This is a genomic window from Microcoleus sp. C2D2, from assembly GCF_036702495.1.
Lineage (GTDB): Bacteria > Cyanobacteriota > Cyanobacteriia > Cyanobacteriales > Microcoleaceae > Microcoleus.
Genome location: NZ_JAUBTO010000066.1, coordinates 1 through 41,167, shown reverse-complemented (window position 1 = coordinate 41,167; position 41,167 = coordinate 1). Strand labels below are relative to the sequence as shown.

The window sequence follows — 41,167 nt, the reverse complement described above, 5'->3', positions numbered from 1 at the left end:
ATTGTCAGACTATTTCGGTAGCAGAACCCGATGAAGCGTCAAGAATCACCGCGCCTTCAGGCCGGTGAGTATTTCAAAACTCACCAATCACCAATCAAAAATCAAAAATCTAAAATCCCCAATCTAAAATCTAAAATCTAAAATCTAAAATCAAATGACGCCCGCTAAAGTTTCCCACCAGTACCAAAGCACTTTACAGGAAACCCGCAGGCGTCAAAATCAAGCAAGCTTAAATCTTAGAAAAGACCAAGGGTGAAAGATTTGTCGATCGGGAAAATAGCACCAATACCCAACCACAGAGTGAACGCAGTTCCCAAGAGGAAAACAGTAGTAGCAACAGGGCGGCGGAACGGATTTTGAAACTTGTTAACGCTCTCGATGAACGGAATCAAAATCAAGCCAACGGGAACAGCAGCCATGCAAGCAATACCCAACAATTTGTTAGGCAAAACGCGCAGGAGTTGGAACACAGGCCACAAATACCATTCCGGCAGAATTTCCAGCGGAGTAGCAAAAGGATCAGCAGGTTCCCCAACCAAAGCCGGGTCTAGTACCGCCAAACCGACGCACAGAGAAATCGTTCCCATGATGACTATAGGGAAAACGTAGAGCAAGTCATTAGGCCAAGCTGGTTCGCCGTAATAGTTGTGACCCATGCCCTTAGCGAGCTTAGCGCGGAGGTCTGGATCGCTCAAATCTGGTTTTTTGAGAATAGACATAGTAAGAGTGTTCTCCTTTTAGTTTTAGCCGGGCCTGGGATGCCGCTGTATTCGTTAGTCTGAATCAGCGGTGCGATCGCAGGAAGTATGGGCCGTAAATAAATATCTTGACATCCTCACCGACTATCAGGTGCGGTGATTCCTAAACCTCACAATTTAGGTTTCTGCTTCTTTGCAACTGCCTCCACCCTCAAGGAGTATTGGTCTTACGTTCGCTCCACAGACTATCCCCGCAAGCCCTGCGGTTCTTATGTGTCGAAAACCCCAAAAGGAATTCTTATGTATTGTTTTGATTCTAGGGATGTTTGCCATTGCCCTATCCTCTTTTCCCGGTCTACCGATTTGTCTGCGCCGCCAGTCAAACTGGACTTCGCTCGTTAGGCTGTCTGAATCCATCGACGGACAGTGGGTCAGTGACCATCTAGATGCTAATACAAAGCCGTCCTAGAAGGACGGGGTTTCGTGCCCAATTTTTTGATGAGTGATGAATTCTGAATTTTCAACTCACAATTCAGCGGGGGGGGCAAAAAAAATACCGCCCCCACAACTCAAAACTTACAACGGGCCAGAGATACCTTGCTTGCGAATCATCAAGAAGTGAGCCAGCATGAACACTACAATCAGCCAAGGCAACACAAAAGTGTGCAAGCTGTAGTAGCGAGTCAAAGTGCCTTGACCGACGCTGACACCGCCGCGCAGCAGTTCAACCATCAAAGAGCCGACAACCGGGATGGCTTCGGGGACACCGGAAACGATTTTAACCGCCCAGTAACCGATTTGATCCCAAGGCAGCGAGTAGCCGGTCACGCCGAAAGAAACAGTGATGACTGCCAAGATTACTCCTGTCACCCAGGTTAACTCGCGGGGCTTTTTGAAGCCGCCGGTCAGGTAAACCCGGAAGGTGTGCAAAATCATCATCAGTACCATCATGCTGGCAGACCAGCGGTGGATGGAGCGGATCAGCCAGCCGAAGTTGACTTCATTCATCAGGTATTGCACTGAAGAAAAAGCTTCTGCTACCGTGGGACGGTAATAGAAAGTCATGGCGAAGCCGGTGGCAAACTGGATCAGAAAGCAAACTAAAGTAATCCCGCCCAAGCAGTAGAAAATATTGACGTGGGGGGGTACGTACTTCGTAGTGATGTCATCGGCGAGCGCCTGAATTTCCAGGCGTTCCTCAAACCACTGGTAGGTTTTTGAGTCGGTGATTTGTTTAGAAAACATGGAGCCAGAATTCCTAAAAGAATATTGCTGTGGTTGAGGTTCAGGGCAGCAGCCACAAGGTTTTTTGTCGCCCCGCGCCGAGCAGCTTGCTTTTACTAGCAAATGCCTGAGGCTATTTTTTTAATTTGGAGCTGACGAAAGGAACTCTATTGTGCGATCGCCGGAAAGCCCTGGGAAACTAAGCGGTCGCTTATCCCTACTCGCTGGCGTTGCCCGATCGAATTCCAGACTGTGATAAAAAATGTAACATAATTGCTGTGCAAATTTCACGCGAGCGATGCTTTTGCCGAGTCTCAAATACCATTTTCTGCAAGCTCAACATCCGCCCCAAGCTGGCATACAGCCAAGAGCCTAGCGAGCGAACCAAAGTCCGACCCTGCCACCGGGTCGCTGGGGCGTAAATTTTAATATTTATGATAAAACTTCACTTATGGGGCGATTAAATGTTACATTTAACCAATTTTTTGTTCGCGGAGGACGTTTGACGAATGCCGAATGCCTTGGGGAGAGTTAAATGCGCAAAAGCTTAAAAGCCTACAAACTTAAAATACAGGAGATGCAATACTTGCCTATCTTTTACAGAAAAATCATGCACAGACGAGTTTTCCAGATTGCTATTTTACTTTTCCTCCAAGTCGCCCTAGTTCTAGGCCCGTGGGCCGGGCCTGCGGCGGCCCTAACTCCAGAACAGCAGCTTTTGAGCGAAGCTTGGCGAATTGTCAATCGCTCTTATGTGGACGACAAATTCAACTCTAAAAACTGGTGGTCGATTCGCGAAAAAGCTGTCAAGCAACCGCTCAACGACAGAGAGCAGACTTACACGGCGATCCAGGGGATGCTGGCGAATCTCGACGACCCCTTCACGCGACTGCTGAAACCGGAACAGTACCGCAGTTTGCAGGTCAACACTTCGGGAGAATTGACGGGAGTGGGGGTGCAAATTGCGATCGACCCCCAGACAAATACCGTGACAGTGGTGGCTCCTGTGGCCGGCTCACCGGCGGATAAAGCTGGCATCCAACCCCTCGATCGCATCCTGAAAATTGATGGCACTCCTACCTCAGAATTGAGCCTAGACGAAGCAGCAACTCGAATGCGCGGTCGCATCGGCACTCGCGTTACCTTGACCTTGGGGCGCGAGGGAAGGAACGCTGTTGAGGAAATTGAGCTAGTGCGCGATCGCATAGCCCTGAATCCGGTTTACGCCGAATTGCAGTCGCCGGAGAATTTATCGGTGGGCTACATTCGCCTGAGTCAATTCAGCGCTAACGCCACTGAGGAAGTCGCCCGCGCGATCGACCGCTTGGAAAAACAAGGAGCCGCCGCCTACATTCTCGACCTGCGGAACAATCCGGGGGGACTGTTGCAAGCAGGGATTGAAATTGCCCGCTTGTGGCTCGATTCCGGGACGATCGTCTACACGGTGAACCGACAAGGCATTCTCGGCAGTTTTGAAGCCTCGGGAGAAGCCTTGACTGGCGATCCGCTGATTGTTTTGGTGAACAAGGGAACGGCCAGCGCTAGCGAAATTTTGGCGGGTGCGCTGCAAGATAACGGCAGAGCTCAACTGGTAGGAGAAAACACTTTTGGCAAAGGGCTGATTCAGTCGCTGTTTGATTTGTCTGACGGTTCCGGGTTAGCCGTGACTGTTGCTAAGTACGAGACACCGAACCATAAAGATATTAACAAGCTGGGGATTGCGCCCGATCGGGTAGTGCCTTTGGAACCGATTGCACGCGATCGAATCGGCACCTCCTCCGACTTGCAATATCAAGCTGCACTGCAACTACTGAAAGAAAAAACCGTGCTGGCAAAGTCAGTATAAGCAGCCGGAGTTTGAAGTTTTGAGCTTGCTGCAGGGCGTCAATACACAGCTCTTTGTCTGTCTCTGCGTTTCGCTCGCAATCCCAGACAAGAACGATATCAATTCCGGTTACACCGTTCGGGATGGTCCGTTGGGGGTGGGGAGTCGTCCGTTGGGGAATGTGGAATTATTGACCAGGACTCGATCGTGCCCATAACCGGAAACGATCTGAGCCTAAAAACTCTTTAACTCAAAAGTCATCTCACGTCCGACAGATTCATCTGTCATGGTTCGCTGTGCGAAGCAATGACAGACAAGAATGATGCTATCGGACGCGATCTCAAAACCCAAAACTCCCATTCCCTTAAGGTTGCGGGGTTGATTCCTCGGCTTCGGGTACCTCTGGTTCCTGCAAAATCACCGGACGCTGCTGGGGGTCAGAGCGATTGCTTTGCTCTTGCATCACAGTTTTAGCAAGACTGGGGTCAAAGTAGCGGTTAAAGTTCGATCGCGACTGATTTACTCGCCCTTGGGTAAGATTGACTTCAGCTTGGATTTCGTGCAATTTTTCTTGCACGGCCCGGTAGTGAGGCCAAAGCTGAATCAAAGCAGAAGTGGCACAGACTGAAAGTACCATGTTGACTGCTAACTTGACTCCTGTTTCGGCGCCGAGCGTTTTGTGAGGGTAAGAACGCTGGCGGCGGCTGCTGCGAGGAGCAACTCGAGGAGAGTTTTTTACAGGTCGCAGTGGAGTAACGGTGGGTTGAGTCGCTTGCATAATTTTTTTTCAAATACCTGAGACTGAGGTTTGAGAGCTCAAAAGAGCAAATTCTGAGCTTAACGCACACCCGCCCCGGTTTGTCAGGGTGCTGACAGCCAAAATTTTTGAGACTGATTGACCTCCTCGTTGATGAGCTGAAGCTAACCTCAACTTTTGTCTGTGATATCCCTTACTACCCGGATGCTTGCGCCGCCTGACGCGACCTTCGTGCGGCGTTGCTGATGCGCTTGCCTCAAAGCTTTGGGATTTGCCATGACCGAAAGCATCCAGGATACAAGCCCCCGGATTCATCCGTCCAGAAATAAAAAACCTGTATCCGAGAAACTTGCCCCCCGAATTTATCCGTGGGGTCAATGCTTCAATCTAAAATCTCAAATCTAAAATCTCAAATCGATTGACCGCGCCGCACGAAGGGGTAGCCAACTGTTTAACTCCCAAATCAACACCAACAAAGTCCCGCGACGCCAGGCGTAACTTCTGGCTCTATGTCATAGCTAAAGCCGATCGACCAGCTTCCAGCTTGTTGTCAAATAGTAAATGCTTTTGTGGTGACATGGGGCAAGCCTTCGTAGGTAGATACCCAGCCAATTGTAGGTAACATCAATCGAGTACCGCCCAAAGCTATGGGTCTGCCGCTAGCATCAATGGTAAAACTATCGTGTCTACCTTTTTCTTGAACTTGGGATAAGCTGTCCTGAGCATCAGCCATTAAGATTTACTCCTTGGTTCCCATTCCTCTATTAGCAACCAGCTTGGGCTGTGGCGGGGGCATTCTGGGGGTGCGAGGTGACGCCTGAGGACAGAATTTCCGAATAAAAATGCCTGCCCTTGCAGTCTCGTCTTGCTGACCACAGACTATTTACTCCACTGAGGCAGCAATTGTCTGTAATGCGAGAGAGTTAACTACTCGGGCAGGTTCGCTAAGCGGTTCGCGGCTGGTGCCTGGAAACTACTTGTACAGTTCAGTTGCGAGGCGGTAAGCCAGGATTCCGGGAATCAAAGCAATTACGAGCGCTACGTAGACTTGGGTATCTGTTAAAGACATATTGGGAAAACTCCTTTTCGCGGGCACGAGCTTTCACCAATTTCAGACAAATTGGCGCTTTTGGGAATCATTTGTTACAACTTGAAATAAATTTGGTGCGTCCGGGGAGGAGTGTCCGACTGTGCGAGTGGGGGAGTGGGGGAGCCGGAGATGCGGAGAGTGTCCGAGTGTCAGAGTGGGAAAAATCCTGCTTCTTCCCTCTTCTTTGTACCCTCTTACCTCAACATCCATCCGTTATATCCGTTACATCCGAACCAAGCGAAGCAAGCGAATCCGTTGCCGAACTTTCTTCGTTCCGACCATCGGAGTAGTGCAGAATTACCGCATTAGGTTAAGATTTAACTGAAGGTGACACTAATTTGAGACACAGCGGGTAATTTGCGCTGCGCTCGACCCTTGCCAATCTTAGGTGCACAAAAGAGTTAATGGTAGATAAATTTCTCGAAGCTTCGCCCAACGTTGGACTTGACGGCTTTTTATTATTGTTGGTTTTGGTGGCTTTGGAAGCTGTACTTTCTGCTGACAACGCGATCGCCCTGGCGTCTATCTCTAAAGGTTTAGAAGATCCCACGGAACAGCAAAAGGCTCTCAACTTGGGTTTGATAATTGCTTTTGTACTGCGGATTGCACTAATTTTAACGGCTACTTGGGTAATCCAATACTGGCAGTTTGAACTGCTGGGTGCTCTCTACCTGCTGTGGCTTGTTTACCAACATTTTACTTCAGATACAGACTCCGAAGGAGAACATCACGGGCCCAGATTTGCCTCGGTGTGGCAAGCAATTCCCATGATTGCTTTTACGGATTTAGCATTTTCATTGGATAGCGTTACTACTGCGATCGCTGTGTCTGACAACACTTTTATCGTGGTAACTGGCGCTACTATTGGAATTATTGCCCTGCGATTCATGGCCGGGTTGTTCATCCGCTGGCTGGATGAATTCGTTCACCTAGAAAGTGCTGGTTATATCACAGTTGGGTTCGTGGGACTGCGGTTGTTGCTGAAAGTAATTAATCCGGAGTTAGTTCCTCCGCAATGGCTGCTAGTTTCCAGTATCGTGTTGATGTTTGTGTGGGGATTTTCTAAACGCACTCCCGAGCCAGTAGAGCTTGCAAAATCTCCAGACATTGCTCTCAATCAGGCGGATTCAGAAGTGGCAGTGCCGGAATCGCAAGGACAGAAATCCGAAATTTAACATAACTTTCATCTGAATAAAATTAGCTTAAATGTGTTAAACCAACAAGATTGAAGGCTGGTTAAAATGTGCAAAAGCCTTTCATCCCGGTGGCTTTAGTCCGGGGATGAAAGGCTTTTATTTTGTAATATCGTTTCCTTCAGTAGCCGATCGAACTTATAGGAGTACAATTGAGCCTATGGGAAGGCAGTTATCAAAATCAGACTCAGCAATAGTGGCGCTGGTGGGATAGCGAGGGGAATTGGTTGCTGACGGGGTTGGCGGCATATTGGCGATCGCAGGCGATCGGTCCGGATCTGATTTGAGCCTTGGTGGTGGCTGTATTTTTTGAGGAGAGAGAAAGAGGGCGATGGGAAGGAGTTGCAGGCGATCGGGTTTCACCTTTCGGGAAAAAATGTAACGTTCCTGTTGAGCGGCTGCCAGAAAACTTTGCAATGCACCAGAAATCTGAGTCCATCCGCTCCCACAGAGATGTGATACGTCAGTCACCTAAAAGTTCCTTAGGAATCAATACAGGATTACGGCTCTTCCGAATTCTCTCAGAGCCGCCAAGACTAAGATTTTGTTCCGCTTTAATAATCCTAAGCTTCGCCATTTTATAATGATATCGTCGAAACTTATCCTTTAACTCTTGATCAATCATAGTTGTTTGAAACTGGGCATCCTGGGACATCAACAACATTTCAGGTTTTATTTCAATATCATTAGCGCCAATAAAATTCTCCACAATTACCTGAAATGTCATGGGTTTTTTATGGTCAAGATGGCTCTCATAAATAGCTATCTTATCACCAGTAATATCGCATTCAACTCTTTTATCCGAATCAGCAAAATCTTCAAAATATTTTTCTTTAGTTACCCAAAGATCATCTTGAACAGCGGCACGGCAGGCTTCTAAAAATTCTTGATAAAGAGATTTTTCTTTAGCAGAAATCGCTGAGAGATAAGAAAAATCCGTTCGAGAGCAATCTGTTCTTTCTATCCAAAAGCAACTTGTCGGCATATCTGTTCTATCTTTGTACAAACGTTTTACACCACATCCAATCTTTTTATCGGCTTGAGGATGGCGCTCCAGAAGAGCCAGTAACATATCGCGATCGTCACCTGCTATGGTTTGACCATTTCGATAGCGATCCAACATATTTTTGAAGTGCTCAATAGCATCTTTTTGGGATTTGAACTCTATTCCATTGAGAACAATTGGTTGCCTTGCCATTTAAACTCCCTACAAGTTTTCTATGACGTATAACTTAAATTATATCGCAGATGTGGTACCATAGATCGTAAGAAGCGATATCTGCAAGACATAGGAGTTCAAAAAGTCCCTGCTTATCTTTCCTAACCTCAATTCTCGAATGTCGAATGTCTAGACGCGATAATTTACACTTCTCCCTACGTCGCACCCTCGAAAAAGACGGGTGGACAATTACGGACGATCCTTTAGTCTTAGTATTAGAACAGACACTTTTGAAAGCCGACTTAGGAGCCGAAAAGTTTTTCACAGCAGAAAAAGAAGGGCAGAAAATCGCTGTTGAAATCAAAGACTTCGATTCACCCTCCGTCATCAGCGAACTGGAAAAAACGATGGGACAGCTTCAGCTTTACCAATGGGCATTGGAAGGCCAAGAACCGGAGCGTCAGTTGTTTTTAGCTGTGAGCCAAGCGATCTACATTAAACACTTTCAAAAACCGATTTTTCAGTTAGCCGTTCAACGAAATAAAATCAACTTATTAGTTTACGAACCAAATCAAGAGGTGATTCTCCAATGGATAACTCACTAAGCTATGCAGACATTCTCAAAAAAACCCTGCAAGAATCAACGATCGCCCAACCGCGTTTACAGGCGATCCAGCTTTACCCCGTCTGTGATGTCGATTCGGGTCACTTTCTGATTCTGGCTACAGGCTGGGATAAACAGCGCTGGATTGACACGATTCTGTTTCATGCTCGTTTAATTGATTATCAAGTTGTAATTGAAGAAGATAACTTCGAGGAAGGTCTAAGCCAAGCGCTGATTGCAGCGGGTATAAAAGCAGAGCATATCGTGACTAGCCCCTTCCCTGACAACAGCGATAGACAAAGAACCTATCAGACAGTATAAGGAAGAGGGAAGAAGGAAGAGGGGGAGACTGGGAGATGGGAAGAGGGGGAGGATTTTTTCCTCATTAGCAATTAGGAATTAGCCATTAGCTATGGCTGAGGCTTACCGACAAAGAAAGCTAAGGGAGAATTCTCACCACAAGATAACCGAACTTTAGAACCAATGGGAAAAACATTTCCTGTGGTTGTGAGTGCATATAACTTTTCGCCCGAAGGTGTTTTTAAACAATAACGATTTTCTCTGCCTAAGAATTGGCGGTCGCAAATCACAACAGGCGAATCTTCATCTAAGTATAAACTCAAGTCTTCCTGCCGGATCATCAATTCTCCTTGAGTAGAAACCTCACAGGGAACTGGTGAACATGAATCTCGTTTAACAGCAAAACAACCTACTTCTGTTTCCCAAATATCCTGCTTCAGCGATGCAGACACAAAATTAGCTTGCGTCACAAACTCAGCCACAAATCGAGATGCTGGTTCTTGATAAACTTCCTCTGGAGTGCCAAACTGTTCTACTTGACCTTGACGCATCACCGCTACCCAATCTGAAATCGAAAGTGCTTCTTCGCGATCGTGGGTGACAAATACACCAGAGGTTCCCGTTGCTTTGAGAATCTCGCGGACTTCCTGACGCAATCTTAACCGTACTTGTACATCTAAATTACTCAACGGTTCATCTAGTAAAATAATCGCAGGTCTAGGGGCTAACGCACGGGCCAGGGCTACTCGCTGTTGCTGACCCCCCGATAATTCATGGGGATAACGGTTTTCCAATCCTTCTAATCCCACCAACGCTAAAGCTTCAGCGACACCTTTCTGAATATTATGCTTTGACTCTTTTCCTTGATGCGTTAAGCCAAAAGCTACATTTTTCGCGACTGTCAAATGGGGGAAAAGTGCATAGTCTTGAAACACCATACCAATGTCTCGCTGTTCCGGCGGCACTGACATATTAACACTCGCTACAGTTTTTCCTGCTAAAGCGATCGTCCCTGCTTGTAGCTGTTCAAAACCAGCAATTAACCGCAGCAAAGTTGTTTTCCCACAACCCGATGGCCCCAACAACCCCAGTATATCTCCCTGATGTAAAGTCAGGGTGACAGATGCCACCGCAGGTGATGCTGCTTGGGAATACTGTTTTGTTACACCATCCAAATGCAGAATTATAGGTCGAGCCATTATTGCTATAAATAATCAACAACTTACTATTCTACAATAAACCAGTTTAGTGAGATAAATTGTCATGAAGACTTGACAAATGTTTACACCTACTGATAAACTAGCAAGCTAGACTTTTTACTAGCGATGAAAAATTCTCAACAATCACTACAGCAAACAGGAATCAGGACAATCCAATGGCGATCGACCTTACGCGGTTTATCCGCTAGTGGGTGGACCGTGGCAATTATCGCTTTAGCATTGCCGATCGCCATACCAGTTCTCAGTGTCTTATCGAGTATCTTTGTTGAAGCTAAAGATACATGGCAACATTTAACTGAGACCGTTTTAATCCGTTATATTGTCAACTCTTTATGGTTAGCGATCGGTGTCGGCTGTGGTGTTGTCCTGATTGGCGTAGGATGTGCCTGGCTAGTAACAATGTGTCGCTTTCGGGCCAGTCGCGTATTTGAATGGGCATTACTGTTACCCTTAGCGGCCCCAGCTTATGTGCTAGCTTATACTTATACAGACTTTTTAGAATTTTCCGGCCCAGTTCAAACTGCTTTGCGTTATATTTTTGGCTGGAGTTATGGAGACTATTGGTTTCCTAACGTGCGATCGCTCCCGGGAGCAATCTTAATGCTAATCTTAGTTTTATATCCCTACGTCTACCTATTAACAAGAGTTGCATTTTTGGAGCAATCCACTTGTACGCTAGAAGCTAGTAGAATACTGGGCTGTAGTCCTTGGCGGAGTTTTATTACAGTTGCCTTACCAATGGCAAGACCCGCAATTGTTGCAGGTTTAGCACTGGCTTTGATGGAAACTCTCAACGATTATGGCACTGTTCAGTATTTTGGAGTTGACACATTCACCACAGGTATTTATCGGACTTGGTTTGGCATGGGAGAACGAATTGCAGCCAATCAATTAGCTGCCCTGCTATTATTATTTGTTCTGGGTTTAATTTTAGTAGAACGCTGGTCGCGCAGCCGCACTAAATATTATCAAGCTAGCAGTCGCTATCGCCAACTGCAAACTTATCAGCTTAAAGGAATCAGGGAAGTTTTAGCGGTAATGGCTTGTTTTATGCCGCTATTTTGTGGTTTTTTATTGCCAGCAGGTCTTTTAGTCAAGTTGACCTTAGCGAATTGGCAAGTAACCTTAGATGAACGCTTTTGGATATTTGCCCGTCATAGTTTAATTTTGGCAACACTGACAGCAATTTTAGCCGTAATTATTGCCTTGATTATGGCTTATGGTTTACGGTTATATCCTAATTTAGGAGTGCAGTTAGGAACTAGACTTGCGGCAATGGGCTATGCTGTACCTGGTTCTGTCATTGCAGTGGGGATTATGGTTCCCATTGGAAAATTTGACAATCTATTTGATGGTTGGATGCGTGAAAACTTGGGAATTTCTACAGGCTTGTTGTTAAGCGGTACGATCGCAGCTTTGGTATTTGCTTATATAGTTCGCTTCCTAGCTGTTTCTTTAAATGCCGTGGAGTCAAGTTTGAGCAAAATTAAGCCTAATTTAGATGATGCGGCGAGAAGTTTGGGTTATAGTCCGATGCAAACTTTAGTTACAGTTCATACACCAATGATGACGGGAGGTTTATTAACTGCTATGATGTTAGTATTCGTTGATGTCATGAAAGAGTTACCTGCTACTATAATTATTAGACCTTTTAACTTTGATACCTTGGCTGTGCGAACTTATCAACTTGCCTCAGATGAGCGATTGGCTGAAGCTTCTGGTCCTGCACTCGCTATTGTTTTAGTGGGGATGTTACCGGTTATTTTATTAAGTTGGAAAATTGCGCGATCGCGTAAGTCTTCAACAGAGTTAACAGTTAACAGTTAACAGTTGACAGTTGACAGTTAACAGTTGACATTATTCCTTTGAAAATCAAGATGATTAATAAAAACTTAGCAATGTTTACCCGCACTACTGTCACAATCTCTTTGTTACTGCTTACTATTTTTGTCACCTTTGGATGCCAAAAAAAGGCGGCAGATCCCCTCGAAACATTACAAAAAACTAAGCAATGTCCAGAATGCGATCTGACTAATACCAAGTTAAGTGACATGGATTTAACCAGCGCTAATCTCAATGGTGCTAAGTTGGAAGGTGCTGTGCTAGAAAATGTCAAACTTAATGAAGCCTTACTCGATAGCGTCAATCTCAAAGGTGCAAATTTAAAAGGTGCTTCTCTGGAAAAAGCAGGTTTATCTGCCGCCGATCTCACAAAGGCTGATTTGAGTAATGCAAATCTCAAGGGGGCTTTTTTGCGGGGGGCCAAACTGAATAATGCCAATCTTAGTAATGCCGATTTAAGTGAAACTGACTTAAATAGTGCTGATTTGACAGGGGCAAACCTGAAAGGGGCAAACCTGAAAGGGGCAATAATGCCGGATGGTACAATTAAAAATTAAAGAAGTTATAAGCTGTCGCGCATTTAAATTGTATATTCAGGGCGGGCGGGACACCCCACAAGACTTTGATTTTTTTTTGACATACAATTTAAATGCCGCAACAGCTTACCAATTTAATGTGAAGTTACACGCTAATTAAACCCCCGGCTGTCCCCGTCCCCCTTAATAAAGGGGACTAGAGAAGGGGTACTTGCTTCAGTTGATGATTACAGAGAAATGATATCAGGAGTCAGAATTCAGAATAATTCATACTGAATTATTCTAAAATTTAAGTTCGGACTCCTGACTTCTTGTTCAAAACGTCTCTATTTCCATCCTGCGCGATCGGCAATCTTTAAAGCCTCGGCGTTATTTTTCCCAAACACGTCAGGGTTAAGAGGGTCAGATTTGAATGTACCAAAACTGGCAACTGCAGGATCGATCGCCACACCTGAAATCACAGGGTATTCGTAATTACCCCTAGCAAAAATTTGTTGAGATTCCTTAGTGGCTAGGTGTTCTAAGAATTTGATCGCCGCTGCTTTGTTACGGGAGGTTTTGACTACACCGGCACCACTAATATTGACGTGGGTACCGCGATCGCGCTGGTTGGGGAAAAATACACCTACTTTCGCCGCGATCGCCTGTTCTTTTGGATCTTTCGATTTCATTAAGCGAGCTACATAATAGGTATTAACAAGGGCAATATCGCCTACCCCATCTGCAACAGCCTTGATTTGCGCCGTATCATTTCCTTCTGGAGGACGTGCAAAATTAGCCACCAATCCTCGCGCCCAAGCTTCTGTTTTTTGAGCTCCATGAACCGCTAGCATAGCCCCAACAAGAGACTGATTGTAGATATTAGTGGACGATCGCACTAAAATTTTGCCTTTCCACCGAGGTTCTGTCAGCGCTTCATAGGTTGACAATTGGGCCGGGTTCACCTTGCTTTTGTTATAAACAATCACCCGTGCCCTGCGCGATAGACCAAACCAGAAACCTTGAGGATCTCGCAAACTTGCTGGAATTGCCGATGTCAGGACTTGTGAAGACACAGGTTGTAGGATACCTGCTTGTTTCGCCCGCCACAAACGCCCACCATCAACGGTGAGGTAAACATCAGCGGGGCTATTTGCACCTTCACTTTTGATCCGTTCAATTAGTTGGTCAGCCTCCGCTTCAACGAGGTTAACCTTGATGCCAGTTTTTTTCGTGAAGCTTTGGTACAACTGATTATCAGTGTCGTAGTGACGTGCTGAATAAAGGTTGACGCTGCCCGTTTGGGCTAGGACTGGGGCTTTTTTGCTGAGTTCCCCCACTGCCACGACAGCCATTGCTGTACCGCTGGCAAGAAAAATACGCCGAGAAATGCTCATTGTTTTATAATGATAGATTTTTTCATCTGGTAATTGACGCGATGGTAGATCCACAGCCATCTATAGTCATTGCTATAATATATTAATGCAAGTAATTCTTATTTGTTTATAAAGATCGTAACTATTTTAGGGCTGACGCACTGGTGGTCAGAAACCGGGTTTTTTTACGAAGAGACTTCGTTAGAGCATCGCAGATGAGGTAAAAAAACCCGGTTTCTTTGGCCGGAGTGCGTCCAGGACTGTATTTTTGACATCCTCACCGGCAAACAAGGCGCGGTGATTCCCAAACCTCACGATTTAGGTTTCTGTTTCATAGCAACTGCCTCTACCCACAAGGAGTTTTATGGTCTTATGTTCGCTCCACAGACGCTCCCCCGCTAGCCCAACGGTTTTTATGTATCTTCATTCCACAGAAGAATTTCTTTGTCGTTTTGATTCAAGGGATGCATATTTCATTGCCCCATCATCTTTTCCCGGTCTACCGATTTTTCTTCCCCGTTGCGAAACATCGCAAACTTTGGTGTTAGGGTGTATGTCTCCATCGACGGACAGTGGGTCATTTACCACTGAAATTATACTACGACACCGTGTAAAGCCGTCCTAGAAGGACGGGGTTTCTACCCAATTTTTTTGATGATTTGACATTTTGTTTTCTCATCTAGGCGATCCCATCGTTGCCAGAACCATTGGACTCATTCAAATAGCCAATTAAATATCATTGCTTGCCCCCCAAGCAAGCTTAAAATACTGCCCCACAGTATCAATACCCGATCGCCCAACGAGTAGAACGGGCAAAGCAATTGTTGAAAGAAAAAGAGCGATCGATTATGGACATTGCCGTATTGGTGTGGCTTCAACAGCCACGGCCATTCGCAGGGCACAGTTTCGGCAATTTACGGGGATGACACCGATAGCCTGCGCGATCGAATTGAGCGATCGTGGAGTCAGGTCGAGTTTGGTTTTACAGGTTTGAAGCTTTACACTTCGTGCTCAAGCGGGTTGTCACACAGCAGAAAACTAAACATAGGTTGCTAAAGTTCTGACGTGAGCAGTAGCGGCTGCAACTGTAACTGGTAATTTGTAGCCACCTCCGTGAGTAGAGAGAACTTGACATCCACATCTCTTAGCAAAATCTAATACTATTTCCGTCAGTTTACAGAAATCAGCATTTGTCCAATCTGTGATTCCCTTTCCACAATCATCTCTGTGTGAATCATAACCCGAAAAAATAGCAACTAAGTCAGGTTGCCAGGGAAGGTTTTCTAGAGCTTCCTCAAAAGTGCTAATACTCTGATGCCCGCAGTAGAATCTGCCAGTTATACCCTCTGACTCCAAAACTTTAACAGGAAAAGATTCACTAACGATCGGAATGTTACAGTGTCCCACAGCTTCGGCAAAAGTTGTGGTTCCAACCTTCAAGTCTGATGCTTTAGCCATGTAGAGATCGACGCCACTATGAATGCTAATACAATAGATGCTGCGATCGTTGATAAAGATTGACTGAGTTCCATCGCCATGATGAATATCCCAGTCAACAATCAATACTTTTTCAAATCCTTGGGCTTGAGCATATCGAGCAGCAGCGGCAAGAGGATTTAAGAGACAGTAACCGTGTCCCCAATTAATATGAGCGTGATGCCCAACCATACTGAAGCAGTAAGCGCGTTCTAGGTTTCCCTGTTTCATTTGGTCGATCGCTTCCATCATTCCTCCCAAACCGTAGAGATAACCGGGCAAACAATACTCCAAGCCTTGACATTCTATACTCAATTGTGGTAAGGATATGCTGATTTCATCCAGAGGTCGATCGAAGGCTTGCAATATAATCTTTTGAAGATATTCGCGACTGTGAACCCTAAGATAATCAGTTATATTAGCCTTTCTTAAGGGTAAGGCTGGATAGTTTTTCAGATAGTTTTTAAGAGTGTGTCTAACTTGGTTGTAGTAAGTAAAAGAATATCCGGTAAAAGAAATTTCTTGAAGGAGTTTGGAAGTAGAAAATGTTTGTGGGTGCAGATAGGTGGCAAATCGCATGGCTTTATTTCATCCGTAACGAGCAAATACACTGCTTCCAAGGAATTCAAGCATCATATCAAATCCGGGTTAGCTACCCCCTCGCTCGTGGGGAGGACAAAACTCACTTCTTGCGATCGGCAGAGAATCTGCCAGCTTGCTATTTTTCCCTCAGCAGGATTGTCATATTCCAGCAGATGGGTAGCAAGCCAAGACTTCCTGCTCATAAAATATGCAAAAAAATCATAATTTCAGTTAGTTAGTGAAAACAACGATCGCAATTATGAAGTTACCAGCAATTGTTTTACGGTAAAATATCCGACGATCGCTACTCGGATGGTGGAGGTAGGATTTCGATACCGTACTTGGGAGCAGTAGTAAGAATTTTGTCAAGGTCTTCAGGGCTCAAGGATGCTCCAAGGGTAATCTCACCATTGACGGCCTTTCCAACTTCGGCAATAAATTTCTCAAAGCCAGCAGGATTGACCCAAACCAGCATTTTAGCGGGTGTAGCGGTGGTATTCGTAAATCGGTGAAGCTGGCCTTTGGGTGAATGAAGGAAGGTTCCAGCCGTCGCAACGAAAGTACGATCGTCAAGCTGGAATTCAATCTCTCCGTCTTGAACATAAAATGATTCATTTTCTCGGTTGTGCCGATGGGTTGGCGCACCGCCACCAGGTGCAACAATTACCTCACAAAGCGCATAGGCTTCCCCTGTCTCTTCACCAATTGCTTTGAAGGTATAGAGGTCTTGACCAAAGTAGTAAGAACGACCTTGACCGGGTTCAACAAAAAGTCCGTTTTGATGGATTGTCATTTGTTAATTCCTAAAGCGAAGTGTTAGCTGGCTGGCGATGGCTTTTTGTGGAACATTCTTCACGAAGTCAGAATCTTCTCAATACGCCGATCGGGGATCAGCCACATTATTGCAACTAAAACATACAGCATGAAAGCCAACCAGGAGTTGACAAAGGAAAGCAGGATTGCTACGGTATAAATCACCACTGATATTTTACCCTTCAAGTCTCGCCCAAGTGCAATTGCCAGAGTGGAATCTTTACCGTGGTGAGAAATAAGAACACGAGTAAGAATGAAGTAAGCGATCGCAGCCAACAACAGCACTGTGCCATAAAGCGCAACTGGCCAGGCGGCGAAGTGGTTCTCCCCTGTCCAGGCAGTGACAAAAGGAATGAGTGACAACCAGAACAGCAGATGCAAATTAGCCCACAACACATTACCGTTGACCTGCCGAGTCGCCTGTAACAAGTGATGGTGGTTGTTCCAGTAGATACCAAGATAAATAAAACTGAGTACATAGCTCAGAAATACTGGAACTAGCGGACGCAGCGCAGCTAAATCAGCTTCATGGGGGACTTTCAATTCCAGCACCATAATGGTGATGAGAATGGCGATTACACCATCGCTGAATGCTTCTAACCTGCCTTTACCCATTTTTGTACATCCTCCTTTTTTGCTGGCGCGACCGATCGCTCTTAATTCCAAAAATAACTTAGCATAAGGTCGGTTGCAGTGATGTGCTATACCGATCGGCGATCGCTTGCACTTACCAACAAAGCCAACGATTTTGCTTGCCTAATCTCGGCTGAAAACAGATAACCTTAACGGACTTTTCGCTGATATGTTTAAGCAGTCGATCGGTACGACTTCTTATCAATACCCGATCGCGCAACGGGTAAAACGGGAGAAGCAGTTGTTGAAATAAAAAGAGCGATCGATTGAGGAAGCGCGATCGCGGTTATTTGACATAGATAGTTTGAGCAGTAGAGAGAATTTCTTGACGCCGAATACAGTTGGAACTGCGATCGAGCGCCCGTTTACTGATTAGATCGACTCGTCTACTTAGCACTGCTTCGAGTTCTTCCTGCATTTGGGCGCGATCGAGTAGACCCCAGTTGGCCGTGGGGGCAAAAGCAACTAGGATATCGATGTCGCTGTCTGCATGAAAGTCGTCACGAAGTATCGAACCAAAGAGGGAGAGTTCGATGATTTGCCACTGTTGGCAGAATTTGGTGATTTTGTCAATTGGCAGGGCGATCGCGGTTTTCATTCAGCCTCCTTACTTATTGACTAAATATTTTGCTTGAGAATGTTCGTCAAGCAGCATTCGTAGGCTCTAGTTGGACTTTTTTTGCTTCCAATCGATAGCGTTCCTCGTCTGCTTCTAATTTTAGGAGTTCCTGATGATTCTCACAGTAATTAATCGCTTCATAGATAGCAGACAGCGGTAAATCCCAATTTTGGGCAGCTTGTTCGGGTGACATCTGATTGGCAGTCATGTCTCGCCAAATAGTCGATGCCAGTAATTTACGTCCCTTAATGTAAAGTTGTTTGCGCCAAGCATGAGGACGTGCAATTAAATATTGCCAATTCTCGATTTCTGGTGTACTTTGCAGGGATTGAACGATCGCACCTAGCAGGGCAAGGCGATCGCTGACTGATAGTTGGCTGGCTTTTTCTTTAAGCTCTTGCAAGGACATAAAAAAATACTCCAACAAAGGTTGGTATTTGAATTATAGTACATTGGAATGCGATCGAGATTGACATAAACCTTTTGAGCATCAGGATGCAGAAGAACTTTCTGATCAAGAATATTATACCGCAGTTACGATAGAATGATGAATAATACTACAAACAATAACTCAAGCTGCGTATTCACGTTTCTTGATAAGCAGCTATATGACAACAGAAGCTTATTGAGATTTAGATCTGAGTTTGAAAAGCTTTTGCTAAAAGTATATATATTCGTTTTAGAATCATTAATAAAGTTAGCAAAAACTGACTTGAAAGGTAGTAAGTTGTTAATGCAAGTAGCCACTGAAAGTTACAGACATTTACTCCTATGAGGTTGCAGTTACTTGGTTTGAGAAAATAAGTTAATAATATGACAACAATAAAGGTTGATATTAATATCTCGAAGGATACATTAACGTAGATCTCACGAAGTAGCTCTCGTCGTTGGATTCTCTGTTTAATTTGAAGCTCGTCGTCTGTTGGCCTCGGTTCAGCAATTTTTCCGGCTATATCGTAGACAAGTAGTAATAAATTAAATAGTAAAGCTGAGAAGATTGAAAAAGAGGTAATCAAAGCATTTACTAAACTATCATTCAGTGTAACTCCTGAATAAAACATCAGTCCCGCGATAATTGCAGGCAGCAGAAAAAACAGAAAAATGTCTGGAAAGTATATCCTATTCGTCTGATTACTTCTGAGTGTCAAAATGTGGTCTTTAATGATGCAGAAAACAGAAATTTTAGTAAACATTACAATTTCTCACGGGTACATTTGTTTAATAATCTCCTTGAGATAACTCTTGGTGATCATCTGCATACTTGCGAAAGTGGGATGCTCATCAGTGTCTAAAGCCACTTGGTCAGAGATATCATAGTTACTCCTCGCTTTAAACAATCGTCCTAAATCAAAGGTTCTAATGCTCCCTTCAATTTCAACATCAACTTTAACAGTGTCATAATCGAAGTTAAAATCGCGAAGTTCCACAAGGGTTTTCACACTACTCTTAGAAGCAAAGAATTTTTTAATTGTGTTCTTCAAAGGAATTCTAGAAGCCGATAGTACAACTTCCATATTACAAGGAAGCTCTTCATGTCCTTCATCAAGACCATCGAATCTATCCACGGGAGCGTGGTATTTTACGCAGCGAAGTTTTTTGATATTGCCATTGTATAGCATTTTTTTTATAATTTCTTCCTGTACTAAAGTATTAATTTCTATAGTAAAACCTGGATATTTATCCAAAAAAAAATTGTTTAAAAAAGTTCCTAGATTAGTACGTACACCATACCTGCCAGTGCGTTGTAAAAGTAATATTCCTTCATTTGTGTCTTGGGGTATATAAAACAAAAAATAAAAAGGTAGAACATCAGCCTCATTCTTTTTCTTTTTATAGGTTATGGAATCTGTATCTACATTTCTTAAATTGCTTGAAAGCCCATAAATACCACTTTCAAAAACACCCCCAATACTTCTACCTTCAGGATCCAGTTTTATGGTCTTCATGTATGTTTTATAGGTGTCGTTGGTAGAGTTCCCTGTGAGATTTTGGAGAAAAACTCTCATTACGTTATATAAATCATCATGTCCATTAAAGCAACTTAACGTGCAATAATCCGGCTGATTTTTTATCTCATCGTTCCTGCCTCTCTTTTTATCAACTCTAATTGTGTAAGCTGATAGAAATGTTTTCATATATCTTCTTACCTCTTATCCTACGGCACTTTTTATACTAGCATAACTCTTATATCTTAAAATCGATATTTTACCGCATACGGTTTTTGTTTGTCAATCCCCACTGCCGATCGCACTTCAGTCAAAGTTTACCCATTTATCAATATTTAGATAGTCTAAAAAATCCAGTTCGCCCTTGTCTTGAAAAACTTTCATTGGAACGACAGACCATATCCATGCAACCGGACAGGATCGAACTTGCGTTAAACTAAGTCAGGTAAATGACTTTCTATACTCATGACTATTTTTACTCTGCGATCGATCAAAAAAGACTTCGGCATCAAGGAACTCTTGACAGATGCCAGCTTCAGCCTCGATGAAGGCGATAAAGTCGGACTCATCGGCACCAACGGTTCCGGGAAATCAACCCTGCTGAAAATGATTGCCGGTATGGAGTCGATCGACTCTGGCGATCGCTGGGTCAATCCAGGGTCTAAAATTGTTTATCTCCCCCAACAGCCGGATTTAGACGAAAATCACACTGTCTTAGAGCAAGTATTTGCCGACAGTGGCGAACAAATGGCTTTAGTGCGCGAATACGAGGAAATTTCCGCTCAATTGTCCCACGGCAAAGGCGATACAGACAAGTTGATGGCGCGTCTGTCTGCGGTGTCTGAACGCATCGATGAGGTGGATGCGTGGGATTTGGAAACCAAGGCGAAATTGATTTTGACCAAGTTGGGGATTGAGGATTTTGATGCGAAAATTGCCGACTTGTCCGGCGGCTACCGCAAGCGAATTGCCTTAGCAACGGCTTTGTTGTCCGAGCCCGATGTGTTGCTGATGGATGAACCGACAAACCACTTGGATGCGCTGTCTGTGGAGTGGTTGCAGAACTATTTGAACGGCTATCGCGGTGCTTTGCTGCTGATTACGCACGATCGCTATTTTCTCGATCGCGTTACCAATCGCATCCTGGAGATCGATCGCGGCGACCTTTACAATTATGCTGGCAATTACGCTTATTACTTGGAGAAAAAAGCCTTAGCTGAAGAATCCGCAGCCAGCAGTGTTCGCAAACACGCGGGTGTATTGCGGCGCGAATTGGAATGGCTCAAACGCGGGCCGAAGGCGCGGAGTACCAAGCAAAAAGCTCGGATCGATCGCATTAAAGATATGCGAGCCCAGGAGTTCAAAACAGCCAACGGCAAAGTCGAAATTGCCACAGCCGGCCGCCGGATTGGTAAGAAGGTGATTGAGTTACTGCATATCTCTAAAGCTTACGGCGATCGCACTTTAATTAAAGATTTTACCTACAATTTCACACCCGAAGACCGGATAGGAATTATTGGCTGCAACGGTGCGGGAAAATCGACGCTGATGGATATCATCACCGGACGCATTCAGCCGGATTCGGGTACTGTCGAAATTGGGACAACCATTCATATCGGTTATTTTGACCAGCATTCAGAAGATTTGACGCCGAACGAAGACCAGCGAGTTATTGAATACTTGAAAAGTGTGGCCGAGTTGGTGCAAACGGCGGACGGGGAAATCATTACCGCTTCTCAAATGTTGGAAAAGTTTCTGTTTCCACCGAACCAACAGTATTCACCAATTAGCAAACTTTCTGGCGGGGAAAAGCGCCGATTATTTCTGTTGAAAGTGCTGATGAGTGCGCCAAACGTCCTGATTTTGGACGAACCGACAAACGACCTGGACGTGCAGACTTTGGCGGTTTTGGAGGATTATCTCGAAGATTTTAACGGCTGCGTGATTGTGGTGTCCCACGATCGCTATTTCCTCGATCGCACGATCGACATGGTTTTCGCCTTGGAACCGGGCGGCAATTTGCGCTTGTATCCAGGCAATTATTCGGTATATTTGGATCACAAGAAAGCCGAAGAAGCGAAGGAACTTAAAGCACAAAAAAATAAAGGTAAACTACCACAATCCTCTGAATCTAACAACCCAAAATCCGAAGCCCCAACTCCCAAACCGACCAAACTGTCGTTTAATGAAAAGCGAGAATACGAGAAGTTAGAAGTTAAAATTCCGCAGTTGGAAGCTGAGAAAGCAGAGATTGAGCAGATTTTGTCTCTAAATTCTCCGAGTGGGTTTGGTGAGGTTAAAAAGTTATCTGAACGTTTGGGCCAATTGAATCAAGAGATCGATCGGGCGACTGAGCTCTGGTTGGAATTGGCGGAACGGATCGGTTAGGGGGAAGGTGTGGAAGTATTTTGTTGAGAGCGTGCTAACAATGCAGCAGTCTCTTCTGGTTTTCCAGAGGAGGGAAACACTAAAACACTCTTGATTTTGCAGTCGGGCGAACTGTTGGACAACTTAGTAGACGACGTTCAAATTCACTGTTTTCAATTACTGCAACATAGTCGGATGTCTTTTTAGAATAAGCAGAACAACCTAGCTCTACAACCTCTGTTTTAAGGAGTCCCTTGTAAATTCTGAAGATTCTATAACCATGACGCTGGAGTAATTGGACAACGGCATCGGTTGTATCACAATCTTTGTGGCGTTCAAAAACAATGCTTCCAATATGATGTTTGCTTAGAGTATCTTCCATCCCCTTAAGCACTTCAAGCTCGTGGTCTTCAACATCTATTTTAACAACAGCTACTTGAGCAATCCCACTATCTTTCATCCAGAGGTCGAAGGTTGTTACGTTAACTTCAATGCTATTTTGCAGTGAGTTGAGTTGATTTTCTTCTACAATTCGCGACATCCCTAGTTCCCCACCCGGGATATCCAGCTTCAGTTTACCTGGACGATCGGATAAAGCTAGCGGAATTAAAGTTATACAGGAAATACTATTTGCCTTCACATTTTTTTCAAGACATTCATATAGTAATGGTACCGGCTCAAAACAATAGATATGCCCTAAGGATCCCATACAATTAGCTATGGGTAGAGAAGTGTCACCAATGTAAGCACCTATGTCGCATACAATCTCATCAGGATGGGCGAGGCATTTGAGTACAGTACCAACCCAAGGGTCGAACTCTCCTAACCAAAATAAGTTTTTAACGATAAGGTCAGCCCCATTTGGGTAAGCAACATACCGTATACCGCTTTTTGATTGAAATATTCCGAAGTTGTCTGGTACGTTAGGTAGGCGCTGCAATAAACTTGCGCGCGGAGTTTGGAAAGGGTAGCGGTTTGTGAAAGTACGCAATATATTAAAGAACATAAGTTTCTCAGTTTTCACTTCCAGGTATTTAATAATTGTTAGCCTGCAGACTGGGGCGATCGCACCCACAATATCTCCCTGTGCCTCCTAATTCCCAACCTTTGGCTCACTATACTCAATCTCTCACTTGGCAGGAAGAATATTCATCAATCTTAACTTGGAGAGCGGTATCGATCTGCTCAGTCTCTCGCTCTGGGGACGATCGCACCACACACAGATAGCCACTAAACTATACCATTCTTCAAGTTCCTCCCGACTAGATACCCTTTGAGCGATCGCACTGAATGTCTTTTACAGTAATCGCCTTTGCCCGCAAATTCATAAATACCTAAGTAGGTAGGTGCTGTAAAACGCAACTATGTAAATGATTGTAAGGTATCCAAATACCCTAAGCGTGGCTAAGTCAGCCCTGTTTACACACTGTTACATGGTTCAGTTTAATCCCGCCTACCTACTTAATTCAACGATGACTGAAATTTCGGGACGAGTTTCGTTAGCCTTGAGGCGATGTTTTAGGATCGTAATTGTGCTATCAATACCATCATGGATATTGCAGGCCACGGGGCGATCGTAGGGGCTAGTTTTACCAATCATCAACTATCAATAACAAGCTTTCCGGCCTGTTCCACAAAGAGTGAGCTTTCTGGTGGGTGGGCATCTATCAACAACAGGCTTTCCCAGCTATTCCACAAATAATCAGTTTTGTCGTGGGGTGGACCGAAGAGGCCGCCCTCGTACCAAGTTGCGATCGAGGCATTAGACTTATCATAGTTATGATTAGCGCTCGGAAATTATCCTAAAAAAATCTCATGCTGAAACGAATATATATTGACAATTTTCGCTGTTTGGTAAATTTTGAACTAGATGTTGATGCAATTAATCTATTTCTGGGTTCTAACGGCTCGGGTAAATCAACAGTTTTTGAGGTGTTGCAGAAAATCCAAGCATTGGTCAGCGGCGACAGTAAGGTAGAAGGAATTTTCAAACCAGCGGACTGCACCCGCTGGCAAACCTTACAAATTCAGCGTTTCGAGCTAGAAATTCTCGGTAATGACGGCTGCTACACATATCAATTACAAATCGATGAGTATGGAGATAAATGTCGTGTTAGGTACGAGAGTCTGCTCTTTGATAACCAGCCTTTACTACAATTTGAATTCGGCGAAGTTCAACTCTATCGAGATGATTATTCACCGGGCCCGAAATACCAGTTTGACTGGTCGCAATCTATTCTGCCTTCATTAATGCCAAGAAACGACAACACGAAGTTAACTTGGTTTAGAGAACGGATGGCGCGATTTATCATCGTGCAAGTTGTGCCCAGCTTGATGGTTGATGAAAGTAGCCAAGAACAAATGCGTTTGACTCCTAAGATGGAAAATTTTGTTTCTTGGTATCGCTACTTATCTGAAGACCAAGGTAAAATTGCTGAAATTGGAAATATTTTAAGAGATGTTTTGGATGGATTCACAAATTTTAAATTTGAGCGAGTAAGCGAAGATAATTTAGTGTTAAAATTGCGGTTTTTAGGACAAATAGATAACAGCAAGCCAATTGAATATCGTCTCGGAGAATTGTCGGACGGACAAAAAACATTAGTTGCTTTATACGCGCTGATTTACGGTACCAAATCTGAAGACTATACCTTGTGGATTGATGAACCGGAAAACTTTTTAGCATTACCAGAAATTCAACCCTGGCTGATGGAGCTTTATGACCTTTGTAGCGATGGAAAACTTCAAGCATTACTAATTTCTCACCATCCTGAGTTAATTAACTATCTTTTAGCTTCACCGATTGGCTATTGGTTTGAGCGTCAAAGCAATGCTGCTGTTCGAGTCAAACGAATTAGCGATAAAGTAGCTGACAATTCTGGCTTGACAGTTTCTGAACTAATTGCACGGGGGTGGTTGAATGAGCCAGCGTAGAGTTCAGATTGTCATTCTCTGCGAGGACAGACAGCAGGAGGTTTTTGCGCGTTATTTCCTAAAAAAGCGAGGTTTTACAGGTCAATTGCGGGCTAATATTTGTCCGGAAGGTAGCGAATGTGGATCAGACTATGTACGCAAGCAGTATCCGGTGGAAGTGAAAGCTTATCGCCAGAATAGAAACGGGGTGGCGATTGGATTAGTTGTGTTAATTGATGCAGATACGGGTACGCTGGCAGCAAGACTTAATTGGTTAGCTAGTGTGCTTGATAAAGATAAGCAGAAAAATAGGGAACCGAATGAAGCGATCGCGATTTTTGTTCCCAAGCGGAATATTGAGACTTGGATACACTACTTGCAGGGAGAAACTGTGAATGAAGAGGATGATTATGCAAAATTTGAGAAAAATGAAGCTGCTTGCAAAACCGCTGTTGAGGATTTAGCCGATCGATGTTATTCTCAGAGCTTACCAGAAGATGCGCCGCCATCGCTTCAGGCAGCTTGTGGGGAATTACAGCGGTTGTTACCCTTGTTGCTGCCATGAGTTATGAGAAAATCTGCAACCTGTTATTACTGTCAAGCAAACTGACTAACAAACTTAAGACGAGTAAAAGTCTGAAATCCTTGTCAAAGCTGCAAAGCCATCGGAAACAGCGGCAAAAAACCAGCTTTTTTTGCGATCGCCTCAAGTAAAGCTGTGTGTCAAAAACTGCGAAGCCCCGGAGGGTGGGGTTGACAAAAGCAGTAGAATATGCAGTAAAAGTTAGGTAAGCAAATAAGACTGGCAGCAGAAAACAGGGGCGAAAAGACCCAAAACAGGTAAAACAAAAGTCGATCGGGCAAAGTAAGTTGCTCGAGGACTAAAAATATGGTGATCGGTGAGATACAATTGACCTGTTCTGAGCCAAGAATGGGTCAACATTACAAGTATCCTGTAGAAGTCTGAAGTTGAGAATCTCAGGGTTGTCGAGGAGCGGGAGCAAACAGAAAACTATGTCTCAAAAAGTAATCGCCAAACAGATGTCTTTGGAATCAGCGTCAGATCCGATCGCCGTGAAGGCGACGGTGGAAACAGTGCCAGCCGAAGCAGTGGCAGTAGAGTCCTACGCCGATCGGTTGATGGACGAACTGTTTGAAGGAGTCGATCGAGCATTCGACGGCAGTGGCCCACAGCCAGCCGAGCCGATGGCGCCAGAATTCGTGGCGCTCAAGTCGATCTCGGTACCTCAAATAGTTTTGTCACCCCTGGCACCCGAGCCACAGCGAGGCGAAAAAGACGTAGAAGCGATCGCCCGCCAAGTCGCCCTAGAAACAACCAAAAAACAGCAGTCCAAACAATCCTTCGACAGAATCCTGCTGGGAGCAGCCTGTGGGTCCCTGCTGCTAGTCCTGGGGTTGTGGCTGGCAAGCAGGTCGGGACTGGTGCGCTTGCGGTCCGCCCCCGCACCAGAGACACCCGCAGCAACCAGCGTCACAGCACCAGACACCCCGTTTGTCGAATACGTGCAGCGCTCCCTAGAAGCGATCGAACAAAAAAAACCACCCCAGCCCAGCCCGCAACTTGCAGGAGTTCCCGGAGTTGCCTCCCCTGGGACGTTGCCGAGCATTTCAATTTCCGGCGCGCCGCCGGCAACCGCAGGTCTTTCGACAGCAGTCAACCGCATCGCTGATGCCCTAGAACAAGCCGGCGCGCAGCCGGGAGCACCTGCACCCCAAGTCGTAGTCATCCCTCCCCCCGCTCAGGTGACTGTGGCTCCGGCTGCTCCGGTAGCTGGTGCTCCGGCTGCTCCGGTAGCTGGTGCTCAAACCGCGGCAGTTTCGCCCTCGCCGACGGCCCCAGCCTCCGGTCGTGCGGTGGCCGCCGCCGGTACTCGAACTCCCCCCGCCGCTTCCGCTTCCCCCTCAGAGTCTCCCCAGCCGAAGATTTTGGCTCGCGAAACCGAACCGGCACCAGCGCCCTCGGCCCAGCAATCCGCGCCCGCGCCCGAGCAATCGGCACCGGCCGTCAGCAGCGCCCCGACTTCCGCGCACACGCTGGTGGGGATTTTGGAGTTGGGCGATCGATCGGCCGCTTTGTTTGAAGTAGACGGCGTAGCCCGCAGAATTTATGTCGGCGAAAGCATTGGCGCTAGCGGTTGGACCCTGGCAGAAATCAAAAATCAAGAAGCAGTTATCCGCAAGGGAGGAGATGTGCGATCGGTTTTTGTAGGACAAAAGTTCTAATTCAGTCATCAGTCATGAGTCATTAGTCATTAGTCATTAGTCATTAGTTATCAGTCATTAGTTATGAGTTAGGTAATCGGTAATTGGTGATTGGCAATTACGAGGCTGTACCTCACAAGCGTTGAAAACAGTTATAATAATCGACAACTAATGACCGACGATCGATCGCCAGTGACTAAGAACCAGTCAGGAACCTCACCCTAAAGGCATGAGGCTTAAAGGAGAAATCTAACAAGCCGTTCCCCTAGGGCCTCAGTCTTAACTGACTACGTTTTTGGAGTCACGACACCCGCTTGATGCGTAGCTAGTCCTTTGCTCTGTCGTTGAGAGTTAAACAGTTCGGTATGTCACGCTCAACAGTGCTTTCAACCGGCGCAAGCTCACTAAACTTTGGCGAAGCTAACTTTACTCCGAAAAGAGATTGAGGCAACCATACCTCAGCGGAGGGGCAACCATACCCCTCCACCCCGCGAGGGGATTCAATTCAATGTAAAGCCGTCCTAAAAGGACGGGGTTTCAAACCCATAGTTCTGATGACTAATGACCAATGACCAATGACTAATAACTAATGACCAATGACTAATAACTAATGACTAATAACTAATGACCAATGACTAATGACCAATGACTAATGACTGAGGACTTATAAAAAATGGGCTTATTTGATGATTTCAGCCGATTTCTAGAAACCAGATTAGAAGAATTTTTGCGCAGCAATCCCCATCTGGAATTGCAGGCAATAGAAGAACAACTGAAGGAACAAGAAGAAGACACTCTGCGGCTGATTCTCGATATCCAAAAACAAGAGAAAAAACTCCAAGCAGAAATTCTATCTGCCGCCCAAGAAATTCAGCGGTGGAACGATCGAATCAACAAAGCTAAAGCAGCTCAAAGGCTCGATTTAGCTCAAGCAGCGCAAGAGCGGCAAGCAGCTCTGCTGCGTCAGGGAAATCAGCGCTGGGGGCAAATGCAAGGCTGCAAAGAACGGATTGAAAAAGCAAAAGAACTGTACCGCCAAATTCAATTGCGTCGCAAAGAAGTCCGAGCAAAAGCAGCAGAAGCTGCAACTCGCACTACCACTAAAACAGAGCAGAATTGGGATACAAAGGGTTGGAATCAGAGTTCAAATTATAACAGTTTTAATGCGGCAGATCCTTTAGAAGAAAAGTTTCAACGCTGGGAAGCAGACGAAGAACTCGATCGCATGAAGCGCAATATAGGCCGATAGTTCCGAAAGCATCCGAATCCTTTAGGGACGAGTTTACCCAAAACTCGAATTCCCAGTGCAAATATTCGTAAACCCTCCAGACTTCCAGGTATGGCGATCGATCGCTCATATCATGTCCGGTTGAATAGTTATAATACTTTTGTCCCATCATGCCCGATGCCCGATGCCCGATGCCCGTATAGGATTTATAAGTAATTAACCGGACTTGATATAAATACCATCCTAAAATTGTAGGGACAATTAATCAATCGTCCCTCCAACATTTTAACCTAATTAATTAGTTCGATCGCACTACAGGAGAGCAAAATCTGTGGCAGCAATCACGGTTGCAGGCACATTGCTGAGAGTTGCCAAAAGTTGACCGGAACCAGTAACTCGGATCAGAGTAAAACCATTCTCCGGAACAATGCTCAGTTGCGAGAAATCCAGACCGCCCATTAAGCCGATCGAATCGAGACCGTATTCAAAGTCTAAAATAGTCTCGCTGCCGAGGTCTTGACCCAACATAAATCGATCGTTGCCGGTACCCCCAATCAGAGTATCATTCCCCTGATCTCCAAACAGCCAATCATCCCCAGCACCGCCGAGCAAACTGTCCTCATCCTTGCCGCCGTAAACAGTATCGTTCCCAGTCTCGCCGTTAACGGTATCCTGACCTTCATTGCCAAACAGCAAATCGTTGCCCAAACCGCCGCATATTTCGTCTTTTCCGCCAGTAGAACCAATGGGGAGGGGGCTACCAATGTCCCCGTACACTGTATCTTCCCCCTCGCCGCCGCAGATAGTATCACTCCCTTCATCGCCAAATAGCAGGTTGCTGCCCAATTCGCCGAAAACTAAGTCATCGCCCTTGCCGGCACGCACTGTATCATTACCGTCACCGCTGGCGATGGTATCTTGATTTTTCTCCCCGCTGAGGAAGTCATCGCCCGCCAAACCAAACAGCAAATCATTGCCAGTCAAATCCGGGTCGAAGGGGTTAATAGTTCCCCCGTAGATAGTATCGTTACCCAGGTCGCCAATTAAAGTATCGCTCTCCTGGTCGCCAAAAAGAATGTCGTCATCTTTGCCGCCGTAAACAACATCTTCGTTCTTGCCCGCAAAGATTAAATCATCTCCAGCAACCCCGTTGAGGTAATCATTACCCTCATTGCCAAACAGCAAGTCGCGGTCTATATCTGGGCCAACCGGGAAAGCACTGTTAAGTCCCCCGTAAATATTATCATTGCCCCGCAACCCGGTCAACAAATCATCGCCGTCAAAACCATTTATTTGCTCACCGTCATTAGTGCCGAGAATAGTGTCGTTGCCGTTAGTACCGTTGCGGGTATTAGTGACAGAACTCGGGCCGCGCACACTACCAATGCTGGGCAAAACTATTTGTTCACAAATGCACTCAGCATCTTCTCCTTCTTCCGGTGGCGGTTGCATTTGGGCGAAGTAATTGCCAAAGTTAATATTGCTAACATTAGTGCCACTGACAGCAATAATATCAGCAGGATTGGCAGTAGTTTGCGTCCAACCCGGTTGATTTACTTCCCGAACTCGATAAGTTCCCGGCCCTAAATTAGCGAAACTGTAGCCGCCAAAACTATCAGTTGAAGTGTTAACTTCTCCAGCATCTAAAGAGCCATTGCTGTTAGCGTCAAGGAAGATTCTCCAGTTGGGCAAAAGCGGTTCTTGAGCCTCCAAAACCCCATTGTTATTGAGGTCATTAAACTTCTGGCCGGAGATGCTAATATTTTGGAAATTGCCGAAATTAATTCCACTACGACTTTCGCCACTACCGAGATTAACAGGCGCGGGATTAGTAGTAGTTTGCCTCCAGCCAGTCTGCTGCACTTCCCGCACGTTGTAAGTGCCGGGGTTGAGGTTGCTGAAACTGTAATTGCCAGAATTGTCAGTGGTAACAGCAGTTTCGCCCGAATCTAAAGAGTTGTTCCCGTTAGCGTCGAGGAAAATTTGCCATCCAGAAAGACCGGTTTCCTGCGCATCCTGAGTACCGTTGCCGTTGCCGTCGTTGAATTTAAGACCGCTGATGCTGCCTTGCTGGATGGGAGTGGGAGTCGGAGTGGGAGTGGGAGTCGGAGTCGGAGTCGGAGGCGGAGTCGGAGTCGGAGGCGGAGTCGGAGTCGGCGGGACTTGTTGGTTGCCGAAATTGGCAGTGGAAGTTTGACCTGGATCTAACAGAACCGTTCGGGGGTTAGGGGTGGTTGCTGTAAAACCTGTCGGCACCACTTCCCGGACGTTGTAGGTGCCTGTTTGCAGGTTGGGGAAGCTGTAGCTGCCATCGGTACCGGTAGTAGCTTGGGTTTCTCCGGTGTCTGGAGTGCCGTTGTTGTCAGTGTCAAGGAAAATCGTGACGCCAGGGATGCCAATTTCTCCGGTATCTTGAGTGCCGTTACCGTCAGCATCGTTGAATTTTATACCAGTAATGCTGCCTAGTACAGCGGGTATTGCTTGGTTGCCGAAATTAACTGTAGCAGGAGTAGTTTGACCTGCTGCCAGCGTCACTGCAACCGGGTTGGGAGTAGTTGGCCGGCTGTTGGCCGGTACAACTTCCCGGACGTTGTAAGTACCCGAGGCCAAGTTGGGGAAAGTAAAGTCGCCGTTGGCCCCGGTAGTTGCGGAAGTTTCGCCGGCACCGAGGATGCCGTCGTTGTTAGTGTCGAGGAAAACAGTCACTCCGGGAACACCAAGTTCTCCGGCTGCTTGAGTGCCGTTGCCGTCAGCGTCGTTGAATTTTATACCAGTAATGCTGCCTAGTACAGCGGGTATTGCTTGGTTGCCGAAATTAACTGTAGCAGGAGTAGTTTGACCTGCTGCCAGCGTCACTGCAACCGGGTTGGGAGTAGTTGGCTGGCTGTTTGCCGGTACAACTTCCCGGACGTTGTAAGTACCCGATGCCAAGTTGGGGAAAGTAAAGCTGCCGTTGGCCCCGGTAGTTGCGGAAGTTTCGCCGGCACCGAGAATGCCGTCATTGTTAGTGTCAAGGAAAACAGTCACTCCGGGCACACCAAGTTCTCCGGCTGCTTGAGTGCCGTTGCCGTCAATGTCGTTAAATTTGATGCCGGTGATGGTACTCAGCGGTACGACAACAGGAACAGGCTGTGCGGAAAATTCAGAAGTGTTGCCGGCGGCGTCGGTTGCTGTGGCGGTGATTAATTGCGCTGCGGTGACTGCTGCTGGGAAAGTTTGATTGAACGCAGCGTTGCCGGCGGCGTCAGTAGTTACCTGGATAGAAGCAATTAAGGTTTGGCCTTGGGTGCCGGGGGGATTGTTGGCGAAAAATTGGAGGGTGAATGTGGTACTGGGAATGCTGTTGTAAGTTCCCGCGACGGTGACGCTGCCGCCACTGGCGGTAGCGGTGGTGAGTACGGGGGTGTTTTGGAGGTTGTTTGCACCGATGTCAGCGTCGCCCGCATCATTGGCGGTGATGCCGTCGTTGCCGAGGTCGATGCCTAAGCCGGCGTTGGCGAAGATCGAGTTGTTTTGGATGCTGTTGCCGGTACCGGCGAGGATGTTTACTCCTGAACCGAGGTTGCTGGCGATCGTATTTCCTTGACCTGCTGCTGTAGAGCCGATCGCATTATTGTTTGCGAGGTCATCAATCAATACCCCAGTAGTATTGGGCAGCGGAGTCGTACCGTCGGCCGTGACGCCGATGAAGTTGCCGAACAAGGAGTTGCCGACAGTGGTGGGGTTAACAAGGGCGACACCGTTACCGTTGCCGGAAATAATGTTGCGGGCCGCTGGGGTCGTTCCGCCAATGATATTGTTGGTTGCACCTCCCTGGATGGCTACGCCGAAAGCAGTGTTAGGGACAGCGGCGGTGCCGTCAAAATTAGTGCCGATGAAGTTGCCTGTCAGAATGTTGTTCGTGGCACCGGCACTGACAATAACCGTGCCGCTATTGCTGTTCCCGGAAATGACATTCCCGCTAACAGTGTTGTTGGGTACGCCGTTGATGGTAACTCCACTGGTGTTGGGCAAGGCGGCGGTGCCTGCAGCGTTGATGCCGACGTAGTTGCCCAGCACTTGGTTGCCTCCAGTACCGCCGACGATGATGATACCGTCGGCTGTATTCCCAGAAATGACGTTGCGATCCGTCGCTGCAATCCCGCCAATAATGTTGCCGCTGCCACCGTTCTGAACGGCGACGCCAAATAAGGCGTTGGGCAAGGCCGCGGTGCCGGTGGCGTTGATACCGATGTAGTTGCCCGCTACGGTGTTGCCATTGCTTTCGAGGGAAATGCCGGTGTTGCCGAAGCGGTTAACGATCAATCCGCGCAAGGTGCTGCCACCAGCCAAGACACGAAAACCGCTAACAGCACCTGCACCCGATCCATTGATTTCGATGAGTGGGGTGCCAGCGAACCCCGGTTGGCTAGTGCCGTCGATGATTGTGGGAACGTTAATATTTGGCAAGACAGAGAGGGGCGCGATCGTCTGCACGCCTGCACCGGGAATGGCAAAGTTAATATTGTGCGGTGGTGCGGCAGCAGCATTTGCTTGAGTAATCGCCTCTCGCAGCGAACCCGGCCCAGCATCGTTGGTATTAGTAACAGTAAACAACGCCAAGGTATGTGCGTAATTTGCCATTACTTCAGGCTCGATCGCCAATCCTGTTTTAATCGCGACCGTAGCGTATTCAAGTACCCAGTTTCCGCCTTTTTGGGCACTCCCCGTAATATCTGCTGAAGCAGCAATATTAGCTTTTGTTAACTTGCTCAGCTTTTGTACAAAAGCTTCTCCTTTTTTACCTGCTGCTACGTTGCAACCGTAAAGCAGAATTTCACATCGATTTTGAAGTGAGTTGACAGATGACGAAAACCACTGTTTGAAACAGTCGCGATATGTTTCTAAATTGTCGGAATTCAGGCTAGTTTGCCCTAGCTGCAAACTTCCCGATTCCCCGTGAGAAATAATGTGAACGCTTTCTATACCTTTGCGGCTCTGCAGTGCTTCGGCAATTTGTTCGATGCCGTCCCGCGCCCGATCGACTAAAATTACCTCTGTACCCGCTTTAACACCGACCGCCAGACTCTGCCAATCTTCTACTGCTGAATCTACGAAGACTATTTGTTGGTTTTTCATAATTACCTTTCCCTCATGCACCTAGGTAGGTTTTCAAAATGTTTTTTCCGTGCGATGAGCGCCAGAACTTCCAGCCACAAATACGGCTACCACAAAACCTGCCTTCAACTCAGTTAAAGTTGTACAGACAAAGCTTTACACTTATCTATTTGTGTGATTATTTTAAATTTGTGGGAGCTGGAAAATTGCTCGCACTTTTTTATTCTCAACTTTAAAAAACCAGACCCCGGGTAGAGGTAGGTTGTTCCCGATTCCGGAAATCTTTCAAAAAATCTCCAAATAATTTACACAACTTAATGTTCGGTTTTTTACTAAGTCCACTTTTGTGAAAAAGAATCCCACTCTGCGCAAGTTCCAAAGGCAGAGAGTGGTAGGTATGCAGCAATTATTCAATCTCAAATCTCAAATCTCAAACCGCTGGGCTGGGATTTTGGCAAATTCAGCGTATCGCTCATAACATAGAGGAATAGTCGCTTTCATGGCATCATAGAAACTTGTCCCTCACATAATTGAAATCGATGACCGCTCAAAACTCTTCCGTTTCCCCCGTCACTTGGATAGAAGACCGAGTTTTGCTAATTGACCAAAACCGACTGCCGAAAGAATACGGTGTAGTCGAAATTAGCCGCTGCGAAGATATGGCTGAGGCGATTAAAACTATGATAGTCCGAGGTGCTCCGGCGATCGGGGTAGCAGCAGCCTACGGGATGTATTTGGGGGCGCGAGAAATCGAAACGGGCGATCGTACCGAATTTCTCGCTAAATTAGAACAAGTTGGCGAGTTATTGCGTTCCACCCGTCCCACGGCGGTTAATTTGTTTTGGGCAATATCGCGAATGCTCAAAACTGCCGAGAGAACTAGCGGTTCTGTCGAACAAGTGCAAAAAACTTTGTTAGAAATGGCTAAAACCATTCAAGCAGAAGACTTGCAAACTTGTAAAGATATCGGCGACAAAGGTTTAGAAGTTCTGCCAGCTACACCCGAAAAATTGAACTTACTAACTCACTGCAATGCAGGTGCGTTGGCAACAGCAGGCTACGGTACTGCCTTAGGTGTATTTCGTTCTGCTTGGCGAGAAGGAAGACTCGGAAGAGTTTTTGCAGACGAAACTCGGCCCCGTCTCCAAGGTGCAAAACTGACCACTTGGGAATGCGTGCAAGAAGGAATTCCCGTCACATTAATTGCCGACAATATGGCCGCTCACTGCATGAAACTCGGCATGATTCACGCAGTAGTTGTCGGTGCAGACAGAATCGCTGCTAACGGCGACGCCGCCAATAAAATTGGCACTTACAGTTTAGCAATTGTTGCCAAAGCTCACAACGTCCCGTTTTTTGTCGCCGCTCCTCTGTCAACAATTGATTTTGAACTTTCCGACGGCAGCCAAATCCCCATTGAAGAACGCGATCCAGTTGAAATGTATCAAGTTGGAACTACGCGAATTTGTCCTGTGGGAGTCGAATTTTACAATCCCGCTTTTGACGTAACTCCGGCCGAATTAATCTCAGGAATTATTACAGAACACGGCACGGTTGCTCCTTGGGCGTTGCAACAGTTTCAGGCAAAACAATTGGTTTAATTATATGTTACTCAACCGCTCCTTCCACCAGTTATCTCGGAAACTCAGGAGGATTTATAACTACCCTAACTGGCAGATTGGACTTAATTGCACCGAGCAAGAATGCAGTCGGAAGCATCCTAGAAAGCAGATATTTTGTACTTCTAGTTTCTGCGTTCTGCCTTCTGCCTTCTTTCTGGGCATAACACCTCTAACTCTGCCAGTTTTTTTCACTATAGTCGCTCAGTCTCAGTGGCCGCCAACCTTGAAAGCTCAGGAATCAGCAGCCAAACAATATGTGGCAGCAATGAATAAAGCTCAACAAGCCTACTATATACAGAATACGGGTTTTACAAGTTCTGTTTCTAATCTAGGTCTCGGTATTAAACCTGACACAGCCAACTACCAATATTCAATTAATACGGAAAACAAAGTTGTCTTTAATTATGCAGTATCGAATCAAGCTAATCTCAAAAGTTGGGTGGGCGGAGTCTTTTTAGCAGGAAACAAAACCCAAACAATCTTGTGTCTAAATGCTGCTCCTGGCAAGATTAAACCACTTAATCCAATGTATGACGGTCGGGATTTATACTGCGCTGCGGGCACAGGCAAAATTGCTCAATAAATCATGTCTAATTTACTGTGTAATTTAGTGTATAATTTGGCAGATAATTGGATAGTAAGCGCCGATTTAGCTAAGCAATTACTGTCCGGGGGCGCCACTCTGCTCGATGCTCGTCAACCTGTTTTAAAGTGGTTTTGCCGTCTCCCACCAGCTATTCCCGTAACTTGGCAGGAATTTTCTCGATCGCAGTTTCCCCAAAAGGGAAAAATTATCGAAAATAACACAGTTTTAACTCAAAAACTGCAAGCAATTGGCATTTGTCAAGACAAACCTGTCATAGTCGTTGCCGATTCGGTGAAAGGGTGGGGCGAAGACGGGCGAATTGTTTGGATGTTGCGGACTTTGGGACAGGAAAAAGCAGTTTTTGTCGATGGAGGATATCGGGCTTTAATCAAAGCTGGAATTAATCGAGTAAAAGCTGCAAACAATCCACCGCAAACAGGAGATTTTGTAATATCTCGCCGCTCGAATTGGGAAATTCAGCGGGATGAATTGAAAGCTATTTTAGGAGATGATAATTTAGCATTTGTTGACGCCAGAGAGCCGCGAGAATATGCAGGTAAAACGCCTTACGGAGAAAAGCGGGGCGGCCACATTCCCGGTGCGGTTCACCTTTACTACAAACAGTTAATGGACAAACAGGGAAAACTGCTGGATCGCGGGGAAATTGTCGCTATTTTGCAGCAAAAAGGAGTTTCGCAGTCAACTCAAATTGTGAGTTATTGCTCCGGGGGAATTCGCTCTGCATGGTTGACTTGTGTCTTGACAAATGTGGGATTTAATGCTAAGAATTATGCAGGCTCAATGTGGGAATGGTCGGCGTCGCCGGCCGATAGTTATCCCCTTTCAATAAGCCTTTCAGGGGCCGGCTAGAAGCCGATCCCCTACTCCCCACAATAAAATTAACTCTTTGTGGAACAGGCCGGAAAGCCTGTTCTTCTTCAAGAAGTCGGGAATCTAAAACAAGAGCGTTTCAGGTTGAGCATCTCAACCGACTTGTTCGATATACTGAGCGAGATCGTCGCGCAGGCGGCTGAGTTCGGCTTCGGTGGTCACGCGCACGCGATCGTCCCTAACCGTAATCAGCACTTTTGCCGCAAAAGGAGTTGGCCAGATATTCGGATTGCAGAAAACTTCCAAAAATACATCTCCTGCATACCGATATTCCATCGGTTTCTGGGGAGAAGCTTTGCCGCCAGCAGTTTTGGCGGCTACAGCTTTCAAGCTTTCCATCAAAGCGGCGATCGCGCTTTGCAAATCCCGCGCGGCTTGCGGGGAAAAGCTAAAGGAGACAGAACCTTCGACTAAATTCAGTGTCAGCGGAGAAAGAGACATGGGCAATGAAATTTAACATACAATTGTTAATGATAAAATATACAATAACCTAAAAGAAGTACCTGCCAGCCAAATTGGGCGGCGAAACTGCTATTAATTAAAATTTGTCTCAAGAAGCTAGGCTAAATTAATGAATATAAATCTAGTCGCAAGCTAGATTCCGCAAGACTTTTAACCTGTTATGACTTGATAAGCTTTAAACTAGAAACCAGAAAACTTGACGGCAGATAGAGGAGATTTTATGGTTGCCGATAACCGTTCCGAAGTCCGCAAGGTTTTAATAATTACTTTATTGCTCAATTTGCTGGTGATGGCAATAAAAGCAGCCGTGGGATGGCTGACAGGTTCCCTGAGTTTGCTGGCAGATGCTTTGCACAGTGTCACGGACAGCGCTAATAATATTTTAGGATTGGTAACTAATCATTATGCCAATCCGCAGCCCGATCGCGATCATCCCTACGGACACCAAAAATTTGATGCTCTCGGAGCTCTGGGAATTGCTGCTTTTCTGGGAATTGCCTGTTTTGAAATTCTCAGCGGTGCTGTCGAAAGGCTGATTAACGGCGGTAAAGTTGTCAAAATATCCCCAAATGAACTGTGGATTTTGCTGATTGTACTGGGGATTAATATTTTTGTCACTTTTTACGAGCGCAGAGTTGGCCAACGTCTCGGTAGCGCGATTTTAGTGGCTGACGCTAAGCACACGATGAGCGATGTTTGGGTGACAATTATGGTCATCGGCGGGTTGATTGGAGTTTGGCAAGGGCAGGTTTGGAATATACCTCAACTGCAATCCCTGGATGTGTTTTTGTCTTTTCCTGTAGCTGTTTTGGTGTTTAGCAGCGGTTGGAAGGTTTTAACAGAAAATCTGCCTTGGTTGGTGGATGAAATGGCGATCGCACCGGAAGTTATTCACGCGATCGCGATCGATGTACCGGGGGTTGTCAACTGTCACTCGATCGCCTCCCGTGGCGTTGTAGGGCGTCAAGTATTTATTGAGATGCACATGATTGTGGATGCTGTCGATGTAGAAACAGCTCACCGGATTACAGAAGAAGTAGAAGCCCGTTTGGAAGAACGTTTCAGCCCTGTACGCATCTTAATTCACGTTGAGCCGCCGGCTTACCATTCCGACCAAATTAGCTACGATTCTGGAGAGAAGGAAGAGGTTAAGCGTGATGTTGGGTAACGGATGAGTGTAAGGGATTTAAAGGATGTAACGGATAGACTGAAGCTGGAAGAGGATGGATGTGAAGGAGGAAATATTTAGGCTGTATTTCCAGCAAACAGCAGGTTGAGGGATGAAGGAGGAAGGCGGTTTTGGCGATCGCAATTCCTCTAATTTTTTAAATGCTATCAAGGGAATTAGAGCGATCGCACTTAATTTAGTGCTAGTTTTCCACAGGAAAAGGGGGGTTTTCCACAGAAATTAGCAAGTTTTCCACAATAGCTTTGATAATTATCGAGCAAAAGACTATTGGTACAAGTTCCGAGTTTTTTGGATTTCTACGGCCATTTTCTGTCGCAAGTCCCAAGGTAGCAGAATTTCGACTTCTGAACCTAAAGCGCGCAACCACCTCAGCGGGTAGTAGTCTGTCACTCGGTAAGTGACTTGGTAGTAAGCATCGTCGGTTGGGCGAGACTGGAGGATTTGTAAAAGTGCCGATCGGTGTTCTGGGTTGGGAGTGTATTGTGTGATTAATGTGGCGGCGCGATCGTACTCTATGGCGGTACAGGTATGGTGAATGCTGATTCCCTGCATATAACTTTGATGAAAAGTGCGATCGAACCGCAATACCATCAGCGCAGTTTCTTTATAAAAATCGCAGCCCCAAGCTTCCTTTAACATATCGTTAACTGTTTTGGGAGTTGGCAGGTTATTTTCCTGATATTTTTCCTTGAGTAATTGGGGAACCCGAGAATCTTGCCAATCCAAGGATTCTAGACGTTTTGAAATAATGCGATCGAGCCGATATTTGTACCAATTAATTTCACCTCTGGGGGTGCTGCCGTAGGCACACAAATATTTAGCTCGATCCATAAAGTAAATACAAACAGGATAAACAACGCACTCTTTAATCTGATTTTGATGAGCGCTGCGATAAGTTAATAGCAAAGGAGCGATTTTTTGAGAATCCCACATTTCCTGCAATTCGCTCTGAAATTGATCGACAGCATCTTGCATGGGACTAGATTCGGGTACGAGATAATCAACGTACAAAAAGACGCGGTGATTATCTTCATCAACTACCTCTTCTGAAAATTGGTCGGCTAATAAAGGCAAACTTGGGTCGAGAAAACTAAACATCCCCAAAGTAGCAGCGAGATAAGCCTGTGTTTTTGGAGTCAAATTGCTGTCTGTATTGGGGTTTTCTGTTTGACTGGAAAGTGGCGGTAATTGTTCAACTCGGCGGTAGTTTTTACTTCTACCCGTCACCCTGGTTAACCGTTGCAGCAAATGCCGATCCACCAATAAGTCGAAGTCATTTTGCTGCGATTTTCGCACCTGAGCGAATAACTTTTCTGCTAAGAGCTTGTCTAAATCAGCATCGGCAATAGCTATTTCTTTTTGCAAAGAATGCCGCCACTGGTTTACAGATACATTCCATTTTGTCAACCACTGTTGCGTTGTTTTGTTGCAAGCACAATTCGGGTCTGAATAGTTAAGAATATCTTCCTGCTTTTCATCTTTGTAATTTTTGCCAAAGAAAGATTCGCGCCAATCAGCATAGGTAAAGGGGCTGCTAAGGGCAATATATCCCTCGTCGCTGTACAGCCAACTTACCAAAACCCATAACCTGATGGCGCGGGTGAGATTTTGGATTTGGTCGAGTGATCCGTTGGCGAAATCCTCTAGGAGTCTGGGGTGTGGCGGATTGCGAAATGTTGGGTTCATGGTGGGTTGAGGGTTTTAAATTGTGTTTTATAGCGTAAGGGCGATCGGAAGGGGGTGTTTCCGATAGTATGCAATAATCCGGGAGATCGAGTGGGAATAGCTGATGACTACTTACAAGATTGAACTTCAGGGTGAAGTGTTAAAAATTGGATTTGGAGAAGCTGCTCAAAACGACCAAATTGTGCGAGATGCGGCGGCTCGTTTGGCAGAAATGAGCAATTCTGGGGAATTGTCGGGAGGGCGGCTAATTAAAATTAATGGGCCGGCATCTGTACCTGTAGCTTGTGTTTTGGTTCACAAAGTTTCTCATCTTTACGGTGCAGTTGGAGTTTTCGATCCCAAATTAGGAAAATATGTAATTGCTATTACTCACAATCCCACGTATAATTTGGGTGACTTAGTTGATTGATAGTTCGCTAGGTAATTGAGGAAGTTTTAGATATGACATCACAAGAAGTTGCTCTCCAAGTTATTCAGCAAGCTATCTGCGCTTTAGCAGGTTTGGCTGAGGCGAAATTACCCGATGGATGTCAGTTTTTAACTGAAAATCCAGCCGTGACTAAAGCGAAAGGATTATTGTCATGGCACGACGCTACCCACATAAGTTACTTGGAGTTGCTATTTGATGCTGTCAAGTTGTCAGAGGATAACGAACGAAATCAGCAACACTATTGTCCGGCAGTGGCTATTCATGCTAGCGATGATTCTTACCCATCAATTCGGGTGCATCTCACTTTTGCGAATGTGTCACAAAAGAGTTAAAATGAAAAAGCTAGTAAAATAATCAAATAACAATGAAGTAAATAACATGACACCATCAGACCAACAACAGCTAAAAGCCCACTTAAAAGCGGCAGCAGAAATTATTTACAGAAATACAGCTCCAACCGAGTTAAAAAGTTTTGAAACGATTGAAAAATTAGTCCGTCAGAAAATGTTAGAAGAAGTTGGTCCTGAACTAGGGAGCTTTTTTTTTCAGCAGTATCAGGAATTAAAACAGGAAAACCCCGAAAAATAAAATCCATAGTCGG

38 protein-coding genes and 1 pseudogene are annotated in these 41,167 nt (G+C 45.7%); 19 read left to right on the top strand and 20 right to left on the bottom strand.

The genetic code is table 11. The features are described from left to right. Nucleotides 1-236: 236 nt before the first annotated feature. Complete coding sequence (petD, locus tag QUB61_RS21040) at nt 237-719, bottom strand: cytochrome b6-f complex subunit IV (protein WP_333131875.1); 483 nt, start codon at nt 717-719, stop codon at nt 237-239. Between the two features lie 555 nt (nt 720-1,274). After that, on the bottom strand, nt 1,275-1,943 hold the full coding sequence (gene petB, locus QUB61_RS21035; RefSeq protein ID WP_333131877.1) for a cytochrome b6: 669 nt from the start codon (nt 1,941-1,943) through the stop codon (nt 1,275-1,277). Nucleotides 1,944-2,532: 589 nt separating this feature from the next. On the opposite strand from petB, the gene ctpA reads away from it, so the two are divergent. Continuing rightward, nucleotides 2,533-3,768 carry a carboxyl-terminal processing protease CtpA gene (gene ctpA, locus QUB61_RS21030; protein WP_333131946.1) on the top strand — a complete coding sequence of 412 codons (1,236 nt, stop codon included), beginning with the start codon at nt 2,533-2,535 and terminating at the stop codon, nt 3,766-3,768. A gap of 343 nt (nt 3,769-4,111) precedes the next feature. Here ctpA and QUB61_RS21025 read toward each other — a convergent pair whose 3' ends face one another. The 3 genes from QUB61_RS21025 to psaM all read right to left on the bottom strand — a co-directional run bounded on the left by QUB61_RS21025 (nt 4,112) and on the right by psaM (nt 5,573). Continuing rightward, a complete protein-coding gene (locus QUB61_RS21025) occupies nt 4,112-4,525 on the bottom strand; it encodes a slr1601 family putative cell division protein (protein ID WP_333131880.1) in 414 nt (137 codons plus the stop codon). Between the two features lie 529 nt (nt 4,526-5,054). Beyond that, nucleotides 5,055-5,237, bottom strand: coding sequence for a hypothetical protein (locus QUB61_RS21020; RefSeq protein ID WP_333131882.1), 183 nt, complete (start codon nt 5,235-5,237; stop codon nt 5,055-5,057). 240 nt (nt 5,238-5,477) lie between these two features. Further along, entirely contained in the window at nt 5,478-5,573 is a 96-nt protein-coding gene (gene psaM / locus QUB61_RS21015) for a photosystem I reaction center subunit XII (protein ID WP_333131884.1), read from the bottom strand. Between the two features lie 425 nt (nt 5,574-5,998). Between psaM and QUB61_RS21010 the strand changes: the two genes are divergently transcribed. Continuing rightward, nucleotides 5,999-6,769 carry a TerC family protein gene (locus tag QUB61_RS21010; RefSeq protein ID WP_333131886.1) on the top strand — a complete coding sequence of 257 codons (771 nt, stop codon included), beginning with the start codon at nt 5,999-6,001 and terminating at the stop codon, nt 6,767-6,769. Nucleotides 6,770-6,925: 156 nt separating this feature from the next. On the opposite strand, the gene QUB61_RS21005 is transcribed toward QUB61_RS21010, so the two are convergent. Next, complete coding sequence (locus QUB61_RS21005; RefSeq protein WP_333131888.1) at nt 6,926-7,258, bottom strand: hypothetical protein; 333 nt, start codon at nt 7,256-7,258, stop codon at nt 6,926-6,928. Further along, nucleotides 7,251-7,985 (bottom strand): DCL family protein, encoded by a 735-nt coding sequence (locus QUB61_RS21000; RefSeq protein WP_333131890.1) that lies wholly within the window; start codon nt 7,983-7,985, stop codon nt 7,251-7,253. Before QUB61_RS21000 ends, QUB61_RS21005 begins: the two co-directional genes overlap by 8 nt. A 146-nt stretch (nt 7,986-8,131) precedes the next feature. Here QUB61_RS21000 and QUB61_RS20995 point away from each other — a divergent pair, with 146 nt between their 5' ends. Next, the gene (locus tag QUB61_RS20995; protein ID WP_172190429.1) at nt 8,132-8,551 is read left to right on the top strand and encodes a XisH family protein; all 420 of its coding nucleotides are present in this window, start codon (nt 8,132-8,134) and stop codon (nt 8,549-8,551) included. Then, nucleotides 8,536-8,871, top strand: coding sequence for an element excision factor XisI family protein (locus QUB61_RS20990; protein ID WP_333131892.1), 336 nt, complete (start codon nt 8,536-8,538; stop codon nt 8,869-8,871). The genes QUB61_RS20995 and QUB61_RS20990 overlap by 16 nt, the downstream gene beginning before the upstream one ends. 89 nt (nt 8,872-8,960) lie before the next feature. Here the strand turns inward: QUB61_RS20990 and QUB61_RS20985 are convergent, their stop codons facing one another. Beyond that, nucleotides 8,961-10,049 carry an ABC transporter ATP-binding protein gene (locus tag QUB61_RS20985; RefSeq protein WP_333131894.1) on the bottom strand — a complete coding sequence of 363 codons (1,089 nt, stop codon included), beginning with the start codon at nt 10,047-10,049 and terminating at the stop codon, nt 8,961-8,963. A 126-nt stretch (nt 10,050-10,175) separates the two neighbouring features. Here QUB61_RS20985 and QUB61_RS20980 point away from each other — a divergent pair, with 126 nt between their 5' ends. Both QUB61_RS20980 and QUB61_RS20975 read left to right on the top strand, forming a co-directional pair. Beyond that, nucleotides 10,176-11,897 (top strand): iron ABC transporter permease, encoded by a 1,722-nt coding sequence (locus QUB61_RS20980; protein ID WP_333131897.1) that lies wholly within the window; start codon nt 10,176-10,178, stop codon nt 11,895-11,897. Between the two features lie 50 nt (nt 11,898-11,947). Continuing rightward, nucleotides 11,948-12,469, top strand: coding sequence for a pentapeptide repeat-containing protein (locus tag QUB61_RS20975; RefSeq protein WP_333131899.1), 522 nt, complete (start codon nt 11,948-11,950; stop codon nt 12,467-12,469). Nucleotides 12,470-12,774: 305 nt separating this feature from the next. Here the strand turns inward: QUB61_RS20975 and QUB61_RS20970 are convergent, their stop codons facing one another. Continuing rightward, nucleotides 12,775-13,884 (bottom strand): Fe(3+) ABC transporter substrate-binding protein, encoded by a 1,110-nt coding sequence (locus QUB61_RS20970; protein ID WP_333131901.1) that lies wholly within the window; start codon nt 13,882-13,884, stop codon nt 12,775-12,777. A gap of 658 nt (nt 13,885-14,542) precedes the next feature. Here QUB61_RS20970 and QUB61_RS20965 point away from each other — a divergent pair. Next, entirely contained in the window at nt 14,543-14,797 is a 255-nt protein-coding gene (locus QUB61_RS20965; RefSeq protein WP_333131903.1) for a hypothetical protein, read from the top strand. Between the two features lie 44 nt (nt 14,798-14,841). Here the strand turns inward: QUB61_RS20965 and QUB61_RS20960 are convergent, their stop codons facing one another. The 7 genes from QUB61_RS20960 to QUB61_RS20930 all read right to left on the bottom strand — a co-directional run bounded on the left by QUB61_RS20960 (nt 14,842) and on the right by QUB61_RS20930 (nt 20,061). Continuing rightward, nucleotides 14,842-15,858 (bottom strand): histone deacetylase, encoded by a 1,017-nt coding sequence (locus QUB61_RS20960; RefSeq protein WP_333131905.1) that lies wholly within the window; start codon nt 15,856-15,858, stop codon nt 14,842-14,844. Nucleotides 15,859-15,911: 53 nt separating this feature from the next. Continuing rightward, nucleotides 15,912-16,064, bottom strand: a complete 153-nt coding sequence (locus tag QUB61_RS20955; RefSeq protein WP_333131907.1) for a hypothetical protein — start codon at nt 16,062-16,064, stop codon at nt 15,912-15,914. Between the two features lie 101 nt (nt 16,065-16,165). Continuing rightward, on the bottom strand, nt 16,166-16,654 hold the full coding sequence (locus QUB61_RS20950; protein WP_333131909.1) for a cupin domain-containing protein: 489 nt from the start codon (nt 16,652-16,654) through the stop codon (nt 16,166-16,168). 59 nt (nt 16,655-16,713) lie between these two features. After that, nucleotides 16,714-17,340, bottom strand: a complete 627-nt coding sequence (locus tag QUB61_RS20945; protein WP_333131911.1) for a TMEM175 family protein — start codon at nt 17,338-17,340, stop codon at nt 16,714-16,716. Nucleotides 17,341-17,593: 253 nt separating this feature from the next. Then, the gene (locus tag QUB61_RS20940) at nt 17,594-17,905 is read right to left on the bottom strand and encodes a nucleotidyltransferase family protein (protein ID WP_333131913.1); all 312 of its coding nucleotides are present in this window, start codon (nt 17,903-17,905) and stop codon (nt 17,594-17,596) included. A gap of 46 nt (nt 17,906-17,951) precedes the next feature. After that, nucleotides 17,952-18,335 carry a hypothetical protein gene (locus tag QUB61_RS20935; protein WP_333131915.1) on the bottom strand — a complete coding sequence of 128 codons (384 nt, stop codon included), beginning with the start codon at nt 18,333-18,335 and terminating at the stop codon, nt 17,952-17,954. A gap of 793 nt (nt 18,336-19,128) precedes the next feature. Then, nucleotides 19,129-20,061 carry a hypothetical protein gene (locus QUB61_RS20930; protein ID WP_333131917.1) on the bottom strand — a complete coding sequence of 311 codons (933 nt, stop codon included), beginning with the start codon at nt 20,059-20,061 and terminating at the stop codon, nt 19,129-19,131. A 276-nt stretch (nt 20,062-20,337) separates the two neighbouring features. On the opposite strand from QUB61_RS20930, the gene QUB61_RS20925 reads away from it, so the two are divergent. Further along, nucleotides 20,338-22,260, top strand: coding sequence for an ABC-F family ATP-binding cassette domain-containing protein (locus tag QUB61_RS20925; protein WP_333131918.1), 1,923 nt, complete (start codon nt 20,338-20,340; stop codon nt 22,258-22,260). Nucleotides 22,261-22,339: 79 nt separating this feature from the next. Here QUB61_RS20925 and QUB61_RS20920 read toward each other — a convergent pair whose 3' ends face one another. Further along, nucleotides 22,340-23,314 (bottom strand): FkbM family methyltransferase, encoded by a 975-nt coding sequence (locus tag QUB61_RS20920; RefSeq protein ID WP_333131920.1) that lies wholly within the window; start codon nt 23,312-23,314, stop codon nt 22,340-22,342. Nucleotides 23,315-24,054: 740 nt separating this feature from the next. Between QUB61_RS20920 and QUB61_RS20915 the strand changes: the two genes are divergently transcribed. The 4 genes from QUB61_RS20915 (at nt 24,055) to QUB61_RS20900 (ending at nt 28,624) form a co-directional block, all read left to right on the top strand. Then, complete coding sequence (locus QUB61_RS20915) at nt 24,055-25,173, top strand: AAA family ATPase (RefSeq protein ID WP_333131922.1); 1,119 nt, start codon at nt 24,055-24,057, stop codon at nt 25,171-25,173. Continuing rightward, nucleotides 25,160-25,717: a hypothetical protein gene (locus QUB61_RS20910; RefSeq protein WP_333131924.1), complete on the top strand. Its 558-nt coding sequence runs from the start codon at nt 25,160-25,162 to the stop codon at nt 25,715-25,717. The genes QUB61_RS20915 and QUB61_RS20910 overlap by 14 nt, the downstream gene beginning before the upstream one ends. Before the next feature lie 449 nt (nt 25,718-26,166). Beyond that, nucleotides 26,167-27,396, top strand: a complete 1,230-nt coding sequence (locus QUB61_RS20905; RefSeq protein ID WP_333131926.1) for a hypothetical protein — start codon at nt 26,167-26,169, stop codon at nt 27,394-27,396. A gap of 652 nt (nt 27,397-28,048) precedes the next feature. Then, nucleotides 28,049-28,624, top strand: a complete 576-nt coding sequence (locus tag QUB61_RS20900; protein ID WP_333131928.1) for a TIGR04376 family protein — start codon at nt 28,049-28,051, stop codon at nt 28,622-28,624. A 291-nt stretch (nt 28,625-28,915) separates the two neighbouring features. Here the strand turns inward: QUB61_RS20900 and QUB61_RS20895 are convergent, their stop codons facing one another. Next, the gene (locus QUB61_RS20895) at nt 28,916-33,721 is read right to left on the bottom strand and encodes an SdrD B-like domain-containing protein (protein WP_333131930.1); all 4,806 of its coding nucleotides are present in this window, start codon (nt 33,719-33,721) and stop codon (nt 28,916-28,918) included. Nucleotides 33,722-34,239: 518 nt separating this feature from the next. Between QUB61_RS20895 and mtnA the strand changes: the two genes are divergently transcribed. Genes mtnA through QUB61_RS20880 form a run of 3 tightly spaced genes read left to right on the top strand, consistent with a single transcriptional unit; the run spans nt 34,240 to nt 36,778 of the window. Continuing rightward, on the top strand, nt 34,240-35,301 hold the full coding sequence (gene mtnA, locus QUB61_RS20890; protein WP_333131932.1) for an S-methyl-5-thioribose-1-phosphate isomerase: 1,062 nt from the start codon (nt 34,240-34,242) through the stop codon (nt 35,299-35,301). A gap of 4 nt (nt 35,302-35,305) precedes the next feature. Continuing rightward, nucleotides 35,306-35,905: a type IV pilin-like G/H family protein gene (locus QUB61_RS20885; RefSeq protein WP_333131934.1), complete on the top strand. Its 600-nt coding sequence runs from the start codon at nt 35,306-35,308 to the stop codon at nt 35,903-35,905. Nucleotides 35,906-35,908: 3 nt separating this feature from the next. After that, nucleotides 35,909-36,778, top strand: a complete 870-nt coding sequence (locus tag QUB61_RS20880; protein ID WP_333131936.1) for a rhodanese-like domain-containing protein — start codon at nt 35,909-35,911, stop codon at nt 36,776-36,778. Between the two features lie 114 nt (nt 36,779-36,892). Here the strand turns inward: QUB61_RS20880 and QUB61_RS20875 are convergent, their stop codons facing one another. After that, nucleotides 36,893-37,240, bottom strand: a complete 348-nt coding sequence (locus tag QUB61_RS20875) for a hypothetical protein (protein WP_332956056.1) — start codon at nt 37,238-37,240, stop codon at nt 36,893-36,895. Nucleotides 37,241-37,481: 241 nt separating this feature from the next. Here QUB61_RS20875 and QUB61_RS20870 point away from each other — a divergent pair, with 241 nt between their 5' ends. Further along, a complete protein-coding gene (locus tag QUB61_RS20870) occupies nt 37,482-38,429 on the top strand; it encodes a cation diffusion facilitator family transporter (RefSeq protein ID WP_333131938.1) in 948 nt (315 codons plus the stop codon). 285 nt (nt 38,430-38,714) lie between these two features. Here QUB61_RS20870 and QUB61_RS20865 read toward each other — a convergent pair whose 3' ends face one another. Continuing rightward, nucleotides 38,715-40,136, bottom strand: coding sequence for a TIGR03985 family CRISPR-associated protein (locus QUB61_RS20865; protein WP_333131940.1), 1,422 nt, complete (start codon nt 40,134-40,136; stop codon nt 38,715-38,717). Between the two features lie 103 nt (nt 40,137-40,239). Here QUB61_RS20865 and QUB61_RS20860 point away from each other — a divergent pair, with 103 nt between their 5' ends. The 3 genes and pseudogenes from QUB61_RS20860 to QUB61_RS20850 all read left to right on the top strand — a co-directional run. Then, entirely contained in the window at nt 40,240-40,545 is a 306-nt protein-coding gene (locus tag QUB61_RS20860) for a CRISPR-associated protein Csx3 (protein ID WP_333131942.1), read from the top strand. Nucleotides 40,546-40,577: 32 nt separating this feature from the next. Next, nucleotides 40,578-40,898 carry a hypothetical protein gene (locus QUB61_RS20855; RefSeq protein ID WP_333131944.1) on the top strand — a complete coding sequence of 107 codons (321 nt, stop codon included), beginning with the start codon at nt 40,578-40,580 and terminating at the stop codon, nt 40,896-40,898. Nucleotides 40,899-40,944: 46 nt separating this feature from the next. After that, nucleotides 40,945-41,167: pseudogene (locus QUB61_RS20850) on the top strand (ISKra4 family transposase); the annotation flags it as partial.

What these genes read in the sequence shown, in the direction of transcription:
- petD (WP_333131875.1), bottom strand. Translation starts at nt 719, where the DNA reads ATGTCTATTCTCAAAAAACCAGATTTGAGCGATCCAGACCTCCGCGCT.
- petB (WP_333131877.1), bottom strand. Translation starts at nt 1,943, where the DNA reads ATGTTTTCTAAACAAATCACCGACTCAAAAACCTACCAGTGGTTTGAG.
- ctpA (WP_333131946.1), top strand. Translation starts at nt 2,533, where the DNA reads ATGCACAGACGAGTTTTCCAGATTGCTATTTTACTTTTCCTCCAAGTC.
- QUB61_RS21025 (WP_333131880.1), bottom strand. Translation starts at nt 4,525, where the DNA reads ATGCAAGCGACTCAACCCACCGTTACTCCACTGCGACCTGTAAAAAAC.
- QUB61_RS21020 (WP_333131882.1), bottom strand. Translation starts at nt 5,237, where the DNA reads ATGGCTGATGCTCAGGACAGCTTATCCCAAGTTCAAGAAAAAGGTAGA.
- psaM (WP_333131884.1), bottom strand. Translation starts at nt 5,573, where the DNA reads ATGTCTTTAACAGATACCCAAGTCTACGTAGCGCTCGTAATTGCTTTG.
- QUB61_RS21010 (WP_333131886.1), top strand. Translation starts at nt 5,999, where the DNA reads ATGGTAGATAAATTTCTCGAAGCTTCGCCCAACGTTGGACTTGACGGC.
- QUB61_RS21000 (WP_333131890.1), bottom strand. Translation starts at nt 7,985, where the DNA reads ATGGCAAGGCAACCAATTGTTCTCAATGGAATAGAGTTCAAATCCCAA.
- QUB61_RS20995 (WP_172190429.1), top strand. Translation starts at nt 8,132, where the DNA reads ATGTCTAGACGCGATAATTTACACTTCTCCCTACGTCGCACCCTCGAA.
- QUB61_RS20990 (WP_333131892.1), top strand. Translation starts at nt 8,536, where the DNA reads ATGGATAACTCACTAAGCTATGCAGACATTCTCAAAAAAACCCTGCAA.
- QUB61_RS20985 (WP_333131894.1), bottom strand. Translation starts at nt 10,049, where the DNA reads ATGGCTCGACCTATAATTCTGCATTTGGATGGTGTAACAAAACAGTAT.
- QUB61_RS20980 (WP_333131897.1), top strand. Translation starts at nt 10,176, where the DNA reads ATGAAAAATTCTCAACAATCACTACAGCAAACAGGAATCAGGACAATC.
- QUB61_RS20975 (WP_333131899.1), top strand. Translation starts at nt 11,948, where the DNA reads ATGATTAATAAAAACTTAGCAATGTTTACCCGCACTACTGTCACAATC.
- QUB61_RS20970 (WP_333131901.1), bottom strand. Translation starts at nt 13,884, where the DNA reads ATGGCTGTGGATCTACCATCGCGTCAATTACCAGATGAAAAAATCTAT.
- QUB61_RS20960 (WP_333131905.1), bottom strand. Translation starts at nt 15,858, where the DNA reads ATGCGATTTGCCACCTATCTGCACCCACAAACATTTTCTACTTCCAAA.
- QUB61_RS20955 (WP_333131907.1), bottom strand. Translation starts at nt 16,064, where the DNA reads ATGAGCAGGAAGTCTTGGCTTGCTACCCATCTGCTGGAATATGACAAT.
- QUB61_RS20950 (WP_333131909.1), bottom strand. Translation starts at nt 16,654, where the DNA reads ATGACAATCCATCAAAACGGACTTTTTGTTGAACCCGGTCAAGGTCGT.
- QUB61_RS20940 (WP_333131913.1), bottom strand. Translation starts at nt 17,905, where the DNA reads ATGAAAACCGCGATCGCCCTGCCAATTGACAAAATCACCAAATTCTGC.
- QUB61_RS20935 (WP_333131915.1), bottom strand. Translation starts at nt 18,335, where the DNA reads ATGTCCTTGCAAGAGCTTAAAGAAAAAGCCAGCCAACTATCAGTCAGC.
- QUB61_RS20930 (WP_333131917.1), bottom strand. Translation starts at nt 20,061, where the DNA reads ATGAAAACATTTCTATCAGCTTACACAATTAGAGTTGATAAAAAGAGA.
- QUB61_RS20925 (WP_333131918.1), top strand. Translation starts at nt 20,338, where the DNA reads ATGACTATTTTTACTCTGCGATCGATCAAAAAAGACTTCGGCATCAAG.
- QUB61_RS20915 (WP_333131922.1), top strand. Translation starts at nt 24,055, where the DNA reads ATGCTGAAACGAATATATATTGACAATTTTCGCTGTTTGGTAAATTTT.
- QUB61_RS20910 (WP_333131924.1), top strand. Translation starts at nt 25,160, where the DNA reads ATGAGCCAGCGTAGAGTTCAGATTGTCATTCTCTGCGAGGACAGACAG.
- QUB61_RS20905 (WP_333131926.1), top strand. Translation starts at nt 26,167, where the DNA reads ATGTCTCAAAAAGTAATCGCCAAACAGATGTCTTTGGAATCAGCGTCA.
- QUB61_RS20900 (WP_333131928.1), top strand. Translation starts at nt 28,049, where the DNA reads ATGGGCTTATTTGATGATTTCAGCCGATTTCTAGAAACCAGATTAGAA.
- QUB61_RS20895 (WP_333131930.1), bottom strand. Translation starts at nt 33,721, where the DNA reads ATGAAAAACCAACAAATAGTCTTCGTAGATTCAGCAGTAGAAGATTGG.
- mtnA (WP_333131932.1), top strand. Translation starts at nt 34,240, where the DNA reads ATGACCGCTCAAAACTCTTCCGTTTCCCCCGTCACTTGGATAGAAGAC.
- QUB61_RS20885 (WP_333131934.1), top strand. Translation starts at nt 35,306, where the DNA reads ATGTTACTCAACCGCTCCTTCCACCAGTTATCTCGGAAACTCAGGAGG.
- QUB61_RS20880 (WP_333131936.1), top strand. Translation starts at nt 35,909, where the DNA reads ATGTCTAATTTACTGTGTAATTTAGTGTATAATTTGGCAGATAATTGG.
- QUB61_RS20875 (WP_332956056.1), bottom strand. Translation starts at nt 37,240, where the DNA reads ATGTCTCTTTCTCCGCTGACACTGAATTTAGTCGAAGGTTCTGTCTCC.
- QUB61_RS20870 (WP_333131938.1), top strand. Translation starts at nt 37,482, where the DNA reads ATGGTTGCCGATAACCGTTCCGAAGTCCGCAAGGTTTTAATAATTACT.
- QUB61_RS20865 (WP_333131940.1), bottom strand. Translation starts at nt 40,136, where the DNA reads ATGAACCCAACATTTCGCAATCCGCCACACCCCAGACTCCTAGAGGAT.
- QUB61_RS20860 (WP_333131942.1), top strand. Translation starts at nt 40,240, where the DNA reads ATGACTACTTACAAGATTGAACTTCAGGGTGAAGTGTTAAAAATTGGA.
- QUB61_RS20855 (WP_333131944.1), top strand. Translation starts at nt 40,578, where the DNA reads ATGACATCACAAGAAGTTGCTCTCCAAGTTATTCAGCAAGCTATCTGC.